The following is a 47555-nucleotide window of genomic DNA, read 5'->3' as shown; positions in this document are numbered from 1 at the left end:
TGTTAGCGACATCGGGGGCGACGGTGTATCGGGTGTCGTGTGCCGGTCCGGGTGTTGACCCGGTCCGGCCGTTCCGGAAGATCGTGCCGACCGTGATGGTCACCGTTCCCGTGCTCACATTGTTGGGCCGAAGTGATGAGCCGGGGGATCTTGACGGTTACGGGCCGATCGACCCGCAAACCGCTCGTGACCTTGCCGCCCAGGCACCGGAGTTTCACCGGATGCTCACCCACCCCGAAACCGGGGTCGTGCTCTCGCTCGGCAGCACGAAATACACCCCATCAGCAGCGATGCGACGATTCCTTCGCTACCGAGACGGCTACTGCCGATTCCCGGGCTGTAACCGCAGGGCGGTGACCTGCGATATCGACCACACCGACCCATTCAGCACCGGCGGTTGCACCGATATCGACAACCTCGCCAGCCTGTGCCCGAAACACCACAAAATGAAACACGAAACCCGGTGGCAGGTTCAGCAACTCGGCAACGGCACCCTGAAATGGACCTCACCTCAAGGCCGCGAATACCTCACCCACCCCGAAAACCCCGCCCGAGGACCCATCCCGCCAGTGGCCACGGCCAAACCGGCCAACGGCGAAACGGCGAACTCACCGTCGAACGGTGAAACAATGACCGACGCCGAGCAGGAGAAGAAACGAGGACACGACGCCTATTCGCGCCTGACCGATCGACTCACACAAAACAAACACAACAGCGACGACACGTTCGACGACCAAGGCGCAGACTTGCTCAATCCGGAGGTTGCACCGTTCTAATGATCCTCGCGTGAAGTGATCCAGTTGAAGCACCACCATGAGCGATCCTGAAGGTTTACGCCGGAGGTGAAATGCTCTGGTTCAGCATTCGGTCGTGCGGTTATATGGGCGAATGAGACTTCTGGTTTTAGGCGGGACCGAGTTCGTTGGACGAGCCATCGTCGAGGAAGGCCTCCGCAAAGGGTGGGACGTGACAACGTTCAACCGCGGCAGACATCCTGGCGTCCATGGGGCCGCGCGCCTGATTGGTGACCGCACCACTCCCGAAGGGATCACCGCACTCGCGCAGTCATCGTCCGAATGGGACGTCGTCGCTGACACGTGGTCCTGGGCACCCGCCGTCGTCCGAGATACCGCCGCAGCTCTCGCTCGGCGAGTAGACAGATACGTGTATGTGTCCAGTAGCTCGGTCTACGAGTTTCCGACCGCCCCTGGCTCGGACGAAAGCGCCACCGTGGTGGACAGCTCGCCGGATGACCCCACCTTCGATGACTACGCTCGAGCCAAAGCGGGCGCCGAGCGAGCGGTGACCGATGTGTTCGGCGACAGAGCCCTCATCGCACGCCCCGGGCTCATCCTCGGCCCACACGAGAACATCGGGCGGTTGCCCTGGTGGCTGCTCCGCGCAGCCACGGGCGGTCGCATGCTCGCACCCGGCACGCCAGACACCGGGATCCAGTACATCGACGCGCGCGATCTCGCGGCCTGGGCTCTGAGCGCAGCCGAAGCCAAGGTCTCTGGCGCGGTGAACGCCATCAGCACGCCGTCGGCGGCGACGCTGGAAGAGCTCCTCACAGCATGCATTCAAGCGACCGGGTCAGACGCCTCGCTCGAATGGGTGCCAGCCCAGAAAATTCTTGCTGCGGGCATCGAACCGTGGTCTCAACTCCCAATCTGGCTGCCACCGGGAGAGGTCTACGACACCCTCTTCAACATCGACGTGTCACAAGCCATCGCCACGGGGTGCAGCATCCGCCCCATCGAAGAAACAGTTCGCGACACCTGGGCATGGCTCGAGAGCATCGGGGGAGCAGCACCACAGCGCCCCGATCGACCGCCCGTCGGGCTCGACCCGCAGCTCGAAGCTCAGCTGCTTGCCTCGTAACCGGCGCTAGCCGAGCAACCGGTCGGCCAGCGCGGTCAGCGTCTCGCTGGCACCGGCGTCGATTTTGACGTCAGCGCGGCCATCACCTTTCGTCACTCCGCGGTTGATGATGATGATCGGCAGCTTGTTTCTCCGGGCATGTTCCAGAAGACGGATGCCTGAATTCACGACGAGCGATGAACCAGCGATGACGAGGGCGTCCGCTGTGGAGACGATGTCCCGAGCCTCGGCAAATTTTTCAGGGGGCACGAACTCACCGAAAAAGACCACATCCGGCTTCAACGCCCCACCACACACCGAGCAGACCGGTGCGACGAAGTCGTCGACGTGTGCGATTTCGGCATCGCCATCCGGGTTGAGTGTCACGGCCTCCGGCTTCGACAGCCAGGGGTTCTCCGCGTCGATCCGGGCTGCGATACTCGCCCGGGCGAACGTCTGCCCGCAGACCAGGCAACTCACCCGGTCCATTGACCCGTGCAGGTCAACGACCCGCTTCGAACCGGCCCTCACATGCAGCCCGTCGACGTTCTGCGTGACAACGCCGGTGACAAGTCCCGCGTCTTCCAGGGTCGCCAGAACGCGGTGGCCAGCGTTCGGCCGAGCCGCATCGAACATCGCCCAGCCCAGGTGACTTCCCGCCCAATACCGCTTCTTCGATGCGTCGTTGAGGAGAAACTGGGTGACCGTCATTGGGGTCCGCTTGGGGGCGCCCTCACCGCGATAGTCGGGGATTCCCGAGTCCGTGCTCAGGCCAGCGCCGGTGAGTACCGCGAACCGGCGACCGGACAGGAGCGCGTAGGCTGCATTCAGCCGATCGGTATCGGACGTTTGTGGTGTTGTGCGTGCGAGCGTTGTCATATGAACCTCCGAACCCCGCGCATGTCACGATCGTAAACAACTCACGTGTCGAGTTTGTTTCGTCATGCCGATCTACCGGTTCGGAAACCCTACGCCACAGACCTGAAGGACACACCGTGCGCCTCGTGCCAATCGACAGCCTTGACATCGACGGCCTGCAAGACTATGCCCGACTGACCGATGTCGCCCTGCGCCGCGTCAGCGAACCGGCGGGCGGCCTCTACATCGCCGAATCGCACAAGGTCATCGCCCGCGCGCTTGCCGCCGGCCACGTCCCTCGCTCCATCCTTCTCCAGGAACAGTGGATAGCGGATGTCACTCCGCTCCTCACCGATTTTCCCGACGTTCCGGTCTACGTTGGCAGCGCAGCCACCCTCGAATCGCTCACCGGATATCACATGCACCGTGGCGCCCTGGCGGCAATGCACCGCCCTGAACTTGCTCGCATGGACGATCTGATTCGGGATGCCACCCGCATCGTCATTCTGGAAGACATCGTTGACCACACCAACGTTGGTGCCATCTTCCGTGCCGTCGCTGGTATCGGTGCCGACGCCGTTCTCATCACACCACGGTGCGCAGACCCGCTCTATCGTCGCAGTGTTCGCGTCAGCATGGGCACGGTTCTGCAGGTGCCATGGACCCGGATGCCTGAGTGGCCCGAAGCCCGTCGGATTCTCGATGACGCGGGATTCCACGTCGCCGCCCTCGCCCTCGACGACCGCGCGATCACCCTCGACGAATTCGCCGCCAACCTCCCGGCCAAAGTGGCGCTGACCCTCGGTGCGGAAGGCGACGGCCTCAGCAGGCAGGCTCTCGACGCCGCAGACAGCACGGTGATCATCCCCATGAAGCACGGAGTTGACTCGCTCAACGTCGCGTCAGCCAGTGCCGTTGCACTCTGGGCCGTGCGTGACCAGCGAGCCTCCGAGGGGATGCCGACCGCTCGCGGATAGACTGTTCTCCCGTGTATTCATCCCGTCAGCCGTTGCCCGACCGACGGGTGTACCTGCGGCGCAGGCTCACTGTCTTCGGTGTTCTCGTCGTTCTCCTGGCCATCATCGGTTACCTCGCGTTCGCGATCCTGCGTCCACTCCCGGCGACCGCAGCGACGCTCGAGCCGACCGAGAACCTGACCCAAACGCAGACGCAGATCGCCTGGCCGGCCTTCGGCAGCGGCGCGATTGGAGCGGTCGGCTTCGACGGCGTGTTGTCCAGCACAGGTGCGCAGGAGTCAACGCCGATGGCGAGCATCACGAAAACGGTGACAGCACTCGTGGTGCTCGACTCGATGCCCCTTGGAGCCGGCGAATCTGGGCCCGAACTGACGCTCACCGCCGCCGATCAGCGCATTTACACCGAAGTCATCGCCGAAGGCGGGTCGGCGGCTCCTGTCGCCGTTGGGTCCGTCTTCACCGAACGTCAGCTGCTTGAAGCCATGATGCTTCCGTCGGCCAACAACTACAGCATCACCCTGGCGAACTGGGCGTATGGCTCAGTCGACAAATTCCTCGCCGCGGCTAAGACCTGGCTCGAGAAAAACAGCCTGGCCGGGACCCATTTGGCTGACTCGAGTGGACTCAACGAGAACAGTCGATCCACCCCCGCCGACCTCGTTCGCATCGGCGAGATGGCCCTCGCCCACCCGGTCCTCTCCGAAGTGGTCGCCGAGCAGTCCGCCACCCTGCCCGTGATCGGGCCCGTCACAAACACGAACAAGCTGCTCGGCCAGGGCGGAGTGATCGGCCTGAAGACCGGAACCACGCGCGTTGCGGGCGCCTGCCTACTGTTCGCCGCCGAGCTTCCGGTAGGCGGCCAGACGGTCACCGTTGTGGGCGTCATCCTGGGTGCCCCCAACCACAACGCGCTGAACTCGTCTGTCCTCCGCCTTCTCACGACCGTCGAGGCTGGATTCCGTGAATTTCCGCTCGTCGCAGAGGGCGACACCTTCGGCACATACACCACACCGTGGGGCGCGAGCACGGAGATCGTCGCGACTGAATCGGCATCCGTTCTTCTCTGGCAGGATGAAACTGTCGCGGTCGACGTCACCGCGAAGCCGCTCGTGTCGGGGGAGGCGGGGCTCGACGTCGGCACCGCAACGTTCACCGTGGCCGATTCGGTCATCGAGGTTCCCCTCGCGCTCTCCGGCGAACTGGACGACGCCGGAACCGGCTGGCGGATCACTCACCCCACCGACTGAGATCAGCTGCCGGTCGGAATCTCGCCGTCGCGCAAATACTTCTCCGCCTGTGGTCGTTTTGCCGTAATGAAGTCGCCAGACGATTGGTGACGGAGCCGTCGAAGCACCCACGGTACAAAGTACTGCCGAGCCCAGACGAGATCTTCGGTTCGCGCCTGCCGCCAGGTCGACTGCGGCACGGGCTCGGGTTTCTGCGGCTGCAGGTCGTTGGGCACCGCAAGGGCATCGAGCACCATGCGCGCCACCGTGTGATGCCCGAGCGGGTTGAGGTGCAGCCGATCGTTCGACCACATCCTCGGGTTCTGAATCTCGGTCAGCGCCCACTGGTCCGCCACGATGCAGTCGTACGTCGCGGCGACCTTACGCAGGTTCTCGTTGTAGATCGCGACCTTCCCCCGAATCGTCCGCAGCACCGGCGAGAACCCGACGTCGACGCCCGTAAACAGCACGATGGTGGCTCCGCTGACGGCCAGTCGCGACAGGACCTCATCCATCTTCTGCGCGATCACGTCAGGGTCGGTTCCTGGACGCAACACGTCGTTGCCTCCCGCCGAAATGGTGATGAGGTCTGGCTTCAGCTCAAGCGCTGGCTCGACCTGATCCGCCCCGATTTGAGCGATCAGTTTGCCGCGCACAGCGAGGTTGGCGTAGGCAAAATCGTCCACGCCCTGGGCCAGCACCTCAGCGACCCGGTCTGCCCAGCCACGATGCCCGTCAGGCAAGGTTGGCTCGGGGTCGCCGATGCCCTCGGTGAACGAATCGCCGATCGCCACATAACGCGTCCATGGGTGGGGCGGCTCGACGCCGCCAGCGATTTCTTCCGAAGCGTGAATGTCCATTCGAAGCATCGTACTCGCTCGCTTCCCCTCGCTCTCGGTCGTTCACCGGCGATGAGTCGGGTAGATTGGTTGCCAGTGAGTACAGAGTTCGAATCGGGCATCGCTAAGTCCGTAGACGCAGTTTCAGGGATCCGAATCGGAACCAGTGCGGCCGAACATCTGTCGCCAACCTTCCCGGAACGTGCCGCGTGGGGAACCGTCTCTAAGCTGCGCGCCTGGCAAGAGGAAGCGCTCACCGCGTACTTCGAGCACGAACCACGAGATTTCCTTGCTGCCGCGACGCCTGGGGCAGGAAAAACGACATTCGCTCTGCGACTGGCTGCAGAGCTGCTCGCTCGCCGCACCGTCGATCGCATCACCGTTGTTGCGCCCACCGAACATTTGAAGAGGCAGTGGGCGGATGCCGCGCATCGCGCGGGCATCCGTCTCGACCCCATGTTTTCGAACAGTGACGGTCGCTATGGCAGTCATTATCACGGCGTGGCAGTCACGTACGCCCAGGTCGCTGTGCGAGCTGCACTGCACAGGGAGATCACCGAGTCGCATCGCACCCTGGTCATCCTCGATGAGGTTCACCACGGCGGAGACGCGCTCAGCTGGGGTGACGCCATTCGTGAGGCGTTTGAACCGGCCACGCGCCGACTCTCGCTCACCGGAACCCCCTTCCGGTCAGACACGGCACCGATCCCGTTCGTGAGCTACCTGCCGGACAAGGACGGCATCCGAACCTCGCTCACCGACTACAACTACGGATACGGCCGTGCCCTGGCCGACGGCGTTGTGCGTCCGGTGATGTTCATGGTTTACGCCGGTCACATGCGATGGCGCACGAACGCGGGCGACGAAATGGAAGCCCGGCTCGGCGAGGGCAATACGAAGGACATCACGTCCCAGGCCTGGCGCACGGCGCTTGACCCGGCTGGGGAGTGGATCCCGCAGGTGTTGCAGGCAGCCGACCGCCGACTCAGTGAGATGCGCCACAGCATTCCGGACGCCGGTGGACTCGTCATCGCCACCGACCAGACCGCCGCCCGCGCCTACGCCAAGATCCTGCACGGAATCACCGGGGAAGCGCCAACCGTCGTGCTCAGTGACGAGAAGGAAGCGTCAGACCGCATCGACGACTTCTCCGCCGGAACGAGTCGTTGGATGGTCGCGGTCCGGATGGTGTCTGAGGGCGTCGATGTTCCGCGACTGGCTGTCGGCGTGTACGCAACGAGCGCGTCGACCCCGCTGTTCTTCGCGCAGGCGATCGGCCGCTTCGTGCGGGCGCGCCGCCGCGGTGAGACAGCGTCGGTGTTCCTGCCTGACGTACCGAACCTGATGAATCTTGCCGGTGCGCTCGAACTCGAACGCGACCACGCCCTCGACCGCAGGAGCGACGGCAGCGGCGAGGGCGACATGTGGAACCCGGAAGATGCGATGGTCGCCGAGGCGAACCGCGACTCCAAGGGATCGGACTCGCTGGGCGACGAGTTCAAGTATGAAGCGATGAGCTCGTCGGCCACGTTTGACCGTGTGGTCTACGACGGCGATGAGTTTGGCCAGTGGGCCGAGCCTGGCACGGAAGAAGAACTCGATTTCATTGGGCTGCCCGGGCTCCTCGAGCCTGAGCAGGTACATGAACTGCTCAAGCAGCGACAGGCGCGCCAGGCCAAGCGTCAGTCGACTCGGAGCGCCGGCCCTGACACGGCGACGGCCGAGAAGACGGACGATGTGCCGCCTCCGCTGTACCGGACGCTCAAGGAGCAGCGCAGCCTGTTGAACAGCCTCGTCGGCCTGTACGCGAAGTCCACGAACCAGCCGCACGGGCTCGTACACGCGGAGCTTCGCCGGATCTGCGGTGGCCCGGCTGTGCAGCAAGCCAGCGTTACGCAGTTGCAGTCGCGGATCGAGTGGCTGCGCAAAAAGATGAGCGGTCGCCGCTGACCCACGGGTCGCCGCACGCGCGGCACCTTCTGCACCGGCTCGCCGAACGTGGCGGATTTCGCGGGCTGGCATCATCGAACGCCAGCCGGACGCATCCGTTCGTCATATCTGTTGGTCATACCTGGCGGCAGGAGCGTTAAAAGCGAAGAGCCGGACCCGATGGGCCCGGCTCTTCTACTGTCTCAACACAGTTCTTCACAATGTGCGCGAAGGGGGACTTGAACCCCCACGCCCGTAAGGGCACTAGCACCTCAAGCTAGCGCGTCTGCCATTTCCGCCACCCGCGCATTGTTATTTTGTTTCTTTGGCTGGCTACCGGAGCAGCCCGCCGAGAGAAAACTCTAGCACGGTTTTCGGACGCGGATGAACACACGCCGGCACTGTCGACACCGATAGCGTTGGAACATGGATTTCGACGCACATACCCCTGACCAGGTGCCGGGCTCGACCGACACAGACACCGAACTCGACGAGACGGTGCGGCTGGCGCGGGACCTGATCCGGATGGACACCACGAACTACGGTGGCGGCACGTCCAAAGGCGAGACCGTTGCGGCCGAATATGTCGCCGCCTACCTGCGTGGATTGGGACTCGAGCCGGAGCTCATCGACTCGGAGCCGGGGCGCACGAGTGTCATCGCACGCGTCGCTGGGCGGGACAGCTCCCGCGGTGCCCTCGTCGTCCACGGGCACCTCGACGTGGTCCCCGCAGACCCCCGCAACTGGACCGTGGATCCCTTCGGCGGCGTCATCGCAGACGGCATGCTCTGGGGCAGGGGAGCGGTGGACATGAAGAACATGGACGCCATGATCCTCACGGCCGTTGCCGACATCCTCCGCAGCGGCGAGAGGCCCGCCCGTGACCTCATCCTCGCGTTCTTCGCGGACGAAGAGAACGGAGGGGTGCTCGGATCGCACTACCTCGTCGACACACGCCCTGACCTCTTCGCAGGGGCGACCGAAGCGATCAGCGAAGTCGGTGGATATTCAATCACCCTCGGCGGGAAACGCGCCTACCTTGTGCAGACGGGCGAGAAGGCGCTGTTGTGGGTCAAGCTGATTGCTCGAGGCCCCGCCGCCCACGGGTCACGCGTCGTTCGTGACAACGCCATCACCCGCCTGGCCGAAGCAGTTGCGGCCGTCGGTCGCCAGGACTGGCCGATCCGCCTGACCAACACAACGACAGCACTGCTCGATGAGGTGGCCCGGATCCTCGGCGTCGACTCGCAGAAGGTTGGGCCTGACGAACTTGCCCTCGCCACCGGAACGGCATCAGGGTTCATTCAAGCCTCGCTGCGCACGACCACCAACCCCACGGTGTTGACCGCCGGTTACAAGCACAACGTCGTGCCAGACACGGCCGAGGCGCTTGTCGACATCCGTTCGCTTCCCGGCGAAGAAGATGCTGTTCTCGCCGCCGTTCAAGAGCTCGTTGGTCCGGACATCGAAATTGAGGTCATGCATCGTGATGTGGGCCTGGAGAACGACTTCTCAGGCCCACTCATCGATGCCGTGATCTCCACCCTGGCCACGCATGACCCGGGTGCGGAGGTTCTGCCGTACCTGCTCAGCGCCGGAACCGACAACAAAGCGTTGTCCAAACTGGGGATCACCGGGTACGGCTTCGCACCGCTCCTGCTTCCGCCTGAACTCGATTTCCCGGCCATGTTCCACGGTGTTGACGAGCGTGTCCCGCTCGACGCATTAGTCTTTGGCAGGCGGGTCTTGACCGATTTGCTGCGCACGTACTGACAACAGGCAAGGATTTTTCTCTCTGTGGACATTCTGAACGCGATCATCCTCGGCCTCGTGCAGGGGCTCACCGAATTCCTCCCGGTTTCATCGAGCGCACATTTGCGCATCGTCGGGGAGTTCCTCGGCACCGGTGGAGACCCGGGCGCCCGCTTCACCGCGATTACCCAGATCGGAACCGAACTGGCCGTTGTCATCCTGTTCTGGAAAGACATCGTTCGGATCATCGGGGCCTGGTGCCGCGCCCTTGTGGGCAAGATTCCCCGGAATGACCCTGACGCCCGGATGGGGTGGCTCATCATTCTGGGATCGCTCCCCATCGTCATCCTGGGTCTGCTCTTCCAGGATCAGATTGAAACAACGCTGCGGTCTCTCTGGTTCACCGCGTCGATGCTCATCGGCTTCGGTATTCTGCTCGGAATCGCCGACTGGATCGGGCGAAAGAACCTCAAGCTCGAGAACCTCGGCTACCGCCACGGCATCATTTTTGGACTCGCGCAGGCGCTCGCGCTCATTCCGGGCGTTTCACGGTCGGGCGGAACCATCACTGCGGGGCTGTTCCTCGGTTATGAGCGTGCCGCAGCAGCCCGATACGCCTTCCTGCTGGCCATTCCCGCGGTCCTCGGCAGTGGCTTCTTCCAGATCTACAAGTCCATTGCCGATCCCTGTGTTGAGGGCTCGACGGGGTGCATTCCAGAAATCTACGGACCGGGTGAGACGCTCATCGCCACGGTGGTCGCGTTCGTCGTCGCAATTTTCGTGATCAAGTTCTTCATGAGCTACATCTCCAAGCGCAGCTTCATGCCGTTCGTGATTTACAGGATCCTTCTCGGCATTGTGATCTTTGTGCTCGTCGGCACCGGTGTCCTCAACGCCTAGAAACCCGGCATAGGCTGGACGAGTGAAGGCATGGAATAGACCTCTCGTCCCTACTCTTCCCGGCGAATCGCTTGCCCCGTGCCTGTACGACACGGCGACCGATGGCCTGGTAGAGGCGCATACCGGCGATATCGCACGGTTGTACGTGTGCGGAATCACACCGTATGACGCAACGCACATGGGGCACGCGGCAACGTACCTCGCTTACGACACGCTGCAGCGGGTGTGGCTCGATGCCGGACTCGAGGTGCACTACGCACAGAACATCACTGACATCGACGACCCGCTACTTGAGCGGGCAGCGGCGACGGGTGTCGACTGGCGTGACCTCGCACAGAGCCAGGTCGAGCTCTTCCGCGGTGACATGGAGGCCCTCAGCATCCTCCCTCCCGAAAACTATGTTGCGGTCACCGAGGTCCTCGACGAGATCGCCGAAGCAGTGCGCAGGCTCCTCGTTGCTGGCGCCGCCTATTCCGTGCCCACCCCCGACTCATCCGTCGGCGATGACATCTACTTCGACAGTGCCCAGGCGGCGACGCTCGGGCCGTGGTCGCTCGGCGAGGTCAGCAACTACGACGCCGATACCATGCTGCGATTCTTCACCGAACGCGGGGGAGACCCCGACCGCGCAGGCAAGCGCGACCGGTTGGACCCACTGCTCTGGCGTGCGGCTCGAGAGGATGAACCCAGCTGGCCGTCCAGTGTTGGCCGTGGTCGACCGGGCTGGCACATTGAGTGTTCGGTAATCGCGCTCATGGAACTCGGAACGGATTTCACCGTCCAGGGCGGCGGCTCCGACCTTGTGTTCCCGCACCATGAGCTCAGCGCCGGTCACGCTGCCGCACTCAGCGGCCACCCCCTTGCCCGGGTCTACAGCCACGCTGGCCTGGTCGCGTACGAGGGCGAGAAAATGTCCAAGTCGCTCGGGAACCTGGTTCTGGTTTCCCGTCTGATCGCGGATAACGTTGACCCTCGGGCAATCCGACTGGCGATTCTTGCCCACCACTACCGGTCGGACTGGGAATGGACGGCGTCCGTGCTCAGCGATGCACAGGATCGACTCCGCACCTGGATCGACGGGTTCGCTGCCGACTCCGCTGGCGCCAGGGAAGGCACCGAGGTGCTGTCGGAGTTGCGTACGGCATTGCGGAACGATCTCGACACCCCGGAGGCGCTGTCCGTCATCGATGCGGCAGCACACAGCGGTGTGACCGATTCAGAACTGGCCCGGCGCGCCATTCACGCCTTGCTCGGCGTCGAAGTCTGACACGTTCGGCGCACGAGCCCGCGCCGAGTTCTCGCCGAGCCCGGGTCATGGTGTCGATAGGCTTCGTCCATGAACACCTCAGTGATGACGGGGGAGCCGGCGGGACGGTATACCCATGGCCACGCCCGGGCAGTGCTCGCTTCACATGGAGCGCGCACAGCGGCGAATTCGGCGGCTTACCTGATCCCGCATCTCTCATCCGGAATGGCCGTCCTCGACGTTGGATGCGGACCGGGAACGATCACGCTCGACCTCGCCGAGATCGTCGCTCCTGGCGTCGTGACGGGACTGGAGAGAGTTGAGGAGCCTCTGACGAGCGCCCGATTGACCGCCGCCGCGCGAGGCGATCACACCACTCGCTTCGAACAAGGAGACGCCATGCATCTCCCTTATCCGGATGCGTCGTTCGACGTCGTGCACGCCCATCAGGTGCTGCAGCACCTGATGGACCCGGTCGGCGCTCTCCGCGAAATGATGCGAGTCTGTCGTCCGGGCGGGTGGATCGCAGCGCGCGACGCTGACTATGCCGCGATGACCTGGTATCCCGAAATCAGAGAAATCGACGGTTGGCGTTCGGTGTACAGCCGCATCGCACGAGCGAACGGGGGCGAGCCTGGCGCTGGGCGTCGAATGCGCGCCTGGTCTCGGGCGGCAGGCATCCCTCACGCTGTCTTCAGCACCTCGGTCTGGACCTACGCCACTGCGGAAGAATGCGCGTGGTGGGGAAACGGTCAGGCCAACCGCGTACTCGGCGCGACGTTCGTTCAACAAGCAGCTCAACATGGCATCTCCGCCGAGCAGGTACGGGCCATGGCCACGGGCTGGCGCGAGTGGGGAGATCATCCCGACGCGTGGTTTTCCATGCCGCACGCAGAGCTTCTCGCGCGTATGCCGTGAACGAGAGAGGTTACCGAGGGTTCGGCGGTTCGTTCCTGCCGTCACCTTTTCCGTCCGAAGACTTCCGCAGGTAGCGTTCGAATTCCTTGGCGATCGCCTCGCCGCTCGCTTCCGGTGATTCAACGGTGTCCCGTGCCTGCTCGAGCTGTGCAATGTACGCCGCCATGTCCTCGTCATCGCCGGCCAGCACGTTGATGCCGTTCTCCCACTCACCGGCTTCCTCAACCAGGTCGCCACGGGGAATGACAACGTCGACCATCTCTTCGAGTTTGTCGATGAGCGAAAGCACTGCCTTGGGCGACGGGGCGTTGTGAACGTAGTGGGGAACGGATGCCCAAATCGAGAGGGTAGGAATTCCTGCGTCCTCTGCCGCCTCGGCCAGGACGCTGAGAATGCCGACCGGGCCTTCGTAGCTGCTCCGCTCCAATTCCAGCTCTGCCCGCATGTCATCATTCTCGCTCGACGCGAAGAGGGAGATCGGGCGCGTGTGAGGCACATCGGCGAGCATGGCGCCGAGGAAGATGATGGTCGAGATATCGTGCGTCAGAGCGGCATCCACAACCTCCGCCGTGAACGCTTTCCAGCTGCGGGAGGGTTCACTGCCGATGAGCAAGAAGATGTTGCCGCCGTTCGCACCGCTCACGCGAAGTTCGGCGTCGTCCGCGAGCGGTTCGGGTTCACCCTCAGCGGCAACCGCTGACGGTCCGTACAGCGTAGCGGAGGGCCAGGTGATGCGACGTCGGCCGTCATCGTCGGAGGCCAGCATCGGCCGGTTGAATTGGTAGTCGTAATACAGCTCGGGATCAATCACGAACAAGGAGGAAACGTCGAGCTGCTCCTGCAGCACCCGGGCGGCACCGGTGGCTGCTTCTCCTGCATCGTTCCAGCCCTCGAAGGCGACGACGAGCAACCGACCATTCAGCACGAAATCCCCATTCCACGAGCCGCGACCCGCTGTAGTGACGACAGCCTGCACTGTCCTTCTCCCAGAATAGGCGCTGTCTGCCTACCGGTAGCATTGAAACTCGTGATCACTCAGCTTCCTGCCGCCGTCCTCTGGGACATGGATGGCACCATCGTCGATACCGAGCCGTACTGGATCTCTGCCGAGACGGACCTGGTTGAGTCGTTTGGGCACACCTGGACCTACGAGGACGCCATGACCCTCGTCGGTGCCGGACTCTGGGAATCGGCAAAGGTCTTCCAGGATCACGGTGTCGACATGACGGCGGATGCCATCGTCGATCACCTCACCAGCCGGGTGCAGCACAGGCTTGCTACTGACGGTGTCCCGTTCCGCCCGGGAGCTCGAGAGCTGCTCGAAGAACTCCGCTCGCTGGGCGTCAAGACGGCGCTTGTCACCATGTCGGTCCGCCGGATGGCTGAACAGGTGGTCTCTCACATCCCGTTCGACGCCTTCGATGTGCTCGTCACCGGCGATGAGGTCGAGTACCCGAAGCCCCACCCTGATCCTTATCTCACGGCCGCACGGCTTCTCAACGTTGACATTGCCCACTGCGTCGCTATCGAGGATTCGCGAGCCGGGCTCGCGTCAGCCGTCGCCGCCGGCTCCATCGCGGTCGCCGTTCCGCATGCCGTCTCCATCGAGGCCGCTGACACGCACACCATCTGGCCAACCCTCGCTGGCAAAACCAGCAGAGACCTCGCCGCCCTCGTGGCTGAGCGCGCAAACGAAGGACCTTCTTCATGACCGAAACTTCCACCCCGACGCCAGGCACCGACGTGCCTGCCGACGAGCGTCCCCAAAATTCTGGCCCCTTCCGGGTCGGCGACCGGGTTCAGCTCACCGGGCCCAAGGGTAAACGAAACACCATCACGCTGCAGCCCGGCAAGGAATTCCACACCCACCGCGGCATCGTCAGCCACGACACGATCATCGGGCTTCCCGACGGATCGGTCATCACGACCACCGACGGTATCGAGTACCTCGCCCTGCGGCCGCTTCTGGTTGACTTCGTCATGTCGATGCCACGCGGTGCCGCGATTATCTACCCGAAGGACGCCGCCCAGATCATCGGGCAGGCCGACATCTTCCCGGGCGCGACTGTCGTCGAGGCCGGGGTGGGCTCCGGCGCCCTCTCCCTGTGGATTTTGCGGGCCATCGGTCCGACCGGGCGTCTCGAGTCCTTTGAACGACGGGATGAATTCGCCGACGTGGCCCGCGGCAACGTCGCAACGTTCTTCGGCTACGACCCCGAAAACTGGCGCGTGTCAGTGGGCGATCTCACCGAGACCCTGCCCACCACAGTTGAGCGCGACTCGGTCGATCGGGTTGTCCTCGACATGCTCGCGCCGTGGGAATGTATCGACGCCTGCGCCGACGCGCTCAAGCCCGGCGGAGTTATCCTCTGCTACGTGGCAACCGTGACCCAGTTGTCGCGCGTGGCAGAAGCGATCCGCGCCTCTGGTCGGTTCACGAACCCGGATTCCAACGAAACAATGGTGCGCGGCTGGCACGTCGAAGGGCTGGCTGTTCGCCCGGATCACCGCATGATCGGTCACACCGGTTTCCTCATCACGGCACGGAAACTCGCCGACGGTACGGTCCTTCCTGAACTTAAGCGCCGCCCGAGCAAATCGGACTTCAGCGACGAGGATGTCGAGCTCTGGACGCCCGGCGCGCTCGGTGAACGCAACGTCAGTGCGAAGATCCTCCGCAAACGCGTCCGCAACGTCACGACCTCGGCAGAGCTGTCCAAGGCGAGAGGTCTCGGGGCTGGCCCCGTGACATCCGATTCTGCCGATCGCGAGAGGGCGACCGCCGATGGCGCGGCACACACCGACAACTCTGAGCCTGACGACGCATCGCGTGGCTAAGATGGCCCGGGGCGGCCGCGAGCAGTCCCCGAATCTCAAGGAAACGCCATCCGGTTCGATTTCCTCCCCGAACGTTCCAGTACGAAAACGAGGCACCGTGCAGAAGGCACCCGCATTGCTCCTGACCGCAGGCGTCGTCCTGACTGCCCTCACAGGGTGTGCGCAAGCCCCCGGCAGCGACTGCGAATCCCCGGTCACCTCCGGCGACGCGTCGAACCTCATCGAGGCGTCCGGCGCCCTGGGCTCGACTCCGACCGTCGATTTCCCAACCCCGTTGAAAACGTCGAAGACGCAGGTCTCGACGCTCATCGAGGGCAAGGGAGCACCGGTTACCGACAACCAGCTCGTCCAGATGAGCTTCTCCTTCTTCAACGGAACGACCGGTGAGCCGGTTGAAGAGGGTGCATACGCCGAGCCGGGCATTTACCTGCCCTCGCAACTGCTGCCCGGGATGGCCGACAGTATTGAGTGCGCCACCGTCGGATCCCGCATCGCCGCCGCTCTGACACCGGCCGATGCGTTCGGCGAAGAGGGCAGCGCCCAGCTCGGTGTTGCGGGCGACGACTCGATCGTCATGGTCGCGGACATCACCGACTCTTTCCTGGCAAAGGCCAACGGCGCCAACACTCCGGTCTTCCAGTCGGGCTTCCCGAGCGTTGTGACCGCGGAGGACGGCACCCCCGGAATCACCATCCCCACGTCAGAGCCCCCTACCGAACTCAAGGTTGCCACACTCAAGACCGGCGACGGCGACAAAGTAACCAAGAACACCCGCGTGGTCGTGCACTACACCGGTGCACTGTGGGCGGACAACAGTATTTTCGACACGTCATGGGATGACGGCACACCAGCCGTCTTCAGCCTGGACGGGATCGTACCCGGCCTCGCAACGGCGCTCGAGGGACAGACCGTCGGCTCGCAGATCGTGGCGATCGTTCCGCCCGAGCTTGGCTACGGCGAGCAGGGCTCCGGCGCGATTCCGCCCGCATCAACGCTCGTCTTCGTTGTCGACATCCTTGGCACCGTCGGCTAATACTCCGGTGCGGCTCGGCAGATCGCTGGGCCGCCACGGAACACGCACGCAACTAGGATGATGCTGTGTCAGAACCCTCCGCTGTAGCGCCCGTCCCCGTCGAGGAACGACTCTTCAGCCTTGTGCTGGCGCTTCTCGCAACCGAACAAGGGCTGACCAAGTCGGAAATCCTGTCGACGGTGCAGGGCTACCGGCAGCGGTACTCCGCGTTTGGCGACAATGCGAGCCTCGATCGTCAGTTCGAGCGAGACAAAGACGACATCCGTGAGCTCGGCATTCCGCTCGAGACGCTCGAGCAGCCGGGGGAGCCGGGCAACAACCAGTCCCTGCGCTACCGCATTCCCAAAGGGGAATACGACCTGCCAAGCGACATTACCTTCTCGCCGACCGAGATCGCCCTCCTGTCGCTTGCCGCAACAGTGTGGCGGCAGGGCTCACTCTCCGCCGAATCGCAGCGTGCCATGCTCAAGCTCAACTCGCTGGGGCTTGAATCAGACGAGCCGGTTATTGGCTACGCACCCCGCGTGCGGATTCGCGAGAGCGCGTTCGACCCCCTCCGCGTCGCGCTCGACAAACATGCCGTGGTCACCTTCGCCTACCTCAAGCCGGGAGAAGACACCGGCCGCACCCGGACCGTCACACCGCTTGCGCTCGTGCAACACCATGGCCGGTGGCACCTGTCGGCCCACGACATGGAGGCGGACGCACCCCGCACGTTCCTGCTGAGCCGCATCGTCGGTCCGGTCACCACGACTTCGAAAACCTGGACCCCGCCGGAAGCGACCGGACACGCCGAGCGTTCCCTTCGGGAACTTGACGCCCTCTGGAACGCCCAGGTCGCCGTCGTCCAGGTTGAGCCAGGAACGGATGCGTCGACGCGGCTCTCCAAGCGGGCCGATCGGGCATCCGACGCGGCATCGGGTCATGAATTGCACCTGCACTACACAGACATCGATGTTCTTGCGGACGAACTGGCCAGCTATGGTCCGGAGGTACTGGTGCTAACTCCCGACCGTCTCCGTTCGGCGGTGTTGTCAAGGCACCGCACGACGGTGGAACGACACCGGGACATCCCCTCCGGCGGGGGAGAGGACACCGATCGTGGCTAGCACAACACCGCACGGTAGGGACAAGCTGGCCTTCCTGCTCGCTCTTGTGCCCTACCTCATGGACAAGGGCCGAGTTTCCGTCGCGGACGCCGCGCGCCATTTCGGAGTGTCCGAATCCCAGATCCGCGACTCGGTCAACCTCATCGCCGTCTCCGGCATTCCGGGGGAGACGAGCGCGTACCAGCATGAGGATCTCTTCGATATCGACTGGGACCTGTTCGACGAGCATGACGAAATCGTCATCACCCACCTCGTCGCCATTGACGACTCTCCCCGATTTTCCGCCCGCGAAGCGGCAGCACTGATCGCCGGACTCCAATACCTCTCCTCCCTCCCCGACCAGGCTGACCGTGGAGTGCTCGTCTCGCTGCTGGCCAAGCTGTCGCACGGTGCATCCGGGCGGCCCACGGAGGTGGCCGTCGGCTCGACCGAGGTCGATGGCTTCGTCAGCGACATCCGTACGGCGGTGGCCCGTGGACTCCGCATCGAGTTTGACTACCTCAACTCGCGGGGAACGCACGAACGCCGCATCGTCGACCCGCTTCGACTGGAGTCACTCGACGAGGACTGGTACCTCCGCGGCTGGGATCATTCGCGTGAAGCAGCTCGGACCTTCCGAGTGGACCGAATGAGTGCACTCACAACCACTTCGGAACCGGTGAGTCCACGCGCGGGCGATGTGACACTCGGCGACAAACTGTTTGAGCCCAGCGACACTGATCTCACCGTTGTGGTCGAGCTCGACAGCAATGCGCTTCCGCTCATTGCCGATTACCTGACCACCGAAGCGCCCACGGTGTCGGCCGGGAAGCGCACGCGCGTCACCCTCCACCTGGCGCACACTCATGGGCTCAAACGCCTGGTCGCGGGACTCGCCGGAGTGGTTACGGTCGTTGATCCGGCTTCGGCCCGTTCACGCGTGGCAGACTGGGCGCAGGCGGCACTCGACAGATACGCCACAATTGACGCTTCCAGCCAGAAGACAGGTATCCCACGCTAGCGTGGAACCAGCTAAACTTCTGGCCAACAGCACAGAACCAAAGGATGGATCATGTTAGCAAACCTCACCGGCTGGCACCTGCTCATTATTGTGTTCCTCGTGCTTCTTCTCTTCGGCGCACCCAAGCTCCCCGGACTCGCCAAGAGCGTCGGCCAGTCGATGAAGATTTTCAAGAACGAGATCAAGAGCGACAAGGTCGACACCACGGACACGTCAGCTTCGGTTCCGCCGGCAACGACGCCGTCGACACCTGCTGCCCCGACTCCCGCTCCAACTGAGACCACCGCGTCCGGTTCACACGAGTCCCACACGAAACCGTAAGGTCTGTGGCACAGGGCACTACCCGGCGAAAAAGCACTGATGGCCGGATGTCTCTCGGTGAGCATCTGGTCGAACTGAGGAAACGCCTGTTCATCATCGCGGCCGGAGTGGTCGTGGCCATGATCGCCGGATTCATTTTCTCTGAGTGGGCGATCGACCAGATGGCGGCTCCGATCACGGAGATCGCCGATGACCGCGGTCAGGCGTTGCTCAACTTCGATGCGGTGACCGGTGCATTCGATCTGCGCATGAAAGTGGCGCTCACTCTCGGCATTGTCGTGTCGAGCCCGATCTGGCTCTACCAAATTTGGGCGTTCCTGGTGCCGGGTCTCACACGCAAAGAGATCGGATACGCGCTCGGCTTTCTGCTCAGCGCCGTACCGCTCTTCCTCGCCGGGTGCGCTGCGGGCTGGTGGGTCATGCCACACATCGTGGAGCTCATGGTGGGCTTCACCCCGGCGGATGCGTCGAACTTCTTCAACGCCGGCATTTACTTTGATTTCGTCCTCAAGCTCCTGCTCGCGGTCGGTATCGCATTCGTAGTGCCGGTATTCCTCGTTCTGCTGAACTTCGTCGGTGTCCTCAGCGCCGCATCCATCATCAAATCCTGGCGAATCGCCATTCTCGTCATCGTCTTGTTCTGCGCGGTGGCCACCCCCGCTGCCGACGTAATTTCGATGTTCGTGCTTGCGGTCCCCATGGTGGTGCTCTATTTCGCCGCATATGGTATCGCATGGATCCACGACCGTCGCGCCGCTAAACGCCAGGCGGCGCTTGATGCAGAATTGGCTTTGTGACCGCAGAACTCAGCCCCGCGGAACGATACGCGGCTTCCCGACGTAAGACTCCTCTGCTCGACGCCTTCCGCGAGAAACAACGGTTCGACCTCGACCCGTTCCAGGTTGAGGCGTGCGCCAGTATCGAAGCGGGTAACAGCGTCCTCGTCGCGGCACCGACCGGCGCCGGCAAAACCATCATTGCCGAGTTCGCCATTTATGCAGCAATGCAAAGCCCTCGCCGCAAGGTGTTCTACACGGCTCCCATGAAAGCCCTGAGCAATCAGAAGTTCGGGGAGCTTGTCGCCGAATACGGTGCGGAATCGGTTGGATTGCTCACCGGTGACACCAATATCAACGCGAAAGCCCGCATCGTCGTCATGACGACGGAAGTGCTGCGGAACATGCTCTACGCGGACTCCGACCTGCTGGCAGACCTTGCCTACGTAGTCATGGACGAGGTGCACTATCTGGCCGACCGGTTCCGCGGCGCCGTGTGGGAAGAAGTCATCATCCACCTGCCCGAGGACGTGCGGATGGTGTCGCTCAGCGCGACCGTGTCCAACGCCGAGGAGTTCGGTGATTGGCTGCAGGCGGTTCGCGGACACACCGAGGTGATTGTCTCGGAGGAGCGGCCTGTTCCGCTCGACCAACACGTTCTCATGCGCGGCAAGCTGATCGACCTGTTCGCGGCGCCCACCCTTGCCGACACCAACCAGGTGAATCCTGAACTGGTGCGGATGGCCCAGTTCGGCGGACGCAACCTCAACTCCCGGCAATACAACGACGTTTCCCGGTATAACGCCAAGGGTGGGCGTCGCCCACCACAGCGAATTGACCGGGGTGACGTTATTCGACTGCTGGACGAGCATCATCTGATGCCGGCCATTTTCTTCATCTTCAGTCGGGTCGGATGCGATCAGGCGGTTGCGCAGGTGCTGCGCTCAGGCATCCGTCTCACTGATAGCCAGGAGCGGGAGGAGATTCGGGCGATCGTCGAGGAGCGCTGCTCACCGTTGCCCGACGAAGACCTTGCGGTGCTGGGCTATTGGGAGTGGCTTGAAGGACTTGAGCGAGGGGTAGCTGCGCACCACGCCGGAATGCTGCCTGCTTTCAAGGAAGTCGTCGAAGAGCTGTTCCGGCGGAAGCTTGTCAAAGCCGTGTTCGCTACCGAGACGCTCGCGCTCGGAATCAACATGCCGGCTCGAACCGTAGTGCTGGAGAAGCTGGAGAAGTTCAACGGTGAGGCGCGAGTGCCGATCACGCCGGGGGAGTACACCCAGCTCACCGGTCGTGCCGGTCGGCGAGGTATTGACGTCGAGGGTCACGCCGTTGTGACCTGGCAGGAGGGCCTGCATCCGCAATCGGTCGCGTCGCTTGCGTCGCGCCGGAGCTATCCGCTGAACTCGAGTTTTAAGCCCACCTACAACATGGCCGTGAACCTCATCGACCAGTTCGGGCGCGAGCGTACGCGCGAGATTCTGGAATCGTCGTTCGCTCAATTTCAGGCAGACCGCGCGGTTGTCGGCCTTGCCCGCAAGGTACGGGAGCAGGAGGCATCGCTGGCGAAGTATGCCGAGTCGATGACCTGCCACCTCGGCAACTTTCGCGAGTATGCCTCGATGCGACGCGAGCTGACCGACCTCGAACGCGGAAGCGCGCAAGCGGACACATCAACCCGCGCTGCTCGTGAAAAACGCCAGCGCCGCGTGAACGGCCTGCGCAAACGGCTGTCGGCGCACCCCTGTCACCACTGCCCTGATCGTGAACACCACGCGCGGTGGGCCGAGCGGTACTTCCGGCTCAAGAAACAGACAGACCAGCTCACCCGCCAGATCGCGACCCGCACCGGTGCGGTCGCCAAGATCTTTGATCGGGTGACTGATGTTCTCGTCGAGTACGAGTATCTTCTTGAGAACGACGAAGGCCAGCTTGAGCTGAGCGCAGCAGGTCGTACGTTAAAGCGGATCTACGGCGAACGCGACTTGCTGGTGGCCGAGGCGCTGCACCGCAACCTCTGGAATGATCTCGATCCGGCAAGCCTCGCGGCCATGGCCAGCTGCATCGTCTTTGAGCCTCGCCGAGACGAAGGCCAGGTGCCTGAACGGTTCCTGCCCCGCGGCGCGTTCCGGGTCGCCCTCGACAAAACACAGGATCTCTGGGCGCGGCTCGACGATACCGAGCAGGAGCACCGGCTGCCGGGGAGCGAACCGCTCGCAACCGGTCTCGCCATTGCGATGCACAAGTGGGCGCGCGGCTCGACCCTGAATTCGGTCCTCCTCGACGCGGACATGGCGGCCGGCGATTTCGTTCGCTGGACCAAGCAAACCATCGACCTTCTTGACCAACTGTCCCTCGTCGCTGACGGGGGAGTTGGCCGCAATGCGCGCAAAGCGTTGGAGGCCATTCGGCGCGGGATCGTCGCATACAGCTCGGTGTGAGGTTGAGAGCACGACGACGATCTAGGCTGGGGAGGTGACGCCCCCACAACGCCCGCCCCTGCCTCTCCTCGTCGCCGCGGTGGTCGCGATCGCCGCTGGTCCCGTGCTCGACGCCGGTTTCCCGGACAAGGGGATCTGGCCGCTCGCATTCGTTGGTGCAGCACTGATCCTCGTGTCCCTCATCGGCCGGAGCGTCGGTGGTTCTCTCCTGGTCGGCTTCCTCGGCAGTGTGTCGTTCTACCTCGTCCACGTGTCATGGACAGCGTTGTACCTCGGGCCCGTTCCGTGGATTGCCCTGTCGGTTCTTGAGTCGCTCTTCTTCGCGGTTGGCGCTCTTCTGATCACCCTGGCTTTCCGTCTCATCCCACGGGTGTGGGCTCACCGATTTGGTCGCCTGGTTCTCTTGCCCCTCGTGGTCGCTGGTCTCTGGACGGCACGCGAGGCTCTGGTTAGCACCTGGCCATACGGGGGATTTGCCTGGGGACGGATGGCGCTCAGCCAGTCCGAAAGCCCCTTCGCCCCGCTCGTGGCGTGGGTCGGACTCAGCGGTTTGAGTTTTCTCATGGTCTGGCTCATCGCCTTTGCGATCCAGATCGTGCGGGAACCTGACATCGTGAGCGTCTTCACACGCATTGCCCTCCCGGCGGCCGCGATCGCCCTGGTTCTCGCTGTCCCGTCTGTTCCTGTCGTGGTGAGCGGGGTCTCAACGATCGCTGCCGTCCAGGGAAACGCCAAAGCTGGTTATTTCGACGACAGACAGCCGGGCGACATCCTCATGGCTCAAGCGTCGGCGAGCCTCGATGTTGTGGGAACGAACGTCGACATGGTGGTGTGGCCGGAGAACGGCTCAGACCTGAATCCTCTTGAGGTACCCGAAGCGGCCGGAGTGTTGGACTACCTCGGTTCCCAACTCAACGCGCCGATTCTCACCGGGACAATCACCGAACGAGAGGGCAAGTTCTTCAACACCTCTCTCCTCTGGACTGCGGGCCGGGGAGCGCTCGACTACTACGACAAGCGTCATCCCGTTCCGTTCGGCGAGTACGTGCCGGATCGCGAGTTTTGGGAACCGTTCGCGCCCGACCTGATCGGTTTGGTTGCTCGCGAATACACACCGGGCACCCGCGACAACATTTTCGACGTCAACGGCGTCATTGCCGGAATCTCCATCTGCTTTGACATTGTGGACGACGCGCTCACCCGGGAGGCCGTCGACCGTGGCGCGCAAGTCATCATTGCGCAGACCAACAATGCGGACTTCGGCCGAACCGACGAGAATCAACAGCAGCTAGCCATTGCGCGTCTGCGAGCCATCGAGTCTTCGCGCTCAGTCGTGAACGTTTCGACGGTGGGAACCAGCCAGATGATTGCCCCGGACGGTCGCACGCTGACCCAGATTCCCGCGTACGAGCCGGGTGCAATGGTGGAAAGCGTCCCCTTGTCGACCACCACGACGCCGGCGATGCGGTACGGCGCCGTCATCGAATTCGTCATGGCTTTCTTCGGATTGGCTGGCCTCGCGATTGCTGCTCTCAGTACTCCACGGAAGCGGCGAGGCGCGACCGGTACGGCAGAAAAGAAGCCTCGCTTGCGAGACACGCAGACCGCGTAGAGGCTCTCGAAAAAGCCGCACCACCGCCGATCACATGAAACCAGCTGTGGTCTCACAGCGACATCAAAAAAGGCGCTCGGTGACCGAGCGCCTTTTTGTGTGCTGGGAACCTAGGCTCCCACCTTCTTATTCAATCCGCGACGCTCGCGAAGGAACGACAGGCGCTCTTCGAGCAGCTCCTCAAGTTCTTCACGCGACCGGCGCTCAAGCAGCATGTCCCAGTGGGTGCGTGCCTGCTTCTGGTCGGACTTGTCGATCGTGATCGGCTCCGAACCCACCATGAGAACGGCCTCATGCCCGCAGTGGCGGCACTCCCAGGTTTCGGGAGCCTCCGCGTCAGCCGCAAACATCAGCGCTGTCTCGTGGTTACATTCGGGGCACAGGTACACGAACCGTGTTCGGTCTGAAAATACGACGCCCTCTTCGCTCTGTAAGCTCTGGGCGCCCAGGCGCATTCCGCGCAAACTGCGATCAGCCATTGTGTGGTCCCCTCCTCGCTCGCTTCTCACAGTTATAGACCCCCAAACTGGGGAGAAGCTTCCCGTCGCCGCAAAACTCGCAGCTAACGCCCAGACTCAGCGGGAGCGACTCCGCCAGGCGTCGACGAGGGGGAGGGCAAGATCGACCCGATCCGTGATCAGTCCGTCGACACCCAACGCCAGTAACCGTTCCATGTCGGAGACGTCATTGACGGTCCACACGTGGACCTCGACACCGGCCCGGTGCATGGTCGACAGGCTTCGGGGCGTCACGAGCTGAATGTTTCTGTGCCGTTCCGGAATCTGAACCACCGGCACACCGGCGAGCGATCGTCGGACGACTTCCACCGAACCGGCTTTTGCTCCGATAAGCGCCCGGGTGACAAGGCGCGACGACGCGGAGCTGGTTACGGCGGTTAGCTGATCGATAGCCCGTACACGCCGCCGTTCGTCGAAGGAGGTCACGAGCACCCGGTCAGTCGCTGAGGCTGCACGGATCGCGTGAGCCGTCGGCTCGGGAGCATGCTCTGATTTCACGTCGATGTTGAAGCGAGTGCTCCCGAACCGGTTGAGTGCGGCCGCGAGTGTTGGCACGCGGTGTCCGCCGCCGAGATCCACTTCGCTCAGCTCGTGCAGAGTGAGGTCACGCACCGTGTGGACCACGCCGTCCACCGTGACATCCGGGTCGTGTACGAGCACGGCGATTCCGTCCGCTGTGGCGTGCACGTCAGTTTCGATGTATTCCGCGCCCACATCGATGGCGGCCTGGAACGCGGCGAGCGTGTTCTCCGGCACCCCGAGCGCGAGCCCCCTGTGCGCGAAGACGCGGGGACGTTGCGGAGTCAGAAAGCGGGACTGCGGCGAGGACTCGTCGATCACCGTCGCTACTCGGACGCCGGTGGCGACGCGGGCGGTGCAGGCGGACCGGCCGGCGGGAACGACGGCGGCACGTTGGCCGGGAAGACGCTGGACGGCACGTCGGGCACCGGTCCTGCCGGGGGAGCGGACCGAGAATTCTCTGCTCCGGGGACGAACGCCTTTCCGAGCCCCTTGAGTGCTTCGGTCAACTCAGACGGGATGATCCACAACTTGTTCGATGAACCGTCCGCGAGCTTCGGTAGAGTTTGCAGGTACTGGTACGCGAGAAGCTTGGGGTCCGGATCACCGCGGTGGATCGCGTCGAAGACCGTCGTGATGGCTTCGGCTTCACCTTGGGCGCGGAGAACGGCTGCTCGTGCGTCACCTTCAGCACTGAGGATCGCGGCCTGCCGGGCACCTTCGGCCGTCAGGATCGCCGATTGCTTGGTACCTTCAGCGGTTAGGATCAACGCGCGACGGTCGCGCTCGGCACGCATCTGCTTTTCCATCGAGTCCTGGATCGACAGGGGCGGGTCAATGGCCTTGAGCTCGACACGACCCACGCGAATGCCCCATTTGCCGGTCGCTTCATCGAGGACCACCCGCAGTTGGCCGTTAATGTTGTCGCGGCTGGTGAGGGCTTCTTCGAGGTTCAGCCCACCCACGACGTTACGCAATGTCGTCGTGGTGAGCTGCTCGACAGCACCGAGATAATTGGCGATTTCGTAGGTGGCGGCGCGAGCATCCGTCACTTGGAAATAAACGACAGTGTCAATGGAGACGACGAGGTTGTCTTCGGTGATCACCGGCTGCGGCGGGAACGAAACGACCTGCTCACGCATATCGATGAGCGGGCGCACCCGGTCGATGAACGGGACGAGTAAGTTCAAGCCGGGTTGGAGCGTCTTGTGGTAGCGGCCCAGCCGCTCGACAACTCCGGCCGAGGCCTGCGGGATGATGCGAATGGCCCGGAAGAGGACGACCAGGATGAAGATGACAACGACAACGCCAACAACCCAGGCGATAACCGTTCCAATGACGTCGGATGCACTGCTCACGATGCGTTCCTCTCTGAGGGGATAACCACGGCCGTTGCGCCGCGGATGGCCTGGACCTGCACGGAGGTACCGGGCTCGAGACTCGTTGCTGGCGAGTCGGGATCGACACTGGCCGTCCAGAGCTCACCGTTGGCCAGCTTCACCTGTCCGCCGTGGCCGGACACCGTTTGCACTACCCGGCCGGAGGCTCCGACAAGGGCGTCAATGTTGCTTTTGGCCGGGTCCTCACCCTTGCGCAGCGCGCGAAGAAGCGACGGTCGGACCAGAAGGAGCAGGAGGACGGATGCCGCGGCCGCGATGAGGAATTGACCCCACCACGGGACGCCGATCGTCCCGGAGAGGAGACCAATGGCCGATCCGATGGCGAGCATGAGGAACGTGAATTCGAGACTCAACATCTCAACGGTGACGAAGAGGAGGATGAGCACGAGCCAGATGATCCAGATGTACTCGATAATCCAGTCCATGGAACCCCCTTCTGGTGCTGAAGCAGTGCGCCGGTGCTGGCTGCCTTGTGATCGAATCTAGCAGTCGCTGAAAGGCGGCGCATCGATACTTCTTGATAGTCTCGGGTGCCGGGAATCGCCCCCTTCCGGCTGTACCGCCCCGTGTCTAAGGAGTTCATCGTGTCCAATCCGCTCGTTCCAGGTTCGCTCGCTGAAAAGAACATCCTCGTCACGGGGTCGTCTCGTGGCATCGGCGCAGATACGGTTCGGTACTTCGCTGAAGCCGGGGCTCGAGTCGTCATCAACTACCGCAACAAGGAAGCGCGGGCGGTGAAACTGGCCGACCAGATTCGCGCGGCCGGGGGGACTGCGATCACTGTTGGTGCCGATCTAACCGACCCCGTGAGCGTTCAGGCAATGTTCGACGCGGTGCGCGCGGAGTTCGGTTCGCTCGATGTGCTCGTGCTTAACGCATCCGGGGGAATGGAGAGCGGGATGGCCGAGGACTACGCCATGCAGCTGAACCGGGACGCCCAGCTCAACGTGCTCGACTCCGCCATGCCGCTTCTCGCTGAGGGTTCGCGCGTAGTGTTCGTGACAAGTCACCAGGCGCACTTCATCCGTACGACGCCGACGATGCCCGAGTACATTCCGGTGGCGTTGTCGAAGCGCGCCGGGGAGGACGCACTGCGGGCGAAGCTGCCGGAACTGACCGAACGGAACATCGGTTTCGTTGTGGTCTCCGGCGACATGATCGAGGGCACCATCACCGCAACGCTGCTCGAGCGCGCAAATCCCGGGGCCATCAGCTCGCGGAAGGACGCGGCAGGGAAGCTCTACAACGTCGGCGAATTTGCCGCAGAGGTGGCTCTGGCCGCTGTGCAGCCGATCCCGGAGAACAACACGCGCTATGTGGGGGACACCAGCGACTTCATCGCGGAGTAGCGCGGACGACCTGCCGTTATGTCAAGTAACGGCAGGTGTTACCCGGAGCGGGGAGCGCGGCCGATCATGGCGCCCTGGATCGCCTGCATCAGACCGGCGACGATCAGCAGCACGGCCGTGAGTTGCAACCAGAACACGGTCGCGGCGACGGGCGCGACAAGAACGATGACACCAGCGGCGATGCTGACGATTCCGAAGAGAACGGTTACCCAGGTGGCTCGGCCTCGTGGCACATCCACGAGGACTCCGATGCCCTCGAGTATCCAGGTGAAGCCAATGAGCGTCGCAACGACCGTCACGCCAAAGAGCGGGTTCGCCAGAACGAATGCTCCGCCGACCACCAGTAATATCCCGAACACCGCGAGGAACGCTCGGTAGGAATTTGCAAGGCCACGAGACATCGCGGCCTTCACGATTCGGGCGACGCCGCTCACAATGAAGTACAGGCCGAAGAGCCAGGCGACGAGGGCAAGCGTTGCTTGCGGCCACACCAGGATGGCGATTCCGACGAGAATTGCGACGACGCCGGCGACAATGATGGCGAGTCGAACAGTTTTCACTTGGGACGCCGAAATTGACGTCGAATCGACGCGGAAGAAATACGACACGATGATCTCCGATCTCGGGTTCCTGTCCGGTTCACTGAGCGTCGCTAGTGCGTGATCCTGATTCCCGTGCCGGAAGCCGCTGTGCTCGATTGTGCACCACAGAAGCGGATTGATGCCAGAGCCTTCTGAGCCCAAGCCCCACTTCACTTTGTTCCGATAATGCACATTATGTCAAGTAAGTTACGGGCGGCCCTTCCCGACCATCTCCCCAGTCGCCCGTCTGCCCGGAGGTTCCGGCACCCCTCGTCGCTAGGACGCCAACGGGACCGACGGGCTTTTCTCGATCCGCATCGGCGCTACTTCAGCACTGAGTTCGGCCAGGTGATGAGCTAACCGCACTGCCAGGCACGCGGCAAGGTAGGTTGGGTTCGCTTCGCCGGCGGTTCGAAAAACGCTGCTCGATGCGATAAAGAGGTTCGCTGATCCGTGAACGCGACAATCGGCGTCGACGACGCCGTCGCCCGGCTCCCTGCTCATCCGGGTTGTCCCAATGCTGTGGAACCCGTCAATCGCCTGCTCCCACACCCCTGCGCGTACCTCCTCCTCGGTTTTCGCCAGGTATTCGACGTGGCCGATGCCCGCCGACCGTAGCTGTGCATCCAGGAGGCGGTGGGCACGGAGAACTGATTCGATGTCCTGGTCGGCGAACTGAAAGTCGATGGAGAGCCGGGGGCCTTCCCGACCGGACGCAAGCTTTAGTCGACTGTCGGGGTTCGGGATCTGTTCACCGTGATAGTGCAAGGCGTAGCGTCCCGAGTCATTGTGAAGAATGAAGCCCGGCTTGCGCACAGCCGAAATATAGCGATGGACCAGGACGTCGAGAACGTCCGCAGCTGCTCTCCACGGTCGCCGCAAAACATTCAGGATGTGCGCTCCGATCCGACGCGGTGGCTCACCGATGTGCCGCAGCCGAATACCCTCGGCGAGGAGCCGTCGCCCGATGAAAGGGATGACCAGTCCGAGGTAGACGAGCGAGAGGGTGGCGTTCCGATGCCCAACTTCGTAAAACGGCGGGTTGTCGACATAGAAACTCGTGTTGAGGATCTCGTTACGCCGTTGCGCCTCTTCGGACAGCGTGAACCGCCGCCTCAAGTACGTGCCATCAGGGTCCTGGGTGAAATCCATTTCCCTGGCGCGCTTCGGCTCTGTGAAAACAACATCGGCGACACTCCCCGAGGCGTGTCCCATGTAGTAGCGACCGAGCGGACCATCGATGCCACCAAACATCGTCGGGTGGGAACGTTGGACGGTAAGCAGCAGCCTCGTGGTCTCAAGTCCCCCCATGGCCAGTGCATAGTGCGCGGCCCGAACATCCTGGCGTTCACCGCGTTGCTGAACCACAAGCGCGGTCACCTCTCCCCCGGGCGCGAAGGTCAGATCGACGACAGGGGCATTGAGCAGGACGGTGATATTGGGGTGCTCCCGCACGCGACGCCCGAGGCGATCGGCGAGTTTCGGTTGCTTTGACCAACGCTCAAGCTGCGTCGTCTCGATATCCGGGAGTTCAGCCCAGTCAGCCTTAGCCGTTCGAAAGCGCGCCTGGCCGCAGTCAAGATAGTCAGCAGCCGCAGCCTGCCACGGTGTGATGTCATCGAGGGTGAGAGGCCAATCCGAATCGGGCACGAAGTCTCTGCGCTCGAAGTCGATCGGTTCAAATGTGACACAGCGCCCGCCCCACAGCGAGGACGTTCCCCCGATCCCCCGTCGCGTCACCTGCTCAATGGGTGCGTGCCGATCGGGGTTGGCGATGAGATCCGGGCCGCCAGCGGGTTTCGGGATATTCCGCTCGGCTGAGCGTTCGGACCCCGCGTCCACCAGGAGAACGAAGAGACCGGCATCGGCCGCTTCGAGGGCGAGGGCGAGGCCGACCGGGCCCGCCCCCACCACACAGCAATCGACAGCCCCCACGCGCATCGGACGTTTGTTTCTACCGTTCATGCCTCTACCCCCTCGGCGGGTCGACTGGAGGCGTCCCGCTCCCACGCCCGGTCTCGAGCGCGAAGCGCAATGCGAGACCTCCTTCTGGCCACCGCGGTCAGGAGGACATACCATGCCATATCACCTGCGCTGCGCGGTCCTCGCACCGATGCAACGAGTGACCGTCCGCGACTGGTCGTCGTCGACGGGACTCCGAGTTCCACTTGCCCCCGCCGTTGTCGAGTGAGAACGGCAAGGAGTCCGGAGAGGTCGCGCGGAGTGCGAACGCGCATCGGCAGCGTCGGCACGATGCGCTTTTCATGGTCCGCGAACTGCGTGTCAATCCACGAGTCGTCCGCCGTGACCTGAGGAAATTCCGAGAAGCGACGGTGCCCGGACTCGCTGACCGCATACCCGCCAGCGCCCCACAAGCGGAGCGGAGGCGCAGGAATGCGACTTCGTGCGCGATAGTAAGCCTGAACGGGACGAGAAGCACTGGAGGTGTCGTACACGTAGCGTGGCCGAGCCGCATCCACCCCAGGCGACCTCAGCTCGTCGAAGACGGCGAGTACCGCTGATGGCGAAATGTCGATATCGGCATCAAGGTAAAGGCGCGGCCACCGGGATGCGAAAGCGTCGCCATGGTTGAGCGCCGCAGTTTTCGACGCTTCGGTCGTCTCGAGCACCGTGACGCCCGGCATACGTCGTGCAACCTCAGCGGTGTCGTCAGTGCATCCGTTGCACACGACGATAATCTCCAGCTGCGGTGCGTCAGACAGGGCGCCCAGGCTTTTCAGCGTCCGGGCAATCACGGCCGCCTCGTTGTGGGCTGGAATGATGACCGCTCCCGACACCGCTCCCCCGTCGACCGGCAGCCGGATCGGCAGCCTCCGGACATCGTGTGATTCTTCGACGGCCCCATCCGCAGGCAGGCTCGCGTCGCGTGCCCCCACCGGCGCGCTCATCGGCCGGAGTCCATCCGGTTACGGCGAAGGAAGCTACGGATCGGGCGCTGGAGTGGAGTCATTGAAGTCCCTGTGTAACGGATGACCTGTGGGGCGGACAGGATAATAAGCTGAGGAATGCTCGTATCCAGACTTCAGGCTAGTCCCCTTTGCCACGACGAATCCACCCCATATCGGGGGGCTGCGACGAAGGTCGGCGTCTGACGCCGTCACAGAGCCAGAAGCGGCCCGTACCTGCGCTAATCCGAAATGTCGCCCGGCGCGACGACCGCTGACGTCCGGCGCGATCGCGGGGCGAGCCGCACGCCGGCACTCGTGACAATCACGAGACCAAGAGCGACGAGACCGAACCCGATCCAGCCGACCGGGTTGAGTCTCTCCCCCACCACAACGATCGCCAGCGCCGTCGCCACCAGAGGTTCGACGAGAGTCAGGGTGGTGACGGTGGAGGCTGACAACATCCGCAATCCATATCCAAATGCGAGGTACGCCAGCGCCATCGGAACCACTGCGAGATAAACCAGAATCAGGATGCCACGTGGTTCGGCAAGTGGGCCGGGCCCGGCAACAAAGAACCACGGCACCATGAGCAGCGAACCTGCGAAAAACATCGTGCCCATAGCGACCGACGACGATATACCGGTGGCGATGACGGCCGAACCTGCAACGGAGTACGCCGCGTATCCGAGCCCTGCCACGAGCCCAAGGGCGACGCCGGCGACTGTCGCGTCCGTCGATGTCGCTCCTGCCACCCCGTGGGAAGAGACACCGAAGGACAAGAGTCCGATACCCGTGACCGCCACGACTGTCGCGACGACCCACCGCGCGGTCAATCGTTTGCGCCGCAGCAGGCGATCGAGCAGCGCAGCGAAGAGCGGACCCGAGCCCAGGGCCACCACATTTCCGGCAGCAACGCCGATGAGGCTCATCGAGATGTAATACGTGGTGGGGTACACCACAATGCCGATGGTTCCGAAGAGAAGCCAGGGCCAGTTCGCGCCCGGTCGCCGAAGCAGCGTCAGGATCGCCCGCGGGGCGCGGAGCAGGAGCAGGACACCGCCAAAGCCGAAGGTGGCCAGCCCGATCAGCAGGGGCGAGCTTCCTGCTGGGGCAAAGGAAGCAACAGTTCCGGTCGTACCCCACAGCACGGCCGCGGCCAGTACCGCCGCAACATGCGATGTCGAGTGCTCGGTCACCACGAATCCTCCGCCAGCCTCGGAGGTGTGCTTCTCCGTCGGCTAGTTCGAGATTAGGGCACCAGCACAGCGGGTGGCGTCATGCCGAGTCGGGCTCAGCGCGCGCCCGCCCGGGACCGCCGCGCTTCGCGCAGCGGCATGCCCAGTTCGTCGAGCGGTGAGGTGTTCTCATGCTCGAGGCTGTGGTCGATCGGCGCAGGGCAGTTGAGGATCGCGTTGGAGGTGGTGTGGTCGATGACGTGCTCCCCCATCGGGTGCCCACACACGGGGCACGGGGCGGCGGCGTGCTTCTCTTCGGCACCGTATGGCCCGACGGGAGGCGGGCCAAAGACCGGCGTCAACTTGCGGTCGACCCAGGCAGCGCTCCGAACGAGTCGCCCGTCTTGGCTTGGGGTCTTCTTCGACGTGTCCATGGGGCCATCGTACGCCCGATTTCGGATTAAGGTGAGGAACCGTCAGGCTTCCCCGAAACCCGTCTCCACCAGATCGGCGAGGGCATCGACAGCGGCGCGGCCGTCAGGGTCTTCGGTCGCAATTTCAGCAATCTTGCCTTTGACAAGACCGAGCGCCATGATCGCCAGCAGGCTCTTCGCGTCCCTGCCGTTGACGGTGACCCGTGGCTCGAACGTGCTCGCGAGTTTCACGAAGTCTGCAGCTGGCCGCGCATGCAAACCGTCGCGGTTGACGATCGTCACCGACCGCGAGTAGCCCGCGGGCGCTCGGCTGTCAGTTGGCGCCGGGTCGGCGACGCTCGCCTCACCTGCCCTTGTGCCGGCGTTATCACCTGGCGATGCCGCGAAGGCATCGATGGCGGACCTCGCGGCGGCGGCAACTCCGGCGAGGTCTGCGCCGGTCTGCGCGGCAACCGCTGCCGCCACTCCGCCTTCGACAAAGGGCGCATCGAGGAGTCGAACCGATGCCCGTTCAGCGTCGTCGAGGAAGTCGAGAGCCGTTTCCGTGGTCAGCACGGCAGAGCCGAGATCGCAGAGCAGAACGACTCCGTCGCCGGAAGCCGCCTGAGTAATACCTGCCGTCACCTTGTCGAAACTCGTGCCGATTCCGTCGTCGTCGGTGCCGCCTGCGGCAACAAGCGTGACGTCGGGCGCCATCTGGCGGGCAAGCTCCACGAGCCCCTCCGCGATTCGGGTACTGTGCGAAACAAAAACGATGCCGACAGTCACGATCCGTTCCCCGAGCCGCCAGCGGCAACCGTAGCGGCAGCCCGCAACAGGAGCGCGGTGGACTGCGCACCGGGGTCGCGGTGACCGATCGCCCGCTCACCCAGGTAACTCGCTCGACCTTTACGGGCGACAAGCGGCTCGGTGGCTTCAGCACCGTGCTCGGCTGCGGCTGCCGCCGCAGCCAAAACCCCGGCCTCATCCTCACCGGCGACCTGCGCCTGGACAGCAGCGTCAACGGCTGGTGTCCAGGCGTCGATCATGGTCTTGTCGCCAGTCTCCGCCTTTCCGCGCAGCACGATTCCATCGCGAGCGGCACGGAGAAGCGCCACTACAGCGGCCGGATCGAGCTCGGGCTCAGACCCGACAGCAACGGACGCCTTGAGGAACGCGGTGCCATAGAGCGGACCCGAGGCGCCTCCGACGGTGGAGATCAGCGTCGTTGCCACCATCTTGAGAACATCGGCTGGCACTGCGTCGGCCGACAGTTCGTCGAGTTTGGGCGTGACGGCCGAGAACCCTCTGTCCATGTTCTCACCGTGGTCCCCATCTCCGATGTCTCGGTCGAGGGTGATTAGTTCAACACGATGCTCGGCAATCACCGCGGCGCAAGCCCGCGTCCAGTCGATTGCCCATTGCGTTCCCAGTGTCATGTACGTGCCCTTTCGAACCTCGACGGAAGTGATTGACGACGCTGAATCAACGCCCCCACCGCAGCGCGGCGGTCTGCACCGGTGCATCCCACAGTTCGGTGAGTTCGTCATCCAGTTTGAGCACGGAGAGCGACATGCCCTGCATTTCAAGCGATGTGGTGTAGTTACCGACGAGTGAACGCACAACCTCAATCCCCTGGCTCTTCAGCACCTCAGCGGCGTGCCGGTAGACGATATAGAGCTCAACCTGCGGGGTGCCGCCCATTCCGTTCACGAGCAGGAGGACCTTATCGCCGGAGGTGTACGGGAGATCATCAACGATGGGTCCGAGCATCCGTTCGACAATACTGTCTGCAGGCTCGAGTTTGATTTTCTCGCGACCTGGTTCGCCGTGGATACCAATGCCGATCTCGATCTCATCCTCCGCGAGGATGAAGCTCGGCTCCCCCGCATGCGGGACGACGCACGGTGTGAGAGCGACACCCATGGAGCGGACGTTGGCGTTCACCCGTTCAGCAATGGCGGTGACTTCCTCGAGCGAATCACCACGCTCCGCAGCTGCTCCGGCGATTTTCTCGACGAGCACAGTGCCAGCAACGCCTCGCCGCCCTGCCGTATAGAGAGAATCCTGCACGGCAACGTCGTCGTTGACGATCATGCTGCGTACGTTGACGCCATCCGCAGCCGCGAGGTCCGCAGCCGTTTCGAAGTTGAGAACGTCGCCGGTGTAGTTCTTCACGATGTGGAGCACGCCCGCTCCCCCATCGACCGCTTTCGTGGCGGCAACAATGGGGTCGGGCGTTGGCGAGGTGAAAACGGCACCGGGAACGGCAGCGTCGAGCATGCCGTAGCCGACGAATCCAGCGTGCAGCGGTTCATGACCACTTCCTCCACCGGACACGATTCCGACCTTTCCGCTTCGCGGCGCATCCGTGCGCACAACGAAGACAGGATCGGTTGATGCCCGGACGATGTCGTCGTGAGCGGCCGCGAATCCGGCGACGCCCTCGTCGACGACGTGTTTCGGGTCATTGATGAGCTTCTTCATTGAACTCTCTCCAAATAACAGGTGTGGCAAATGGTAGGTCCCGGGGGCCCGGAGGGCCTGTCACTCAACCTAGCGCCGAAGCACCCCTGAAAGTAAGGTTCAGGCGCTCGCTCCTCGGACCCATTCATCGAGCTTGGCAGCCGCGCGACCGGAGTCAAGAGCGTCTCGGGCCACCTCGAGTTGCGCAGCAAAACGGTCGAGGATCGACACCTGCATTTGGGCCGGGTCTTCGGCGAGCCGGTACGCCACCAGTCCCGCTGCGGCGTTGAGCAGCACGATGTCGCGCACCGCACCCTTCTCCCCGCCGAGCACCCGACGCACAACTCCGGCGTTGTGCTCCGGGTCACCGCCGATGAGCTCGCTCATCTTGACCAACGGGATCCCGAGGTCCCGCGGATCGAGATCATGCTCCGTGACCAGTCCGCGGCTGACTTCCCAGATGTGCGAGTGCCCGGTGGTTGTGAGTTCATCAAGCCCATCGTCTCCGCGGAAAACCAGTGCGGTTGCCCCGCGGGTCTGGAACACTCCGACGAACAGGGGCACCCGGTCGAGTTGGGCAACGCCGACCGCGGACGCTTCCGGTCGCGCCGGGTTGCACAGGGGCCCGAGGAAGTTGAAGACGGTTGGGATGCCCAGATCGGCCCGCACCGGTGCCGCGTGCTTGAATCCGGGGTGGAATGCGGACGCGAAGGCGAACGTGATTCCCGTTTCTTTGAGAGCGGATGCCACTTGGTCCGGTGAGCGCGTGAGGTCGATTCCCAGCGCGGAAAGAACGTCGCTCGCTCCCGAAACGCTGCTGACCGCCCGGTTGCCATGCTTGATCACGGGAACGCCGGTCGACGCGACGACAACACAGGCCATGGTCGAGATGTTGACAGTGCCAAAACGGTCTCCACCGGTGCCGACGATGTCGAGTGCCATCGAATCGACGGGAAGCGGAACGGCACGCTCAAGGATCGCATCGCGGAATCCGACGATCTCGTTGACCGACTCACCCTTCGCCCGGAGGGCCACGAGGAACGCGGCGATCTGCGCCTGGCTGGCCTGTCCGCTGATCACACTCTCCATCGCCCAGGTCGCCTCAGCGACACTGAGGTCCTCCCCGGAGAGCAGTGTCGACAGAAGTTGCGGCCATGAAAGGGAATCAGACATAGGGCCAAGCTTAGCTAGCGGGGTTCCTGCGGCGAATTCACTGCACATTGCCGGTCAGAACTAAGGACTACCTAACTTAAGACTTGCCCGTTCGAGGGCCCGAATGCGAAAAACGCGCCGGAATATCGGCCATAATGGAACAGTGACGAGCACCTCATTGAACTACGCGGCGAGAGCCCAGAAGATCAACAGGCCGAACCCTGTAGCCGTTGGCACCATTGTGTGGCTCGGCAGCGAAGTAATGTTCTTCGCCGGCCTGTTTGCCATTTACTTCACCCTTCGGTCGGTCGCCCCCGACCTCTGGGCGAGCGAAACGTCGCTGCTGAACATCCCGTTCTCGACAACGAACACGATCATCCTTGTTGCATCGTCGTTCACCTGCCAGTTCGGTGTCTTCGCAGCCGAGCGGATGCAGCCGCGATCGGTCGGTCCGAAGCCGTCCCAGTGGGGCATGGTCGAGTGGTTCTTCCTCACCTACGCGCTCGGTGCTATCTTCGTCGCCGGCCAGATCTTCGAGTACGCAACGCTCGTCAGCGAGGGTGTCTCGCTCTCCTCGAACGCTTACGGTTCGGCCTTCTACCTCACCACCGGCTTCCACGGTCTCCACGTCACAGGTGGCCTTATCGCGTTCCTCCTCGTCATCGGTCGCGCATACGCCGTCAAGACCTTCGGCCACAAGGAAGCGACGAGCGCCATCGTCGTCTCGTACTACTGGCACTTCGTTGACGTGGTCTGGATTGGCCTCTTCTTCGTCATCTACGTACTGAAATAGAACCGGAAGACTGCACGCGAATGTTTAGGAATCACAATCGTTCTCCTCGTCAACAGAGGAACACAGGACGCCGCTCACCGCTGGCGACAACAGCCCTGATCGCCGTCGGCCTTCTCTTCACGGGAGGCGCATACGCCGCCTTCTCGACCTCAACGGCCAGCGCGGAAACGGCACACGCCGCAAGCGCCAGCACCGTTGCGGAAGGCAAGAAGCTCTTCCAGGCCAACTGCGCCAGCTGCCACGGCCTTGCCCTCGAGGGCACCGATGAGGCACCAAGCCTGATCGGTGTCGGAGCAGCCTCAGTCGACTTCCAGGTCGGCACCGGCCGCATGCCGCTGCAGGCCCAGGGGCCGCAGGCTCCTGTGAAGCCGGTGCAATTCACGGACGAGCAGGTGCGCGCGCTTGCTGAGTACGTCGCAACGTCGGGCCCCGGCCCCAGCATCCCCGACGAGTCGCTGCTCCAGGCTGATGGCGATGCTGCCAACGGTGCTGAACTGTTCCGCGTGAACTGCGCAATGTGCCACAACGTTGCCGGCGCAGGTGGAGCCCTAACCGAGGGAAAGTTCGCACCGGCACTCACCGGAGTTGAGCCGGTTCACATCTACGAGGCCATGGTCACCGGTCCGCAGAACATGCCCGTCTTCAATGACGCGAACCTCACCCCCGAGGACAAGCGCGACATCATTACGTCACTCAAATTCACCCAGGCGAACTCCACAGTGGGTGGACACGCCCTCGGGAGCCTTGGTCCTGTCGCAGAAGGTCTCTTCATGTGGATCTTCGGACTCGGGGCAGTCGTCGCCCTGACCGTGTGGATCACGGCGCGATCAAACTAAGCAGCAGTGCAGCAATGACACAGCGCAGAACTACTAAGGAGCACAATGGCACAGGACGGTAACAGCGGCACGGATCTCGCCGCTGCCGACTCGTCAAACCACGGCCACGGCACTGAACATGCCGTCGGCACGGCGGTTGTGGCCACGGACGCGGTACCGAACCCGGGCTTCCCCCCGCACCGGCCCCGCGTGACGGATCTGGACCCGAAGAAAGAAAAGCGCGCGGAACGCACCGTCTACACGCTGTTCTACCTCTCGGCTGCGGGAAGCATTTGGGCCATTGCCGCCTACATGATGTTCCCGATCGAGCCCGAGAACCTGGCATCGGTACGCACGAACAACCTGTTCATCGGTCTGGGTCTTGCGCTCGCACTGCTAGCGCTCGGTATCGGCGCCGTTCACTGGGGCAAAGCCCTCATGCACGACCGCGAGGGCATCGACATGCGTCACCCGACGCGCGGCTCGGTCGAGACACGTGAACGTGCCGTTGAGATCTTTGCTGAAGCCAACGAAGAGTCCGGTTTCGGGCGACGTTCGCTCATTCGCAACAGCCTCATCGGTGCACTCATTGCGTTCCCGCTCCCCGCTGTTGTCCTCTTCCGCGGCCTCGCTCCCGAGGGTGAGGACGCCAACCCGGTGAACCTGCTTCAGAACACCATGTGGAAGAAGGGGGACCGTCTCGCCCGTGACCCTTCCGGTGTTCCGATCAAGGCGTCCGACGTCACCATCGGTTCTGTCTTCCACGTCATCCCGGAAGAGCTCGCCAACCTCGGCCACAGCGACGGCTACCTCGAGGAGAAGGCGAAAGCTATCGTTCTCCTCATGCGCCTCAACCCCGAGGAACTCGTCGAAGACGAGGACAAGAAGGACTGGTCGTACGACGGCATCGTCGCGTACTCGAAGGTCTGCACCCACGTCGGCTGCCCCGTCGCTCTGTACGAGCAGCAGACGCATCACCTCCTCTGCCCCTGCCACCAGTCGCAGTTCGATGTGACCAACCACTGTGCCGTGATCTTCGGACCGGCCGCCCGTCCCCTTCCGCAGCTTCCGATCGCTGTTGACGACGAGGGCTACCTCGTTGCACAGAGCGACTTCCTCGAACCTGTTGGCCCAAGTTTCTGGGAGCGTCATTGAGCACCGTCACGGCCCCTGCCGACACCACTAAGGCACCCGCCAAGAAGTCCGGCGGCTTCACCGCTGCGGCATCCAATTACCTGGATGAGCGCACGAGCATCTCGGCTGCCGTCAAGGAATTCGGCCGGAAGATCTTCCCGGATCACTGGTCGTTCCTCCTCGGTGAGGTTGCGCTCTACAGCTTCATCATCATCCTGCTGTCCGGTACCTTCCTGACCTTCTTCTTCCAGGCGTCGATGGCTGAGGTCCACTACGAGGGCTCCTACATCCCGCTCAAGGGTGTCGAGATGAGCGCCGCCATGGCGTCGACCCTCGATCTCTCCTTCGACATCCGCGGTGGCCTCCTGATGCGTCAGGTGCACCACTGGGCTGCACTGCTGTTCGTCGCCTCCATCGGCCTGCACATGCTGCGCATCTTCTTCACCGGTGCGTTCCGCAAGCCGCGCGAGCTCAACTGGGTGATCGGGTTCGTCCTGTTCATCCTGGCGATGGCCGAAGGCTTCACCGGATACTCCCTCCCCGACGACCTGCTCTCCGGAAACGGTCTGCGCATCATCGACGGAATGGTGAAGGGAATCCCGCTGATCGGAACATGGACCTCCTACCTGCTGTTCGGTGGAGAGTTCCCCGGCACAGAGATCGTCGGCCGCCTGTACTCGCTGCACATCCTGTTGCTTCCGGCAATGGTCCTCGCATTCATCGCGTTGCACTTGCTCTTCGTCGTGGTGCACAAGCACACCCAGTACGCCGGGCCGGGCCACACACAGCAGAACGTTGTCGGATACCCCGTCCTCCCCGTGTACGCGGCGAAGGCCGGCGGATTCTTCTTCATCGTCTTCGGTGTCGTGATGCTCATCGCATCGCTCTTTACGATCAACCCGATCTGGAACTATGGCCCGTACGACCCGTCGCCAGTGTCGGCGGGAACACAGCCTGACTGGTACATCGGATTCGCCGACGGTGGGCTCCGTTTGGCCCCGTCGAATCTCGACCTCGTCCTGTTCAACCACACGTTCTCGTTCGGAATCCTTCTGCCGCTCGCGGTCATCGGGCTCTTCATCGTCGCCGTCATGCTCTACCCCTTCCTGGAGGCGTGGATCACCGGAGACAAGCGCGAACACCACATCCTCGACCGTCCTCGCAACGCGGCTACCCGCACGGCGATCGGCGCAGCGGGTGTGACCTTCTACGCCGTCCTCTGGGCAGCAGCAAGCTCCGACATCATCGCGACGCACTTCCACGTCACGATGGAGGGTGTCATCCACACGCTCCAGGCGCTGCTCTTCCTCGGCCCGATCATCGCCTACTTCGTCACGAAGCGGATTTGTATCGGCCTGCAGAAGAAGGATCGCGAGATTGCCCTTCACGGTTACGAATCCGGTCGCATCGTCCGCCTCCCCGGCGGCGAGTACATCGAGGTTCACGAGCCGGTCTCGGACTACGAGCGTTGGAAGCTCGTCAGCCACGAAGAGTACAAGCCGCTCATGATCCGCCCGAACTCTCGCGGCAAGATCACTGCCGGACAGAAGGTTCGCGCCGGATTGTCCCGCTGGTTCTTCGAAGACCGCATCTCCCCCGTGAGCCGGACCGAAATCGAGTCCTCGCACGGAGAACACCACTAAATTCAGATTCCAGAACGGGCAACGTTGATCCTCCGACATCTTGCGGAGGGGCTTCGTTGCCCGTTCTGCTTTTCTTCCCGGTCCGAGAACCGGCTCCTCTCCCCCGTCGATGCACTCGTCATGGGCTGCGAGGTGGGGCACCGCTTTGACGTGAACAAGCGCGGTTATGTCTCACTCCTGCCGCCGTCAAGCCGGATGATCGGCGACAGTCAGGCCATGCTTGACGCACGCAGTCGCTTCTTCGAGACCGGGAGCTATTCTCGAATAGCGGATGCTGTCGCTTCCGCCTGCGTTGCAGCCGTTGCGACTCCACCCAATGAGCACTTCGATTCTGGGGTCGCTGAGTCTGACGACACACCATCGGTGCGGTTGGCAGAACTGGGCTGTGGCACCGGCTATTACCTGCGCACAGCGACACACGCGCTCCGCTCGAACAGCACTGTCGTCGAGCCGGTCGCGGCGGATCTGTCCCCCGCAGCCGTCAAGATGGCCGTGCGCGCCGTGCCGGAGGCCGCCGGCGTCGTCATGGACGTCTGGCAGCCCCTGCCCTTTGTGGACCGCTCACTCTCCGGTATTGTGAGCGTCTTCGCTCCACGAAACCTGCCCGAGTTCGTTCGTGCCCTTCGGCCGGGCGGATTCCTCATTGCGGTCGTGCCGACGACCCGCCACCTCCGCGAGCTCCGCGCCGCGGGGCGTGCGCTCGACATCCCTGACGGCAAGCCTGGCGCACTCGCCGAGTCGGCCGCACCGTGGTTTTCCGAGGTCGAGCGAACCCTCGTGGAATTCGAGATGAACCTCGACCCGGTCACAGTCGACAACCTCATCGGCATGGGACCCTCAGCTCACCACACTCCTGCTGCGGCGGCTGGAACGAGTGCCGAGGAGACCGGGACGTCGACGGCGAAACCTGGGCGTTCCGTCATAACGGCATCCGTGACCGTCCAGACCTTCCGCCTCACATCCCGCGCCTGACACCCGCGAACCGTTTATGGGTCCACTGGGCGCGAAGCACGCCGCGAATGCCCGGCACCGAGCACGGCCAACGCAGGAAGAGCACCGACACCGACACCGCCATCCAGCGAGCACAGCCCAATGACGTTCAGCGCCACCGTGAGCGGCACGCCCGGCGTTCCGTCCTACACCCGATGGCACCACAGCGCTCGAGGCTGTGAGAGACGCACGGCCGGTGTGCAGCACCACGTCGCGCCGCACACCGTTCGGCGTGCTGGAAGCCGCAATGTGGCATCCGCTCTCCTGTCTCGTGGCGAGGTGTGCCGTGTGGCTTTCAGGAGCGCGGATACAACGACAGAGGGCCACACACCGACTGGTGTGTAGCCCTCTGTCTGAGGTTGACTCTACCGAGCGTGGAATCCGCGGTAGTACTCGTAGGTCCAGCCGACGATTGCGATCAGCAGGAGCGGGCCTGCAATGAACGAAATCCAGAACCCGACGGAAAGGCCGAGCATCATCAGGGCGCCACCGGCCGCGAGGATGATGGGCCACCAGCTCCACGGGCTGAAGTGCCCGAGCTCGGGGTCGCCGTCATCGATGTTGGCGGTGAGCGTGTCTTCGGGCAGAGCCCCGCCCTGGTGCTTGAACACCCGGCTGAGGTAGAACCCGACGAACAGAGCGAGCACGGCCGACAGGGTCAGCGCCGTGGTTCCTGCCCATTCGATTGCGCCGTAGTTGGGGTCGGTGAGACTCCAGACTACGTACACACCGGCCATGATCGCGAAGAAGACGGCGAGGATCCAGAAGAGGTTGACGTTAGCCTTCATTACTTCACTTCACCTTCAGCGCGGTCGTAGGTTGGGGTGTCGGGCGCATCCTTCGCGGGGCCAACGCCGACCGGGATACCTGCTTCAGGGTGGTTCAGGTCGAACGCGGGGCGCTCCGAGCGAATCCGCGGAATCGACGTGAAGTTGTGGCGAGGCGGTGGGCAGGACGTGGCCCATTCGAGCGATCCGCCGTAGCCCCACGGGTCGTTGACGGTGACCTTCGGTGCCTTACGAGCGGTGATGTAGACGTTCAGGAAGAACGGCAGCATCGAGAGCGCGAGGATCATGGCACCAACGGTCGACAACTGGTTCATCCAGGTGAAGTTGTCTTCAGGCGAGTACGTCGCGTAACGACGAGGCATGCCCATGACACCGAGCCAGTGCTGGATGAGGAACGTTGTGTGGAAACCGATGAAGAGCAACCAGAAGTGCCAGTAGCCGAGCTTCTCGTTGAGCATCTTGCCGGTCCACTTGGGCCACCAGAAGTAGAAGCCCGAGAACATCGCGAATACGACAGTTCCGAACACCACGTAGTGGAAGTGGGCGACGACGAAGTAGGTGTCAGAGACGTGGAAGTCCAGAGGCGGTGACGCCAGGATGACACCGGTCAGTCCGCCGAACGTGAAGGTGACCAGGAATCCGATTGCCCACAGCATCGGGGTCTCGAACGTCACAGATCCGCGCCACATGGTGCCGATCCAGTTGAAGATCTTTACACCCGTTGGGACCGCGATGAGCATCGTCATGAGTGAGAAGAACGGCAACAGCACCGAGCCGGTCACGTACATGTGGTGTGCCCACACGGTGACGGACAGTGCAGCGATCGAGATCGTTGCGTAGACGAGCGTCTTGTACCCGAAGATCGGCTTGCGGCTGAAGACCGGGAACACTTCGCTCACGATTCCGAAGAACGGCAGCGCGATGATGTACACCTCGGGGTGGCCGAAGAACCAGAACAGGTGCTGCCACAGGATCACTCCACCGTTTTCGGCGTCGTAGATGTGGGCATCGAACACGCGGTCTGCACCGAGTCCGAACAGCGCGGCAGCGAGAACCGGGAAGGCCATGAGGATCAGCAGCGATGTCACCAGGGTGTTCCAGGTGAAGATCGGCATGCGGAACATCGTCATACCCGGAGCACGCATCGTGATGATGGTGGTGATGAAGTTCACACCACCGAGAATCGTTCCGAAACCGGAGAGTGCGAGGCCGAGAACCCAGAGGTTACCGCCAATTCCCGGCGTAAACGTCGTACTCGATAGTGGTGCGTAAGCGAACCAGCCGAAGGACGCCGCACCCTGAGGGGTGAGGAAGCCGCCGATAGCCAGAAGGCTGCCGAAAAGGAACAGCCAGAAGGCGAACGCGTTCAGTCGAGGGAACGCAACGTCAGGCGCACCGATCTGGAGTGGCATGAGCACGTTGGCAAAGCCGGCGAACAGTGGCGTCGCAAACATGAGCAGCATGATCGTGCCGTGCATGGTGAACAGCTGGTTGTACTGTTCCTTCGTCTCGAGCAGCTGCAGGCCCGGTTCGAAGAGCTGCGCGCGGATGATCAGTGCCATCACACCGCCGAGGCAGAAGAACAGGAAGGACGCGATCAGGTACATGTACCCGATCGTCTTGTGGTCAGTGGAGGTGATCCACTTGACCAGAACGTTTCCCTTGCTCTCGACGCGGTTGCGGTTGACAACCTTCGCCTGACCCGCGGGAAGCTCGATAGTCGTAGCCATTAGTAAGCGCCTTCCTCTACACGCTCCGGTGCGTCCGTGCCGGGGAGTGTTGCGTTACGGGAGAACTCATCTCCGTAGTCGCCGACATTGCCTTGGTCGGACAGCGACTGAACGTAGTTGTCGTACTCGTCCTGAGAGACGACCTTCACGTTGAAGAGCATGTCGGCGTGATATTCGCCACACAGCTCGGCACACTTGCCGGCATAGGTGCCTTCACGTTCGGGCACGATCGACATGTAGTTGGTCTTGCCGGGGAACATGTCCTTCTTGTACAGGAAGTCGATGACCCAGAACGAGTGGATGACGTCTCGCGACTGGAGAGCGATACGCACGTCAGCCCCGACCGGCAGGTACAGAGTCGGCAGCTGGTCTTGGTCGACGCTGCCGCCTTCAGACCGCTGCGCCTGGATACCTGACGTCCACACGTCTTCGCCATCAACCGCGTCTGCGTAGATGAAGTCCCATGCCCATTGCTTGGCGAATACTTCGATCTCAACGTCAGGCTCATCGAACTGCGTCTCGATGATCGCCTGGTCACGCGCGGTGAACGCGAAGAACCCAAGCACGAGGATGAGCGGAACGATGGTGTAGAAAATTTCGATGGGCATGTTGTAGCGCATCTGCGCGGGCAGGCCGGTCTGGCCCTTCCGGCGCCGGTACACGACGATTGCCCACAGGGTGAGTCCCCAGGTGAGGAGACCAACGCACAGAAGTACGATCCATGAGGTTACCCACAGACCTGCCACACGCTCAGTGTGGTTTGTTACGGGCGGTTCACCCTCCAGGAAACCTGGAAGATAACCGTGAAGTTCGGCCTGGGTACAGCCGGCGAGAACCACGACAAGCGTGATTGCGACCGGTATAGCAGCCCATCGGAGTCGACGATTCGAGCGCACCTGGGACCTTTCGATGACAGTGTTGTTTCAGCTTTTAGTCTAGCCCGAATGGGGCTACCGCTCTCGACCATTTGCACCGTCATGGCCCGATTTCCGCCGGTCGCTGCGGGTTAAATGCGCCAGGGGACACGCCAGATCTGGCGTGTCCCCTGCACAAATTCCTGAAAAAGCGCCTAGTGGAAGCTGTCTCCGCACGCGCAGCTACCGCCAGCGTTGGGGTTATCGATGGTGAATCCCTGCTTCTGGATGGTGTCTTCGAAGTCGATCGAAGCGCCGTCGAGGTAGGGAACACTCATCTTGTCAACGATAACTTCGACGCCGTTGAAGTCAACGGTTGCGTCACCGTCGAGCACGCGCTCATCAAAGTACAGCTGGTAGATCAGTCCGGAGCAGCCGCCGGGCTGCACTGCCACACGGAGGCGAAGGTCGTCGCGACCCTCCTGCTCGAGGAGACTCTTTACCTTTGCGGCTGCGGCATCGCTCAGGCCGACACCGTGTGCGGACGTGGTGGGCAGGGTGGATGTCAGCGTTGTGTCGCTCATGACTCTCCTCGATCGTGGTCAAGCATGGTTCAAATCTGGCTTCAGTGTAATCCCTCAACCGGGCAAATCCCTGTGATGGGCAGAGTCGGTTCGCGCCGTTGCTCAGCGCGCCGTGGCGTTGAGTCGCGCGAGCAGGAGCGCCTCTGAGAGCACGGACCGGGCGAACACTCCGAGGTGAAGCGACTCATTCGGGCTATGCGCTCGTGAGTGCGGATCTTCGACGCCGGTGACGAGGATCTCGGCCGACGGAAAAACCCGTACGAGATCCGCGATGAACGGGATCGATCCGCCGACACCCAGCTCCACAGCGTCCACTCCCCACGCGTCTTTCATCGCGCGCTTCGCTTCGCCGAATGCCGGACCGGAGGTGTCCACGAGGAATGGGTTACCGAGATCGAGATCGTCGATCACAACCTCCGCTCCAAATGGAGTGTTCGACGCGACGTGCGCTCGCAGCGCGCTCGCGGCATCCGTTGCATCCTGTCCAGGAGCGATACGCACGCTGACCTTGACCGAAACCGCGGGTGAGAGGGTGTTCGATGCGCTTGCGACGCTCGGCGCATCGATGCCGGTCACGGTGATCGAGGGCTGGTTCCAGATGCGGGACAGGAAAGAGCCGGTGCCGAGGGGGGACACTCCGGGCAGCAGTCCGGTTTCGGAACGGAGCTGTTCTTCGGAGTAGTCAGGGGTTTGTCCGTCGTAGCTCGTCAGTCCGTTCACGGCGACCGAGCCCGCCTCGTCCCAGAAGCTGTTGAGCAGCCGAATGGTGGCCAGCATGGCATCGGGAACCGCTCCCCCGAACATGCCGGAGTGTGACGCGTGCTCCAGGGTGCGGACGGTGAGCCGGAAGGTGACGTTTCCACGGAGCCCGACAGTGATGGCTGGGGTGACCTCGTCCCAGTTGTTTGAGTCAGCGACGATGATCGCGTCGGCCGCGAGGGCGTCCTTATTCTCGACCAGGAAGTTCGCGAATGAGCGCGAGCCGAACTCCTCTTCGCCCTCGATGAAGAGCGCGAGCCCCAGGTCGAAGTCGGCACCGAGGACGTCCTTGAGGGCTCGGAGAGACGCAATGTGGGCCATGACACCGGCCTTGTCGTCGGCAGCACCGCGTCCGTAAATGCGGTCGCCGCGAACGGTCGGCTCGAACGGGTGGGAATCCCAGTCCTCGTCTTTTCCCGGAGGCTGAACGTCGTGGTGCGCGTAGAGCAGCACGGTCGGCGCTCCATTGCGAGCCGCGCGCCTGGCTATGACAGCCGGCTGGCCAAGTTCCTGCGTGTCGTCGATCGCGGCCTGCTTGATGGCGACGGACTCGAAGAGCCCCGTCTCCTCAGCTAACGCGGCGACAGCTTCAGCGCTCGCACGAACGTGCGACGGATCAAAGGCAGCCCACGACACGCTCGGGATTCGCACGAGGCGAGACAGGTCAGCGATCGTCGACGGCAGCTGCCCCTGCACAGCGGCGGTGATGTCGGTATCGAGAGTCTTCGGCTGTTCTGTGGAGTTTTCCGCGGGAGAGGTCATGCAGGTAATCTTAAGAGGTATCCAGCGCAAGGACCCACCGTGACCAAACACACTCCCGGCTCGCCCGCCGAGCCCACCATCGAAACCCCTGAGCAGACGGCAGAACGAATCGCCGCCGGCAAGGGGCGCCCCACTCCCACGCGCAAGGAGCGGGAAGCACTCAACAAGCGTCCGCTCGTGCCCGGAGATCGCAAAGAGGCGAAGCAGGCCGCGCGCGCGAAGCTGGCTGAGCAACGGGAGAAGCAGCGACTCGGGCTTGCCGCTGGCGACGAGCGTTACCTGCCTCAGAAGGACCGCGGTCCGCAGAAGCGCTGGGTGCGTGACTATGTTGACGCCCGGTTCAGCGTCGGCGAATTCCTCATTCCGGTGATGTTCGTCGTCATCATCCTGACCTTCATTCCGTCTCCTGAGATTCAGGTGTACGGCATGCTCGCACTGTGGGCGTTCTTCATCATCGCCCTGGCCGACTGCGTATTCCTGGGCTTCACCGTTCGCAAGAAGCTTCGCGCGAAGTTCGGCGCCGACAAGGATGAGCGGGGAGTTCGCTGGTACGCCGGCATGCGCGCCCTCCAGCTACGTGCACTGC

The 47555-nt window shown here is 63.1% G+C and carries 46 protein-coding genes and 1 tRNA gene (1 of these 47 running past the window's edge); 25 read left to right on the top strand and 22 right to left on the bottom strand.

From position 1 onward, the window contains the following. Together L1277_RS14485 and L1277_RS14480 are read left to right on the top strand one after the other, a co-directional pair. Positions 1 to 776 (top strand): HNH endonuclease signature motif containing protein (locus L1277_RS14485; RefSeq protein WP_253377389.1); only part of this gene is annotated, 776 nt, incomplete at its 5' end. Between the two features lie 112 nt (positions 777 to 888). Next, on the top strand, positions 889 to 1881 hold the full coding sequence (locus L1277_RS14480) for an NAD-dependent epimerase/dehydratase family protein (RefSeq protein ID WP_253377387.1): 993 nt from the start codon (positions 889 to 891) through the stop codon (positions 1879 to 1881). Positions 1882 to 1887: 6 nt separating this feature from the next. Here L1277_RS14480 and L1277_RS14475 read toward each other — a convergent pair whose 3' ends face one another. Further along, positions 1888 to 2739: a Sir2 family NAD-dependent protein deacetylase gene (locus L1277_RS14475; protein WP_253377385.1), complete on the bottom strand. Its 852-nt coding sequence runs from the start codon at positions 2737 to 2739 to the stop codon at positions 1888 to 1890. A gap of 116 nt (positions 2740 to 2855) precedes the next feature. Between L1277_RS14475 and L1277_RS14470 the strand changes: the two genes are divergently transcribed. Then, complete coding sequence (locus L1277_RS14470; RefSeq protein WP_253377383.1) at positions 2856 to 3695, top strand: RNA methyltransferase; 840 nt, start codon at positions 2856 to 2858, stop codon at positions 3693 to 3695. Positions 3696 to 3706: 11 nt separating this feature from the next. Further along, positions 3707 to 4942, top strand: a complete 1236-nt coding sequence (locus tag L1277_RS14465; RefSeq protein WP_253377382.1) for a D-alanyl-D-alanine carboxypeptidase family protein — start codon at positions 3707 to 3709, stop codon at positions 4940 to 4942. A 2-nt stretch (positions 4943 to 4944) separates the two neighbouring features. Here the strand turns inward: L1277_RS14465 and L1277_RS14460 are convergent, their stop codons facing one another. Next, complete coding sequence (locus tag L1277_RS14460; RefSeq protein WP_253377381.1) at positions 4945 to 5781, bottom strand: SGNH/GDSL hydrolase family protein; 837 nt, start codon at positions 5779 to 5781, stop codon at positions 4945 to 4947. Positions 5782 to 5910: 129 nt separating this feature from the next. Between L1277_RS14460 and L1277_RS14455 the strand changes: the two genes are divergently transcribed. Further along, positions 5911 to 7710, top strand: a complete 1800-nt coding sequence (locus L1277_RS14455) for a DEAD/DEAH box helicase (RefSeq protein ID WP_253377418.1) — start codon at positions 5911 to 5913, stop codon at positions 7708 to 7710. A gap of 203 nt (positions 7711 to 7913) precedes the next feature. Here the strand turns inward: L1277_RS14455 and L1277_RS14450 are convergent. Further along, positions 7914 to 7997 (bottom strand) — tRNA-Leu (locus tag L1277_RS14450). A gap of 118 nt (positions 7998 to 8115) precedes the next feature. Between L1277_RS14450 and L1277_RS14445 the strand changes: the two genes are divergently transcribed. From L1277_RS14445 to L1277_RS14430, 4 genes are all read left to right on the top strand, one after another. Beyond that, complete coding sequence (locus L1277_RS14445) at positions 8116 to 9462, top strand: M20/M25/M40 family metallo-hydrolase (protein ID WP_253377380.1); 1347 nt, start codon at positions 8116 to 8118, stop codon at positions 9460 to 9462. 24 nt (positions 9463 to 9486) lie between these two features. Next, on the top strand, positions 9487 to 10341 hold the full coding sequence (locus tag L1277_RS14440) for an undecaprenyl-diphosphate phosphatase (protein ID WP_253377379.1): 855 nt from the start codon (positions 9487 to 9489) through the stop codon (positions 10339 to 10341). A 22-nt stretch (positions 10342 to 10363) separates the two neighbouring features. Then, the gene (mshC, locus tag L1277_RS14435; protein WP_253377378.1) at positions 10364 to 11608 is read left to right on the top strand and encodes a cysteine--1-D-myo-inosityl 2-amino-2-deoxy-alpha-D-glucopyranoside ligase; all 1245 of its coding nucleotides are present in this window, start codon (positions 10364 to 10366) and stop codon (positions 11606 to 11608) included. 69 nt (positions 11609 to 11677) lie between these two features. Further along, complete coding sequence (locus L1277_RS14430; protein WP_253377377.1) at positions 11678 to 12505, top strand: class I SAM-dependent methyltransferase; 828 nt, start codon at positions 11678 to 11680, stop codon at positions 12503 to 12505. Between the two features lie 10 nt (positions 12506 to 12515). Here the strand turns inward: L1277_RS14430 and L1277_RS14425 are convergent, their stop codons facing one another. Beyond that, positions 12516 to 13481 carry a proteasome assembly chaperone family protein gene (locus tag L1277_RS14425; RefSeq protein ID WP_253377376.1) on the bottom strand — a complete coding sequence of 322 codons (966 nt, stop codon included), beginning with the start codon at positions 13479 to 13481 and terminating at the stop codon, positions 12516 to 12518. A 51-nt stretch (positions 13482 to 13532) separates the two neighbouring features. Here L1277_RS14425 and L1277_RS14420 point away from each other — a divergent pair, with 51 nt between their 5' ends. The 9 genes from L1277_RS14420 (at position 13533) to lnt (ending at position 23635) form a co-directional block, all read left to right on the top strand. Further along, complete coding sequence (locus L1277_RS14420) at positions 13533 to 14216, top strand: HAD family phosphatase (RefSeq protein WP_253377374.1); 684 nt, start codon at positions 13533 to 13535, stop codon at positions 14214 to 14216. Then, positions 14213 to 15343, top strand: a complete 1131-nt coding sequence (locus L1277_RS14415) for a tRNA (adenine-N1)-methyltransferase (RefSeq protein ID WP_253377373.1) — start codon at positions 14213 to 14215, stop codon at positions 15341 to 15343. Before L1277_RS14420 ends, L1277_RS14415 begins: the two co-directional genes overlap by 4 nt. A 97-nt stretch (positions 15344 to 15440) precedes the next feature. Next, positions 15441 to 16376, top strand: coding sequence for an FKBP-type peptidyl-prolyl cis-trans isomerase (locus L1277_RS15825; protein ID WP_253377371.1), 936 nt, complete (start codon positions 15441 to 15443; stop codon positions 16374 to 16376). Positions 16377 to 16441: 65 nt separating this feature from the next. Further along, the gene (locus L1277_RS14405) at positions 16442 to 17485 is read left to right on the top strand and encodes a YafY family protein (RefSeq protein WP_253377370.1); all 1044 of its coding nucleotides are present in this window, start codon (positions 16442 to 16444) and stop codon (positions 17483 to 17485) included. Continuing rightward, positions 17478 to 18485 carry a WYL domain-containing protein gene (locus L1277_RS14400; protein ID WP_308215110.1) on the top strand — a complete coding sequence of 336 codons (1008 nt, stop codon included), beginning with the start codon at positions 17478 to 17480 and terminating at the stop codon, positions 18483 to 18485. Before L1277_RS14405 ends, L1277_RS14400 begins: the two co-directional genes overlap by 8 nt. Positions 18486 to 18536: 51 nt before the next feature. Then, a complete protein-coding gene (gene tatA / locus L1277_RS14395; RefSeq protein WP_253377369.1) occupies positions 18537 to 18806 on the top strand; it encodes a twin-arginine translocase TatA/TatE family subunit in 270 nt (89 codons plus the stop codon). Positions 18807 to 18853: 47 nt separating this feature from the next. Further along, entirely contained in the window at positions 18854 to 19603 is a 750-nt protein-coding gene (gene tatC / locus L1277_RS14390) for a twin-arginine translocase subunit TatC (RefSeq protein ID WP_253377416.1), read from the top strand. After that, the gene (locus L1277_RS14385; RefSeq protein WP_253377368.1) at positions 19600 to 22023 is read left to right on the top strand and encodes an RNA helicase; all 2424 of its coding nucleotides are present in this window, start codon (positions 19600 to 19602) and stop codon (positions 22021 to 22023) included. The genes tatC and L1277_RS14385 overlap by 4 nt, the downstream gene beginning before the upstream one ends. A 34-nt stretch (positions 22024 to 22057) precedes the next feature. Next, positions 22058 to 23635, top strand: coding sequence for an apolipoprotein N-acyltransferase (gene lnt / locus L1277_RS14380; protein ID WP_253377367.1), 1578 nt, complete (start codon positions 22058 to 22060; stop codon positions 23633 to 23635). A gap of 110 nt (positions 23636 to 23745) precedes the next feature. Here lnt and L1277_RS14375 read toward each other — a convergent pair whose 3' ends face one another. The 4 genes from L1277_RS14375 to L1277_RS14360 all read right to left on the bottom strand — a co-directional run bounded on the left by L1277_RS14375 (position 23746) and on the right by L1277_RS14360 (position 26497). Then, the gene (locus L1277_RS14375) at positions 23746 to 24114 is read right to left on the bottom strand and encodes an RNA polymerase-binding protein RbpA (protein ID WP_253377366.1); all 369 of its coding nucleotides are present in this window, start codon (positions 24112 to 24114) and stop codon (positions 23746 to 23748) included. A gap of 96 nt (positions 24115 to 24210) precedes the next feature. After that, positions 24211 to 24993, bottom strand: a complete 783-nt coding sequence (locus L1277_RS14370) for a glycerophosphodiester phosphodiesterase family protein (protein ID WP_253377365.1) — start codon at positions 24991 to 24993, stop codon at positions 24211 to 24213. A gap of 5 nt (positions 24994 to 24998) precedes the next feature. After that, a complete protein-coding gene (locus L1277_RS14365; protein WP_374110254.1) occupies positions 24999 to 26009 on the bottom strand; it encodes an SPFH domain-containing protein in 1011 nt (336 codons plus the stop codon). A gap of 17 nt (positions 26010 to 26026) precedes the next feature. Continuing rightward, positions 26027 to 26497, bottom strand: a complete 471-nt coding sequence (locus tag L1277_RS14360; protein WP_253377361.1) for an NfeD family protein — start codon at positions 26495 to 26497, stop codon at positions 26027 to 26029. A 159-nt stretch (positions 26498 to 26656) separates the two neighbouring features. Between L1277_RS14360 and L1277_RS14355 the strand changes: the two genes are divergently transcribed. Beyond that, the gene (locus L1277_RS14355) at positions 26657 to 27421 is read left to right on the top strand and encodes an SDR family oxidoreductase (protein WP_253377359.1); all 765 of its coding nucleotides are present in this window, start codon (positions 26657 to 26659) and stop codon (positions 27419 to 27421) included. A 38-nt stretch (positions 27422 to 27459) separates the two neighbouring features. On the opposite strand, the gene L1277_RS14350 is transcribed toward L1277_RS14355, so the two are convergent. The 9 genes from L1277_RS14350 to trpD all read right to left on the bottom strand — a co-directional run bounded on the left by L1277_RS14350 (position 27460) and on the right by trpD (position 36138). After that, complete coding sequence (locus tag L1277_RS14350) at positions 27460 to 27981, bottom strand: HdeD family acid-resistance protein (RefSeq protein WP_253377357.1); 522 nt, start codon at positions 27979 to 27981, stop codon at positions 27460 to 27462. A 297-nt stretch (positions 27982 to 28278) separates the two neighbouring features. Then, positions 28279 to 29943 (bottom strand): GMC oxidoreductase, encoded by a 1665-nt coding sequence (locus tag L1277_RS14345; RefSeq protein ID WP_253377355.1) that lies wholly within the window; start codon positions 29941 to 29943, stop codon positions 28279 to 28281. A gap of 20 nt (positions 29944 to 29963) precedes the next feature. Continuing rightward, positions 29964 to 30911, bottom strand: a complete 948-nt coding sequence (locus L1277_RS14340; RefSeq protein WP_253377353.1) for a glycosyltransferase family 2 protein — start codon at positions 30909 to 30911, stop codon at positions 29964 to 29966. Between the two features lie 239 nt (positions 30912 to 31150). Beyond that, positions 31151 to 32107, bottom strand: coding sequence for a DMT family transporter (locus L1277_RS14335; protein ID WP_253377351.1), 957 nt, complete (start codon positions 32105 to 32107; stop codon positions 31151 to 31153). A gap of 95 nt (positions 32108 to 32202) precedes the next feature. Further along, complete coding sequence (locus L1277_RS14330) at positions 32203 to 32520, bottom strand: hypothetical protein (protein WP_253377349.1); 318 nt, start codon at positions 32518 to 32520, stop codon at positions 32203 to 32205. Between the two features lie 42 nt (positions 32521 to 32562). Then, positions 32563 to 33288: a dihydroxyacetone kinase phosphoryl donor subunit DhaM gene (gene dhaM / locus L1277_RS14325; protein ID WP_253377347.1), complete on the bottom strand. Its 726-nt coding sequence runs from the start codon at positions 33286 to 33288 to the stop codon at positions 32563 to 32565. Further along, complete coding sequence (dhaL, locus tag L1277_RS14320) at positions 33285 to 33938, bottom strand: dihydroxyacetone kinase subunit DhaL (protein ID WP_253377345.1); 654 nt, start codon at positions 33936 to 33938, stop codon at positions 33285 to 33287. Before dhaL ends, dhaM begins: the two co-directional genes overlap by 4 nt. 46 nt (positions 33939 to 33984) lie before the next feature. Continuing rightward, positions 33985 to 34986, bottom strand: coding sequence for a dihydroxyacetone kinase subunit DhaK (gene dhaK, locus L1277_RS14315; RefSeq protein ID WP_253377343.1), 1002 nt, complete (start codon positions 34984 to 34986; stop codon positions 33985 to 33987). Positions 34987 to 35085: 99 nt separating this feature from the next. Beyond that, positions 35086 to 36138: an anthranilate phosphoribosyltransferase gene (trpD, locus tag L1277_RS14310; protein WP_253377341.1), complete on the bottom strand. Its 1053-nt coding sequence runs from the start codon at positions 36136 to 36138 to the stop codon at positions 35086 to 35088. Positions 36139 to 36241: 103 nt separating this feature from the next. On the opposite strand from trpD, the gene L1277_RS14305 reads away from it, so the two are divergent. The 5 genes from L1277_RS14305 (at position 36242) to L1277_RS14285 (ending at position 41474) form a co-directional block, all read left to right on the top strand. Beyond that, positions 36242 to 36910, top strand: a complete 669-nt coding sequence (locus tag L1277_RS14305) for a heme-copper oxidase subunit III (protein WP_256481723.1) — start codon at positions 36242 to 36244, stop codon at positions 36908 to 36910. 20 nt (positions 36911 to 36930) lie between these two features. Continuing rightward, positions 36931 to 37746: a c-type cytochrome gene (locus tag L1277_RS14300; protein WP_253377339.1), complete on the top strand. Its 816-nt coding sequence runs from the start codon at positions 36931 to 36933 to the stop codon at positions 37744 to 37746. Between the two features lie 45 nt (positions 37747 to 37791). After that, the gene (locus L1277_RS14295; protein WP_253377337.1) at positions 37792 to 38880 is read left to right on the top strand and encodes a ubiquinol-cytochrome c reductase iron-sulfur subunit; all 1089 of its coding nucleotides are present in this window, start codon (positions 37792 to 37794) and stop codon (positions 38878 to 38880) included. Further along, the gene (locus L1277_RS14290; RefSeq protein WP_253377335.1) at positions 38877 to 40502 is read left to right on the top strand and encodes a ubiquinol-cytochrome c reductase cytochrome b subunit; all 1626 of its coding nucleotides are present in this window, start codon (positions 38877 to 38879) and stop codon (positions 40500 to 40502) included. Before L1277_RS14295 ends, L1277_RS14290 begins: the two co-directional genes overlap by 4 nt. Before the next feature lie 216 nt (positions 40503 to 40718). Next, positions 40719 to 41474: a class I SAM-dependent methyltransferase gene (locus tag L1277_RS14285; protein WP_253377333.1), complete on the top strand. Its 756-nt coding sequence runs from the start codon at positions 40719 to 40721 to the stop codon at positions 41472 to 41474. Between the two features lie 383 nt (positions 41475 to 41857). Here L1277_RS14285 and L1277_RS14280 read toward each other — a convergent pair whose 3' ends face one another. The 5 genes from L1277_RS14280 to L1277_RS14260 all read right to left on the bottom strand — a co-directional run bounded on the left by L1277_RS14280 (position 41858) and on the right by L1277_RS14260 (position 46969). Next, on the bottom strand, positions 41858 to 42280 hold the full coding sequence (locus L1277_RS14280; RefSeq protein WP_253377332.1) for a cytochrome c oxidase subunit 4: 423 nt from the start codon (positions 42278 to 42280) through the stop codon (positions 41858 to 41860). Continuing rightward, positions 42280 to 44010, bottom strand: a complete 1731-nt coding sequence (ctaD, locus tag L1277_RS14275; protein ID WP_253377330.1) for a cytochrome c oxidase subunit I — start codon at positions 44008 to 44010, stop codon at positions 42280 to 42282. Before ctaD ends, L1277_RS14280 begins: the two co-directional genes overlap by 1 nt. After that, positions 44010 to 44906 carry a cytochrome c oxidase subunit II gene (gene coxB / locus L1277_RS14270; protein ID WP_253377327.1) on the bottom strand — a complete coding sequence of 299 codons (897 nt, stop codon included), beginning with the start codon at positions 44904 to 44906 and terminating at the stop codon, positions 44010 to 44012. The genes ctaD and coxB overlap by 1 nt, the downstream gene beginning before the upstream one ends. A 173-nt stretch (positions 44907 to 45079) precedes the next feature. After that, positions 45080 to 45448, bottom strand: coding sequence for an iron-sulfur cluster insertion protein ErpA (gene erpA / locus L1277_RS14265; protein ID WP_253377325.1), 369 nt, complete (start codon positions 45446 to 45448; stop codon positions 45080 to 45082). 102 nt (positions 45449 to 45550) lie between these two features. Continuing rightward, entirely contained in the window at positions 45551 to 46969 is a 1419-nt protein-coding gene (locus L1277_RS14260; protein ID WP_253377323.1) for a dipeptidase, read from the bottom strand. A gap of 39 nt (positions 46970 to 47008) precedes the next feature. Here L1277_RS14260 and L1277_RS14255 point away from each other — a divergent pair, with 39 nt between their 5' ends. Next, positions 47009 to 47555 carry the 5' portion of a DUF3043 domain-containing protein gene (locus L1277_RS14255; protein WP_253377321.1) on the top strand. It continues 44 nt past the right edge of the window, so the window shows 547 of its 591 coding nt (coding positions 1–547); the start codon lies at positions 47009 to 47011; its stop codon lies off the right edge, out of view.

The sequence above is a fragment of the Okibacterium sp. HSC-33S16 genome (genome assembly GCF_024171565.1).
Classification (GTDB): Bacteria; Actinomycetota; Actinomycetes; order Actinomycetales; family Microbacteriaceae; genus Mycetocola_A.
This window is presented reverse-complemented; position numbering and strand designations above follow the sequence as displayed.

What these genes read in the sequence shown, in the direction of transcription:
- L1277_RS14480 (WP_253377387.1), top strand. Translation starts at nt 889, where the DNA reads ATGAGACTTCTGGTTTTAGGCGGGACCGAGTTCGTTGGACGAGCCATC.
- L1277_RS14475 (WP_253377385.1), bottom strand. Translation starts at nt 2,739, where the DNA reads ATGACAACGCTCGCACGCACAACACCACAAACGTCCGATACCGATCGG.
- L1277_RS14460 (WP_253377381.1), bottom strand. Translation starts at nt 5,781, where the DNA reads ATGGACATTCACGCTTCGGAAGAAATCGCTGGCGGCGTCGAGCCGCCC.
- L1277_RS14445 (WP_253377380.1), top strand. Translation starts at nt 8,116, where the DNA reads ATGGATTTCGACGCACATACCCCTGACCAGGTGCCGGGCTCGACCGAC.
- L1277_RS14430 (WP_253377377.1), top strand. Translation starts at nt 11,678, where the DNA reads ATGAACACCTCAGTGATGACGGGGGAGCCGGCGGGACGGTATACCCAT.
- L1277_RS14415 (WP_253377373.1), top strand. Translation starts at nt 14,213, where the DNA reads ATGACCGAAACTTCCACCCCGACGCCAGGCACCGACGTGCCTGCCGAC.
- tatA (WP_253377369.1), top strand. Translation starts at nt 18,537, where the DNA reads ATGTTAGCAAACCTCACCGGCTGGCACCTGCTCATTATTGTGTTCCTC.
- tatC (WP_253377416.1), top strand. Translation starts at nt 18,854, where the DNA reads ATGTCTCTCGGTGAGCATCTGGTCGAACTGAGGAAACGCCTGTTCATC.
- L1277_RS14375 (WP_253377366.1), bottom strand. Translation starts at nt 24,114, where the DNA reads ATGGCTGATCGCAGTTTGCGCGGAATGCGCCTGGGCGCCCAGAGCTTA.
- L1277_RS14360 (WP_253377361.1), bottom strand. Translation starts at nt 26,497, where the DNA reads ATGGACTGGATTATCGAGTACATCTGGATCATCTGGCTCGTGCTCATC.
- L1277_RS14345 (WP_253377355.1), bottom strand. Translation starts at nt 29,943, where the DNA reads ATGCGCGTGGGGGCTGTCGATTGCTGTGTGGTGGGGGCGGGCCCGGTC.
- L1277_RS14340 (WP_253377353.1), bottom strand. Translation starts at nt 30,911, where the DNA reads ATGAGCGCGCCGGTGGGGGCACGCGACGCGAGCCTGCCTGCGGATGGG.
- L1277_RS14330 (WP_253377349.1), bottom strand. Translation starts at nt 32,520, where the DNA reads ATGGACACGTCGAAGAAGACCCCAAGCCAAGACGGGCGACTCGTTCGG.
- dhaL (WP_253377345.1), bottom strand. Translation starts at nt 33,938, where the DNA reads ATGACACTGGGAACGCAATGGGCAATCGACTGGACGCGGGCTTGCGCC.
- dhaK (WP_253377343.1), bottom strand. Translation starts at nt 34,986, where the DNA reads ATGAAGAAGCTCATCAATGACCCGAAACACGTCGTCGACGAGGGCGTC.
- trpD (WP_253377341.1), bottom strand. Translation starts at nt 36,138, where the DNA reads ATGTCTGATTCCCTTTCATGGCCGCAACTTCTGTCGACACTGCTCTCC.
- L1277_RS14305 (WP_256481723.1), top strand. Translation starts at nt 36,242, where the DNA reads ATGCGAAAAACGCGCCGGAATATCGGCCATAATGGAACAGTGACGAGC.
- L1277_RS14300 (WP_253377339.1), top strand. Translation starts at nt 36,931, where the DNA reads ATGTTTAGGAATCACAATCGTTCTCCTCGTCAACAGAGGAACACAGGA.
- L1277_RS14295 (WP_253377337.1), top strand. Translation starts at nt 37,792, where the DNA reads ATGGCACAGGACGGTAACAGCGGCACGGATCTCGCCGCTGCCGACTCG.
- L1277_RS14285 (WP_253377333.1), top strand. Translation starts at nt 40,719, where the DNA reads ATGCTTGACGCACGCAGTCGCTTCTTCGAGACCGGGAGCTATTCTCGA.
- L1277_RS14280 (WP_253377332.1), bottom strand. Translation starts at nt 42,280, where the DNA reads ATGAAGGCTAACGTCAACCTCTTCTGGATCCTCGCCGTCTTCTTCGCG.
- ctaD (WP_253377330.1), bottom strand. Translation starts at nt 44,010, where the DNA reads ATGGCTACGACTATCGAGCTTCCCGCGGGTCAGGCGAAGGTTGTCAAC.
- erpA (WP_253377325.1), bottom strand. Translation starts at nt 45,448, where the DNA reads ATGAGCGACACAACGCTGACATCCACCCTGCCCACCACGTCCGCACAC.
- L1277_RS14260 (WP_253377323.1), bottom strand. Translation starts at nt 46,969, where the DNA reads ATGACCTCTCCCGCGGAAAACTCCACAGAACAGCCGAAGACTCTCGAT.